Annotated in this window: 51 protein-coding genes, 7 tRNA genes and 2 pseudogenes (2 of these 60 cut by a window edge); 45 read left to right on the top strand and 15 right to left on the bottom strand. The window is 71.1% G+C overall.

All coding sequences use genetic code 11. From position 1 onward, the window contains the following. Positions 1-98, top strand: the end of a protein-coding gene (locus IE318_RS07975) for a TFIIB-type zinc ribbon-containing protein (protein WP_189898016.1). 187 nt of this gene lie to the left of the window's left edge; only the last 98 of its 285 coding nucleotides appear in the window; its start codon lies beyond the left edge, outside the window; the stop codon is at positions 96-98. A 56-nt stretch (positions 99-154) separates the two neighbouring features. On the opposite strand, the gene IE318_RS07970 is transcribed toward IE318_RS07975, so the two are convergent. The 5 genes from IE318_RS07970 to IE318_RS07950 all read right to left on the bottom strand — a co-directional run bounded on the left by IE318_RS07970 (position 155) and on the right by IE318_RS07950 (position 643). Further along, positions 155-226 (bottom strand) — tRNA-Val (locus IE318_RS07970). A gap of 54 nt (positions 227-280) precedes the next feature. Next, positions 281-352: transfer RNA gene (locus IE318_RS07965), tRNA-Val, on the bottom strand. 35 nt (positions 353-387) lie between these two features. Next, positions 388-459 (bottom strand) — tRNA-Val (locus IE318_RS07960). Position 460: 1 nt separating this feature from the next. Further along, positions 461-534: transfer RNA gene (locus tag IE318_RS07955), tRNA-Cys, on the bottom strand. A 36-nt stretch (positions 535-570) separates the two neighbouring features. Next, a tRNA-Gly gene (locus tag IE318_RS07950) sits at positions 571-643 on the bottom strand. Between the two features lie 176 nt (positions 644-819). Between IE318_RS07950 and IE318_RS07945 the strand changes: the two genes are divergently transcribed. The 3 genes from IE318_RS07945 to IE318_RS07935 all read left to right on the top strand — a co-directional run bounded on the left by IE318_RS07945 (position 820) and on the right by IE318_RS07935 (position 3,603). Next, on the top strand, positions 820-1,887 hold the full coding sequence (locus IE318_RS07945) for a chorismate-binding protein (RefSeq protein WP_189898013.1): 1,068 nt from the start codon (positions 820-822) through the stop codon (positions 1,885-1,887). Next, positions 1,884-2,705: an aminotransferase class IV gene (locus IE318_RS07940; protein WP_189898011.1), complete on the top strand. Its 822-nt coding sequence runs from the start codon at positions 1,884-1,886 to the stop codon at positions 2,703-2,705. Before IE318_RS07945 ends, IE318_RS07940 begins: the two co-directional genes overlap by 4 nt. Positions 2,706-2,778: 73 nt before the next feature. Continuing rightward, complete coding sequence (locus IE318_RS07935) at positions 2,779-3,603, top strand: GNAT family N-acetyltransferase (protein ID WP_189898009.1); 825 nt, start codon at positions 2,779-2,781, stop codon at positions 3,601-3,603. 71 nt (positions 3,604-3,674) lie between these two features. Here IE318_RS07935 and IE318_RS07930 read toward each other — a convergent pair whose 3' ends face one another. Further along, on the bottom strand, positions 3,675-4,202 hold the full coding sequence (locus IE318_RS07930) for a DsbA family protein (RefSeq protein WP_189898007.1): 528 nt from the start codon (positions 4,200-4,202) through the stop codon (positions 3,675-3,677). A 514-nt stretch (positions 4,203-4,716) separates the two neighbouring features. On the opposite strand from IE318_RS07930, the gene IE318_RS07925 reads away from it, so the two are divergent. Both IE318_RS07925 and IE318_RS07920 read left to right on the top strand, forming a co-directional pair. Continuing rightward, on the top strand, positions 4,717-5,169 hold the full coding sequence (locus IE318_RS07925; protein ID WP_189898005.1) for a hypothetical protein: 453 nt from the start codon (positions 4,717-4,719) through the stop codon (positions 5,167-5,169). Positions 5,170-5,367: 198 nt separating this feature from the next. Next, on the top strand, positions 5,368-5,520 hold the full coding sequence (locus IE318_RS07920; RefSeq protein WP_189898003.1) for a hypothetical protein: 153 nt from the start codon (positions 5,368-5,370) through the stop codon (positions 5,518-5,520). A 73-nt stretch (positions 5,521-5,593) separates the two neighbouring features. Here the strand turns inward: IE318_RS07920 and IE318_RS07915 are convergent, their stop codons facing one another. Both IE318_RS07915 and IE318_RS07910 read right to left on the bottom strand, forming a co-directional pair. Further along, entirely contained in the window at positions 5,594-6,154 is a 561-nt protein-coding gene (locus IE318_RS07915; protein WP_030166360.1) for a CGNR zinc finger domain-containing protein, read from the bottom strand. Positions 6,155-6,383: 229 nt separating this feature from the next. Further along, positions 6,384-6,797, bottom strand: a complete 414-nt coding sequence (locus IE318_RS07910) for an SsgA family sporulation/cell division regulator (RefSeq protein ID WP_004002642.1) — start codon at positions 6,795-6,797, stop codon at positions 6,384-6,386. A 199-nt stretch (positions 6,798-6,996) separates the two neighbouring features. On the opposite strand from IE318_RS07910, the gene IE318_RS07905 reads away from it, so the two are divergent. From IE318_RS07905 to IE318_RS07885, 6 genes and pseudogenes are all read left to right on the top strand, one after another. Further along, a complete protein-coding gene (locus IE318_RS07905; protein WP_189898001.1) occupies positions 6,997-7,461 on the top strand; it encodes a TIGR02611 family protein in 465 nt (154 codons plus the stop codon). A 67-nt stretch (positions 7,462-7,528) separates the two neighbouring features. Beyond that, positions 7,529-7,600 (top strand) — tRNA-Val (locus IE318_RS07900). Positions 7,601-8,108: 508 nt separating this feature from the next. Continuing rightward, a pseudogene (locus tag IE318_RS07895) lies at positions 8,109-9,312 on the top strand (ABC transporter substrate-binding protein); the annotation flags it as partial. A gap of 8 nt (positions 9,313-9,320) precedes the next feature. Continuing rightward, positions 9,321-9,599, top strand: a pseudogene (locus IE318_RS44775) (exo-rhamnogalacturonan lyase family protein); the annotation flags it as partial. Positions 9,600-9,754: 155 nt separating this feature from the next. Next, positions 9,755-10,201, top strand: coding sequence for an SRPBCC family protein (locus tag IE318_RS07890; RefSeq protein WP_189897998.1), 447 nt, complete (start codon positions 9,755-9,757; stop codon positions 10,199-10,201). A gap of 39 nt (positions 10,202-10,240) precedes the next feature. After that, positions 10,241-10,312, top strand: a tRNA-Val gene (locus IE318_RS07885). Positions 10,313-10,401: 89 nt separating this feature from the next. Here IE318_RS07885 and IE318_RS07880 read toward each other — a convergent pair. Next, the gene (locus IE318_RS07880; RefSeq protein ID WP_189897996.1) at positions 10,402-12,549 is read right to left on the bottom strand and encodes a cellulose binding domain-containing protein; all 2,148 of its coding nucleotides are present in this window, start codon (positions 12,547-12,549) and stop codon (positions 10,402-10,404) included. Between the two features lie 367 nt (positions 12,550-12,916). Further along, positions 12,917-13,645: a 3'-5' exonuclease gene (locus tag IE318_RS07875; protein ID WP_189897994.1), complete on the bottom strand. Its 729-nt coding sequence runs from the start codon at positions 13,643-13,645 to the stop codon at positions 12,917-12,919. 201 nt (positions 13,646-13,846) lie between these two features. Between IE318_RS07875 and IE318_RS07870 the strand changes: the two genes are divergently transcribed. The 4 genes from IE318_RS07870 (at position 13,847) to IE318_RS07855 (ending at position 18,949) form a co-directional block, all read left to right on the top strand. Then, the gene (locus IE318_RS07870) at positions 13,847-14,413 is read left to right on the top strand and encodes a DUF4365 domain-containing protein (protein ID WP_189897992.1); all 567 of its coding nucleotides are present in this window, start codon (positions 13,847-13,849) and stop codon (positions 14,411-14,413) included. After that, positions 14,410-15,639 (top strand): hypothetical protein, encoded by a 1,230-nt coding sequence (locus IE318_RS07865; protein ID WP_189897990.1) that lies wholly within the window; start codon positions 14,410-14,412, stop codon positions 15,637-15,639. Before IE318_RS07870 ends, IE318_RS07865 begins: the two co-directional genes overlap by 4 nt. Before the next feature lie 680 nt (positions 15,640-16,319). Further along, complete coding sequence (gene thrS / locus IE318_RS07860; protein ID WP_030166384.1) at positions 16,320-18,296, top strand: threonine--tRNA ligase; 1,977 nt, start codon at positions 16,320-16,322, stop codon at positions 18,294-18,296. 104 nt (positions 18,297-18,400) lie between these two features. Further along, positions 18,401-18,949, top strand: coding sequence for an HIT family protein (locus IE318_RS07855; protein ID WP_030166387.1), 549 nt, complete (start codon positions 18,401-18,403; stop codon positions 18,947-18,949). A 105-nt stretch (positions 18,950-19,054) separates the two neighbouring features. Here IE318_RS07855 and IE318_RS07850 read toward each other — a convergent pair whose 3' ends face one another. Both IE318_RS07850 and IE318_RS07845 read right to left on the bottom strand, forming a co-directional pair. After that, positions 19,055-20,710: an AbeC-like domain-containing protein gene (locus IE318_RS07850; RefSeq protein ID WP_189897988.1), complete on the bottom strand. Its 1,656-nt coding sequence runs from the start codon at positions 20,708-20,710 to the stop codon at positions 19,055-19,057. Between the two features lie 247 nt (positions 20,711-20,957). After that, the gene (locus tag IE318_RS07845; RefSeq protein WP_189897986.1) at positions 20,958-23,156 is read right to left on the bottom strand and encodes an elongation factor G-like protein EF-G2; all 2,199 of its coding nucleotides are present in this window, start codon (positions 23,154-23,156) and stop codon (positions 20,958-20,960) included. A gap of 263 nt (positions 23,157-23,419) precedes the next feature. Here IE318_RS07845 and pgsA point away from each other — a divergent pair, with 263 nt between their 5' ends. The 16 genes from pgsA to relA all read left to right on the top strand — a co-directional run bounded on the left by pgsA (position 23,420) and on the right by relA (position 39,207). Beyond that, positions 23,420-24,151, top strand: a complete 732-nt coding sequence (pgsA, locus tag IE318_RS07840) for a phosphatidylinositol phosphate synthase (RefSeq protein ID WP_037868126.1) — start codon at positions 23,420-23,422, stop codon at positions 24,149-24,151. Continuing rightward, positions 24,148-25,065, top strand: coding sequence for a phosphatidylinositol mannoside acyltransferase (locus IE318_RS07835; protein ID WP_189897983.1), 918 nt, complete (start codon positions 24,148-24,150; stop codon positions 25,063-25,065). Before pgsA ends, IE318_RS07835 begins: the two co-directional genes overlap by 4 nt. Continuing rightward, a complete protein-coding gene (locus IE318_RS07830) occupies positions 25,062-26,240 on the top strand; it encodes a glycosyltransferase family 4 protein (protein WP_189897981.1) in 1,179 nt (392 codons plus the stop codon). The genes IE318_RS07835 and IE318_RS07830 overlap by 4 nt, the downstream gene beginning before the upstream one ends. Before the next feature lie 175 nt (positions 26,241-26,415). Beyond that, entirely contained in the window at positions 26,416-26,964 is a 549-nt protein-coding gene (locus IE318_RS07825) for a LemA family protein (RefSeq protein ID WP_189897979.1), read from the top strand. A gap of 49 nt (positions 26,965-27,013) precedes the next feature. After that, positions 27,014-27,358, top strand: coding sequence for a hypothetical protein (locus IE318_RS07820; RefSeq protein ID WP_189897977.1), 345 nt, complete (start codon positions 27,014-27,016; stop codon positions 27,356-27,358). A gap of 174 nt (positions 27,359-27,532) precedes the next feature. Continuing rightward, positions 27,533-28,447 carry a pyridoxal 5'-phosphate synthase lyase subunit PdxS gene (gene pdxS, locus IE318_RS07815; RefSeq protein WP_030166406.1) on the top strand — a complete coding sequence of 305 codons (915 nt, stop codon included), beginning with the start codon at positions 27,533-27,535 and terminating at the stop codon, positions 28,445-28,447. Between the two features lie 13 nt (positions 28,448-28,460). After that, the gene (pdxT, locus tag IE318_RS07810; RefSeq protein ID WP_030166409.1) at positions 28,461-29,063 is read left to right on the top strand and encodes a pyridoxal 5'-phosphate synthase glutaminase subunit PdxT; all 603 of its coding nucleotides are present in this window, start codon (positions 28,461-28,463) and stop codon (positions 29,061-29,063) included. A gap of 52 nt (positions 29,064-29,115) precedes the next feature. Then, a complete protein-coding gene (locus IE318_RS07805; RefSeq protein ID WP_030166411.1) occupies positions 29,116-29,868 on the top strand; it encodes a YebC/PmpR family DNA-binding transcriptional regulator in 753 nt (250 codons plus the stop codon). Between the two features lie 136 nt (positions 29,869-30,004). After that, positions 30,005-30,553: a crossover junction endodeoxyribonuclease RuvC gene (gene ruvC / locus IE318_RS07800; protein WP_189897974.1), complete on the top strand. Its 549-nt coding sequence runs from the start codon at positions 30,005-30,007 to the stop codon at positions 30,551-30,553. Then, positions 30,550-31,155, top strand: a complete 606-nt coding sequence (ruvA, locus tag IE318_RS07795; RefSeq protein ID WP_189897972.1) for a Holliday junction branch migration protein RuvA — start codon at positions 30,550-30,552, stop codon at positions 31,153-31,155. Before ruvC ends, ruvA begins: the two co-directional genes overlap by 4 nt. A 25-nt stretch (positions 31,156-31,180) precedes the next feature. Beyond that, positions 31,181-32,251 carry a Holliday junction branch migration DNA helicase RuvB gene (gene ruvB / locus IE318_RS07790; protein ID WP_030166426.1) on the top strand — a complete coding sequence of 357 codons (1,071 nt, stop codon included), beginning with the start codon at positions 31,181-31,183 and terminating at the stop codon, positions 32,249-32,251. A gap of 163 nt (positions 32,252-32,414) precedes the next feature. After that, positions 32,415-32,903, top strand: a complete 489-nt coding sequence (gene yajC / locus IE318_RS07785) for a preprotein translocase subunit YajC (RefSeq protein WP_030166429.1) — start codon at positions 32,415-32,417, stop codon at positions 32,901-32,903. A gap of 132 nt (positions 32,904-33,035) precedes the next feature. Further along, positions 33,036-34,838 carry a protein translocase subunit SecD gene (secD, locus tag IE318_RS07780; RefSeq protein WP_189897970.1) on the top strand — a complete coding sequence of 601 codons (1,803 nt, stop codon included), beginning with the start codon at positions 33,036-33,038 and terminating at the stop codon, positions 34,836-34,838. A 3-nt stretch (positions 34,839-34,841) separates the two neighbouring features. Further along, positions 34,842-35,960 carry a protein translocase subunit SecF gene (gene secF / locus IE318_RS07775; protein WP_189897967.1) on the top strand — a complete coding sequence of 373 codons (1,119 nt, stop codon included), beginning with the start codon at positions 34,842-34,844 and terminating at the stop codon, positions 35,958-35,960. Between the two features lie 5 nt (positions 35,961-35,965). Continuing rightward, complete coding sequence (locus tag IE318_RS07770) at positions 35,966-36,505, top strand: adenine phosphoribosyltransferase (protein WP_030166438.1); 540 nt, start codon at positions 35,966-35,968, stop codon at positions 36,503-36,505. A gap of 182 nt (positions 36,506-36,687) precedes the next feature. Then, complete coding sequence (relA, locus tag IE318_RS07765) at positions 36,688-39,207, top strand: GTP pyrophosphokinase (protein WP_189897965.1); 2,520 nt, start codon at positions 36,688-36,690, stop codon at positions 39,205-39,207. 70 nt (positions 39,208-39,277) lie between these two features. Here the strand turns inward: relA and IE318_RS07760 are convergent, their stop codons facing one another. Then, positions 39,278-40,507 carry a DUF349 domain-containing protein gene (locus IE318_RS07760; protein WP_189897962.1) on the bottom strand — a complete coding sequence of 410 codons (1,230 nt, stop codon included), beginning with the start codon at positions 40,505-40,507 and terminating at the stop codon, positions 39,278-39,280. A 138-nt stretch (positions 40,508-40,645) separates the two neighbouring features. Further along, positions 40,646-41,473: a peptidylprolyl isomerase gene (locus tag IE318_RS07755; RefSeq protein WP_189897959.1), complete on the bottom strand. Its 828-nt coding sequence runs from the start codon at positions 41,471-41,473 to the stop codon at positions 40,646-40,648. A 168-nt stretch (positions 41,474-41,641) separates the two neighbouring features. On the opposite strand from IE318_RS07755, the gene IE318_RS07750 reads away from it, so the two are divergent. The 5 genes from IE318_RS07750 (at position 41,642) to rpsD (ending at position 47,008) form a co-directional block, all read left to right on the top strand. Continuing rightward, on the top strand, positions 41,642-42,352 hold the full coding sequence (locus IE318_RS07750) for an MBL fold metallo-hydrolase (protein ID WP_030166452.1): 711 nt from the start codon (positions 41,642-41,644) through the stop codon (positions 42,350-42,352). 11 nt (positions 42,353-42,363) lie between these two features. After that, complete coding sequence (gene hisS, locus IE318_RS07745) at positions 42,364-43,626, top strand: histidine--tRNA ligase (protein ID WP_189897957.1); 1,263 nt, start codon at positions 42,364-42,366, stop codon at positions 43,624-43,626. A 374-nt stretch (positions 43,627-44,000) separates the two neighbouring features. Next, positions 44,001-44,657 (top strand): vitamin K epoxide reductase family protein, encoded by a 657-nt coding sequence (locus IE318_RS07740; RefSeq protein ID WP_030166458.1) that lies wholly within the window; start codon positions 44,001-44,003, stop codon positions 44,655-44,657. A gap of 59 nt (positions 44,658-44,716) precedes the next feature. Continuing rightward, entirely contained in the window at positions 44,717-46,072 is a 1,356-nt protein-coding gene (locus tag IE318_RS07735; RefSeq protein ID WP_030166461.1) for a replication-associated recombination protein A, read from the top strand. A 321-nt stretch (positions 46,073-46,393) separates the two neighbouring features. Beyond that, complete coding sequence (gene rpsD, locus IE318_RS07730; protein ID WP_030166464.1) at positions 46,394-47,008, top strand: 30S ribosomal protein S4; 615 nt, start codon at positions 46,394-46,396, stop codon at positions 47,006-47,008. Between the two features lie 33 nt (positions 47,009-47,041). Here the strand turns inward: rpsD and IE318_RS07725 are convergent, their stop codons facing one another. Beyond that, on the bottom strand, positions 47,042-49,237 hold the full coding sequence (locus IE318_RS07725; RefSeq protein ID WP_229903395.1) for an ATP-binding protein: 2,196 nt from the start codon (positions 49,235-49,237) through the stop codon (positions 47,042-47,044). 188 nt (positions 49,238-49,425) lie between these two features. Here IE318_RS07725 and IE318_RS07720 point away from each other — a divergent pair, with 188 nt between their 5' ends. The 8 genes from IE318_RS07720 to IE318_RS07685 all read left to right on the top strand — a co-directional run. Then, positions 49,426-49,875: a DUF948 domain-containing protein gene (locus tag IE318_RS07720; RefSeq protein WP_107473248.1), complete on the top strand. Its 450-nt coding sequence runs from the start codon at positions 49,426-49,428 to the stop codon at positions 49,873-49,875. 9 nt (positions 49,876-49,884) lie between these two features. Beyond that, positions 49,885-50,244, top strand: a complete 360-nt coding sequence (locus IE318_RS07715; RefSeq protein ID WP_030166474.1) for a hypothetical protein — start codon at positions 49,885-49,887, stop codon at positions 50,242-50,244. Further along, the gene (gene alaS / locus IE318_RS07710; protein ID WP_189897952.1) at positions 50,244-52,916 is read left to right on the top strand and encodes an alanine--tRNA ligase; all 2,673 of its coding nucleotides are present in this window, start codon (positions 50,244-50,246) and stop codon (positions 52,914-52,916) included. The genes IE318_RS07715 and alaS overlap by 1 nt, the downstream gene beginning before the upstream one ends. Before the next feature lie 14 nt (positions 52,917-52,930). Further along, entirely contained in the window at positions 52,931-53,395 is a 465-nt protein-coding gene (gene ruvX, locus IE318_RS07705; RefSeq protein WP_030166481.1) for a Holliday junction resolvase RuvX, read from the top strand. 118 nt (positions 53,396-53,513) lie between these two features. After that, a complete protein-coding gene (gene mltG, locus IE318_RS07700) occupies positions 53,514-55,244 on the top strand; it encodes an endolytic transglycosylase MltG (RefSeq protein WP_189897950.1) in 1,731 nt (576 codons plus the stop codon). After that, positions 55,225-56,064 (top strand): shikimate dehydrogenase, encoded by an 840-nt coding sequence (locus IE318_RS07695; protein ID WP_189897948.1) that lies wholly within the window; start codon positions 55,225-55,227, stop codon positions 56,062-56,064. The genes mltG and IE318_RS07695 overlap by 20 nt, the downstream gene beginning before the upstream one ends. A gap of 205 nt (positions 56,065-56,269) precedes the next feature. Beyond that, positions 56,270-57,454 (top strand): chorismate synthase, encoded by a 1,185-nt coding sequence (gene aroC, locus IE318_RS07690; protein ID WP_030166488.1) that lies wholly within the window; start codon positions 56,270-56,272, stop codon positions 57,452-57,454. Beyond that, positions 57,451-57,671, top strand: the 5' end (the start) of a protein-coding gene (locus IE318_RS07685; RefSeq protein WP_189897945.1) for a shikimate kinase. Its footprint extends 298 nt past the window's final position; only the first 221 of its 519 coding nucleotides appear in the window; the start codon lies at positions 57,451-57,453; its stop codon lies beyond the right edge, outside the window. Before aroC ends, IE318_RS07685 begins: the two co-directional genes overlap by 4 nt.

Raw genomic sequence — 57,671 nt, 5'->3', positions numbered from 1 at the left:
CCGCTCCCGCCTGGGGCGCCCCGCACGGCGGCGGCCACGGGCACTACGGGCACGGCCACCGCCACAAGAGCTTCGGCCACATGCTGTTCTCCAGCTGAACCGCGGCATGAGAAAGCCCCCGGCCGTACGAGACGGCCGGGGGCTTCCTGGTGCGTGGACGATACTGGGATTGAACCAGTGACCTCTTCCGTGTCAGGGAAGCGCTCTCCCGCTGAGCTAATCGTCCTCGGGATCACGATCGCTCCGATGTCACCCACTGGAGCGGATCATGGGCACTGCGTGCGCGATACTGGGATTGAACCAGTGACCTCTTCCGTGTCAGGGAAGCGCTCTCCCGCTGAGCTAATCGCGCGGGGATCCTCGCGGATCAAGGTCCTTGCGGACCAGTGGACGATACTGGGATTGAACCAGTGACCTCTTCCGTGTCAGGGAAGCGCTCTCCCGCTGAGCTAATCGTCCTTGGAGGTGGAGACGGGATTTGAACCCGTGTAGACGGCTTTGCAGGCCGTTGCCTCGCCTCTCGGCCACTCCACCAGGAGTGTAGGGGACCGGGAGTCCCCACTTCCTTCGAGCGGACGACGAGGCTCGAACTCGCGACCTCAACCTTGGCAAGGTTGCGCTCTACCAACTGAGCTACGTCCGCCTGTCGTTTCGGATCGCTTGCGCGTCCCGGCGACGTGTTGAACTCTAGCGGATTCCGGGGCCAGTACAAAAACGCGTTTGTGCAGCGTGCTGCGCTGCGTCCAGGTGAGGACCCTGTCAGGCCCCCGGAAGGACACGCCCGGGTCACCCGCGGGACACCCCCATAGACTCGGCCACGTGCACGACCTCCCTCCTCTCGTCCGCTTCGGTGACCGCGTCGCCACCGGCCTGACCGACGTCACCAGCGACCCCGCGGCCCTGGACTCCACCGGCTTCTGGGCCGTCGCCGCCGACTACGAGGGCCGGCTGACCTGCGCCCGCTTCCGGGACGTGCGGCAGGAGGCCGTGCCCGCGCCGGTGCCCGGCGCCTGGCGGGGCCCGGCGGCCGGCGACTGGACGTCGTCACTGGACCGCGCCGCCTACACCGCGGGCGTGCGCCGCATCCGGCAGCACATCGCGGCCGGCGAGGTCTACCAGGTGAACCTCTGCCGGGTGCTCTCCGCGCCGATCGCGGCCGACGCCGACGTGGACGCCCTGACCGCCGTACTGGCCCGCGGCAACCCCGCGCCGTACGCCGGAACGATTCGGCTGCCCGGACACGGCGTGGAGATCGCCACCGCGTCCCCCGAGCTCTTCCTGCGCCGCGACGGCCGGACCGTGGAGTCCGGTCCGATCAAGGGCACGGCCCGCACCGAAGCGGAACTCCTGGAGAAGGACTACGCCGAGAACGTGATGATCGTGGACCTGGTCCGCAACGACATAGGGCGCGTCTGCACCAGCGGCAGCGTCACCGTCCCCGACCTGTGCGCCGTCGAGAAGCACCCCGGCCTGGTCCACCTGGTCTCCTCGGTCCGCGGCGAGCTGCGCGACGGCGCCGGCTGGCCGGAACTGCTCGACGCCGCCTTCCCGGCCGGCTCGATCACCGGCGCCCCCAAGTCGAGCGCCCTGCGGATCATCGACGCCCTGGAGACGGCACCCCGCGGCCCCTACTGCGGTGGCATCGGCTGGGTCGACGCCGACCGGGGCGTGGGGGAGCTGGCCGTCGGCATCCGCACCTTCTGGATCGACCGGGCCCCGGGTGCCGCGGCCGTCCTGCGCTTCGGCGCCGGCGCCGGCATCACCTGGGACTCCGACCCCGAGGGGGAGTGGCGGGAGACCGAGCTGAAGGCGGCCCGGCTGCTCGCGGTAGCGTCGGGGACGTACGAAGGTGCGCACGAGGACAGCGGAGAGGGACTGCAACAGTGAAGATCTGGCTCGACGGCGGGCTGCGGGACATCGAGTCCGCCCGCGTCTCCGTCCTCGACCACGGCCTGACCGTGGGCGACGGGATTTTCGAGACGGTGAAGGCGGTCGACGGAGAGCCGTTCGCGCTCACCCGTCACCTGAACCGGCTGAGCCGCTCGGCGCGCGGCCTGGGGCTGCCGGACCCCGACCACGACGAGGTCCGCCGCGCCTGCGCCGCCGTCCTCGAGGCCAACCCGATGCCGCTGGGCCGGCTCCGCATCACCTACACCGGCGGCCACGGCCCCCTCGGCTCCGACCGCGGCGACCACGGCCCGACCCTCGTGGTCGCCATCGGCGAGACCACCCGCCGCCCCGACTCCACCGCCGTCGTCACGGTTCCCTGGACCCGCAACGAGCGCGGCGCGCTCACCGGCCTGAAGACGACCTCCTACGCCGAGAACGTCGTCGCCCTCGCCCGCGCCCACCAACACGGCGCCTCGGAGGCCCTCTTCGGCAACACCGTCGGGCAGCTCTGCGAGGGCACCGGCTCCAACGTCTTCGTCGTCCTCGACGGAGAGATCCACACCCCGCCGCTCGTCTCCGGCTGCCTGGCAGGCATCACGCGTGAGCTCGCGATCGAGTGGACCGGCGCCAAGGAGACCGACCTGCCGCTGGACGTCCTTCAGCGCGCCGAGGAGGTCTTCCTCACCTCCACGCTGCGCGACGTCCAGGCCGTCCACCGCGTGGACGACCGCGAACTGCCCGGCACGGCGGGCCCGGTGACCGCCAAGGCCATGCGCGTCTTCGACGAACGGTCGGGGCACGACCTGGACCCGTAGACCCTCCCCGAGATCCGCCGAAGCCGCGGAAATGCGGCTGACACGGGGACCGGTCGCGGGTAGAACAACCCTGATGACCACCACCCTGCGGCCCACCGAGCCGCTTCAGCACCACGCCGACGGGACACGTTCACGCCGCTACCAGGTGTGCGTGAACAGCCGCCCCGTCGGCGTGACCCATCTCTCGACGCACCCGGTCTTCGGACCGGCCGTGGCCCGCATCCTGGAGCTGCGCATCGACGAACCCGACCGCGGACGGGGCCGGGGCACGGTGGCCGCGCTCGCCGCCGAGGAGGTGGCGCGAGGCTGGGGCTGCAAGCGGATCGAGACAGCCGTGCCCGCCGCCGAGGAGGCCGCGGTCCGGCTCGTCACGTCCCTGGGCTACGTCCAGCGCAACCGCGGCATGGAGAAGCAGCTCGGCACCACCGCGCCCGAACTGCCGACAGGCAGCCGCGGCAGACCGCTGACGGAGGCCGAGTACGGGCCGTGGCTGGAACACGGCAAGGCCGGATACGCCCAGAGCTGGATCGACCGCGGCGTACCCGCCGACGAGGCATGGGCCAAGTCGGAGTCCGACCACGCCCGGCTGCTGCCCCAGGGACCGGCGACCCCCGGCATGCTGCTGAGCGTCCTGGAGCACGAGGGCACCCCGGTCGGCACCCTCTGGCTCTCCGTCGGCGACGACAAGGCCTACGTCTACGACGTGGAGGCCGACGAACGCTTCCGCGGCCGGGGGCACGGCCGCTCCCTGATGCTCCTGGCCGAGGCCCAGGCGGTGGCCGCGGGCAAGCGCGTCCTGGGCCTCAACGTCTTCGCGGGCAACACCCCCGCTGAGCGCCTGTACGACTCCCTCGGCTACCGCCCGGTGCTCTACGCCCTCTACAAGGAACTCCTGTAGAAGCCGCACGCGGGGGGACGAGAAGGGGAGGCCCGCGCACGCACCCCGGCCGACCGACCGGGCCCGGTCGGTCAGCGCGGCCGTTCGGCCTCGGCCAGCAGACGGTCCACGATCTCCTCGATGCGTGCGCGCAGGCCCTCCTGGCTCTTGCCGCCGTCCAGGCGCTCGCCGCCGACGACGTAGGTCGGGGTGCCCGTGACACCGATCGCCTTGCCCTCGGCCTGGTCGGCGTCGACGATCAGGATGTGCCGGCCGTCGACGAGCGCGGTGTCGAACTCCTCCGCGTCAAGACCCAGTTCACGGGCCACCTCGACGAGCAGCGGCTCGCCCTTGCGGTCCAGCTCCTCCACGCGGCCGAGCACCGCCTCCACGTACGGCCACAGCCGCCCCTGCTCGGCGGCCTCCTCGGCGGCCTGCGCGGCCGCGAAGGCGTGCTTGTGCTTCTCCAGCGGGAAGTGCCTCAGCCGCAGCTCCAGCCGGTCGCCGTAGCGGGAACGCAGGGCGCGCAGATCGTCCAGCGCGGTGCGGCAGTCCGGACACTGCAGCTCGCACCAGACGTCGAGAACGGGAACGGCGGACACGGAGGAGGAGTCGCTCATGTCCCCCAGTCTCCCAGCCCCCCAGCCCAGCACCCAATCCACCCGGCCACCGGCAGCCACCCGGCCACCGGCGGCTATCTGCCCACCGGCGGCTATCTGCCCACCGGCAGTGACCTGCCTACCGCAGTGGCCACCGGGAGTCACCGGCCACCGGGAGTCATCCGGCCACCGGGCGGGACCTGGCCGGGTCCCCTGGGCCGCTGGACGGGTGCCGATTCGTCCGGGCCGGGCGGTTCGGAGCGGATCGGTCCGGGCCGGGCGGAGAGGGGCCGGACCGCCGGGCGGCAGGTGATCGCCGGGGGTGCCGTGCAGACCCCTACGGGATCTCACCCGGAGGATCATGCGGGTGGGCCGGCCACGGCGGTGTCCAGCGGCGGGCCGGACCGGCACCTGGGGAGGAGGGGACCCGGAGATGTCCCTGATGTCCGCCCGGGGCGTGGCCTTGCGGGGAGTGGGCGGTGCAGGATGGAAGGGACGAACTGCCCGACCGGTGAGCGCTGCCCTGGAGGACCGGATGATTGCCGAGACCGTCTGTTCCGCCGTCTCCGCGGCCGGCCTGGGCATTGCCGCGGTCACGGCCTACCGCAAGCGTTTCCTCGCGGCGACCCGTATCGCCGCCTACTCCCTCGTTCCGATCGGCCTGGTGATGACCGGCGTCGTCGGCTGGCTGGCCGACACCGCCTTCAGCCCGACCGCGTGGGCGGGCTTCGGCCTGCTCGGCTGCGCCTGGGTGTTCTTCGCGACGACCCGCGGGGTGGAGCGCCGACGCGGCGGCACGCGCAAGGAGCGCAGGGCGGCTGACCGCGCCGCCCAGGGGGACGCGGTGGCTCCGGCGGCATCGGCACCGTCCCTGGGCCCCGCCACCCGCCCGGCCGACCGTCCCGCCGCCCGTCCAGCGAAGGGCACCTCCCGCGGCGAGGACGACTTCAGCGACATCGAGGCCATCCTGAAGAAGCACGGCATATGACGGCCGTCCGACGGCGGTGACCTGCACGTCCGGTACGTCGGTACGTCGGCGGGCCGGCGCGTACTGATCATGGTTTCCCAGGAAACGATCAGGACCCGGGCCGATCCGAAGCGAAGATCGAGAAATCCGACGAACTCCCGTACATTCCAGGCGTGTTGATCGCGTCGAGGGTGTCGGCTGCGCCATCATCGCCGCGAGATGGTGGACACGACACAGAGCGAGGCCGCGCCGCCGAAGGACGAGCCGCGCGGGTGCCTCTTCGCCCTTTCCCAGCCGCCGCTGATGATCTTCCTTGCGGTGATCGGGTGTCTGCTGCTCATGGCTGCGTTGCACGACCTGCTGTTGCTGTGAGCCGTACCCGTGGGTCCTCGGCGTCACCCGCCGGGGACCACGACACCGCGGAGGCCACCGCACCGAGGCGGTCTCAGCCCGCAGACTCCTTGCGTCGCGCCCGGTACGCGGCCACGTGCAGTCTGTTGCCGCACGTACGGCTGTCGCAGTACCGCCGCGAGCGGTTGCGGGAGAGGTCGACGAAGGCACGACGGCAGTCGGGGGCCTCGCAGCGGCGCAGCCGCTCCTGCTCCCCGGCGACCACGAAGAACGCGAGCGCCATGCCGCAGTCCGCCGCCAGATGATCGGCGACGGAGGCGCCGGGCGCGAAGTAGTGCACGTGCCAGTCGTAGCCGTCGTGGTCCGTCAGCCGGGGCGTGGTGCCCGCGGCGGCGACCAGCTCGTTGATCATCCCCGCGGCGCTACGGGAGTCCGCCGCCGCGAAGATCCCGGCGAACCGGCCGCGGATCCTGCGCACCGCCGACAGGTCGAACTCCGACAGCACCCCGACATCGCTCATTTTGTGGCTTCGTACGAAGTCCTCGAGCGCCGCGACGTCCGCCAGCCCGTCCGACGCCGACTCGTCCTCCGGTGCGGTGTTCACCAGATCCACCACGGTGTCGAGCGCGCACCGGGTGTCGTGGGTGATCAGCACGTTTCGCTCCCAAGGCCTGGGGATCGGGCACATGCCCGCCGATGCTGGCCGATGGTAGTGGCTTCACCGTCGCCCGAGCAGCGCGCGGCCGCCCGCACACGCGCACACCGGCACCGGCCCCCCGCGGAGAACCGGTGCCCGTGCATCCCATATGCGGTTGTCCTGGCCCGAGCCGTCTCCCCGAGTGGACGGCAACGGGCAGTCGAAGGGGCCCCTGGGGGCCTGTCGGTTAACTTTCCGCGAGGATGTGCGAGAGCTCCTGATCCAGATCGAAGTGCCGGTGCTCCGTGCCCGGGGGCACGGCCGCGTCCGTTCGCTTCAGGAAGGACTCCAGGGCCCGCGCAGGGGCCTCCAGCAGGGCCTCGCCCTCCGGGGAGCTCAGGGCGATGCAGACGACGCCCTGGCCATGACTGCGCGACGGCCAGACACGGACGTCGCCGGTACCAGTGGGACGGTGAAGCCCCTCGGCGAGGAGGTCGCGGGCGAACACCCACTCGACGGTCTCCTCGGCTCCGGTGTGGAAGGTGGCGTGCACGGCGTAGGGGTCGGCCGTGTCGTACCGCAGGCCTGCGGGGACAGGCAGGGAGGACTCGCTCGACACAACGAGGCGCAGGTGCAGCTCGCAGCTGACCGTGGTGTTCATAAGCGCCAGGGCCTTTCGCTCAGTGTGCGCTCGGGGATTCGCACGTCGGCGAAATCGACATGCCACCTACGGTGCCGTTGTAAACCCCTCTGAGTGTTTTGCCTGGCTTTAGGTAACTCTTCCGGCCGAGAAGCCGTGCGGCAGGTGGGGCCATTCCGGTGACGCGATTTGTGGTTTCTCTCCGGTAGGGTTCAGACACATGAATACGGGGAGTGACGGGCGGAACCAGGTTGCCGCGGCGTCGGACGGAGCGATGATGGAACCGAAGGCGGGCGAGGGGGAGGACCGGCGCGGGCTCGGTTCGCGGGCGCCCCAGTTCATCCGGTCACGGCGTGTGCTGCACGTGAGCTGGCAGGTCGGCGTCTTCGTCGTCGGGCTCGCGGTCGTCGCCGCCGGCATCGTCATGCTCCCGCTGCCCGGTCCGGGCTGGGTGGTGATCTTCGGTGGCATGGCGATCTGGGCGACCGAGTTCGTGTGGGCCCAACTCGTGCTCCGCTGGACCAAGCGCAAGGTCACCGAGGCGGCCCAGCGGGCCCTCGATCCCAAGGTGCGCCGCCGCAACATCATCCTGACGGTGATCGGTCTCGTGATCATCGGCGCGCTGCTGGGCGTGTACGTCTGGAAGTTCGGTCTCGTCATGCCCTGGAGCATCAAGAACCAGTGACCGGTCCTCGGGGGTGGCCTCTGGTCCCGGGCACACCCTGACATGCGGTAATGTTCTTCCTGCGCCCGGGCGATTAGCTCAGTGGGAGAGCGCTTCGTTCACACCGAAGAGGTCACTGGTTCGAACCCAGTATCGCCCACCCGGACACGACGGCCCGTCTGCGACCAGCAGACGGGCCGTCGTCGTATGCGGGCCCACACGAGGTCACCGCCCTCGACCAGCTGTTTCACAGCCGACGCGCACAGGACCCGCGGATCCGCCCGAAGAGCCGCCGGGCGGTCGTCTGCCTGGCATCCCGCGCCCGCCTCCGGCCCGCCACGTACGGGGGCGAGGGCGCCCGAGGCGCGGACACCCCGCCCCCGACCGAGACACGGACCCCAAGCAACCACGCGACTACCGGGACCGCCGCACCGCCCCCCTCTCGCTCCCGGCCGGCGCCGCCCCCACCGCGCACCCCCAAGTCCCACGCCACCCCCCGCTCCCCGCCTCGGCCGACCGGCCGCACGCACCTCCGCCCGGAGGCACCCGCCCGAGAAATTCTTGTCGGAATCATTGACGCACCCCTGCCCCCTCCGAACCTGGCTGTGCCAGCAAGCGCTTACTCGAAACGATTCACGACGTGGACGACACTGCGGGAGGACCCGACTGTGGGAACCAGCAGGAATCTCGAGAGGCGAACGATCCTGAAGGCGGCCGGGGTGTCGATGGCCGCGCTCGGGGTCGGGGCGACGGCCGGATGCGGCGGCGAAGCGGTTCCGGGAACGGGACGGTGACGATCCGTTACTCGTGGTGGGGTGCCGAGGAACGCGCCAAGAAGATCAACCAGACCATCGCCCTCTTCGAGAAGAAGTACCCGAAGATCAGGGTCAAGACGGACTTTCAGACCTACCAGTCTTTCTGGGAGGAGTTCCAGACGCAGGCGTCCGGCGGAAATCCCCCGGACGTATTCCAAAACGCCGTCACTTTTCTTCGGAAGTACGACAAGAGGGGTGTCCTGCTCGATCTGAAGCCGCAGATCCAGGCGGGCAATCTGAAGCTGGACGACTTCCGTGCCGGTGTCACCGAGGTGGGCGAGGTCGACGGCAAGCAGCCGGGCATTTCCGGTCGGCTCCAACACGATGGCCCTGGTGATCGACAATAAGGTCTGGCAGAAGGCGGGCGTGGAGCCGCACTCCGGCTGGACCTGGGACGACTTCTTCAAGGCTCTGAAGACGATCCACGACAAGACCAAGGTCCCCGGGGACACCGGCTACTTCAGCATCATGTACCTGTACGACCTCTACCTCCGCCAGAGGCAAGGCGTTCTTCACCAAGGACGGACTCGGCTTCGACGAGGCCGACCTGACGGAGTGGTGGCAGGCCGGCTACAACCGCGTCAAGGCAGGCATCGTCACCGCCCCGAAGGTCGTCGCCCAGGACTACCCCAAGTCCTCGCTCTCCGCCGGCCACGGCGCCTCGGAGTTCACCTGGGACAACTTCACCGTCCGCTACAAGGCGGAGGGCAGCAGCACCTACGGCCTCGCCCCCATCCCCACCACGGACGGCAAGCACACCGGCCAGTACCTCGCCTCCGTGATGCTCAGCGCCTCCTCCCGCACCTCGCACCCCAAGGAGGTGGCCCAGTTCATCGACTTCATGGTCCACGACCCGGAGGCCGGCAGGATCATGGGCTACGACCGGGGCATCCTCACGACCACCGCTCAGTACGACGCCTTCAAGCCCACCGACGAGGTCAACAAGGAGATAGCCCAGTACGAGGCCGACACCGCCAAGGCCGGCGTGCTCGGCACCATCACCCCGCACCCCTCCGGTGCCGACACCGTCGAGGCCGCCTTTCTGCGCATCGCAGGCCTGGCCGCTCGGACTTCGGCAGCCTGCTGCTCTTCCAGGGCCACTCGCGCCTCGACGCCTACGCCGCCGTACAGACCGGTGAAGCCGCGCTCGCCCAGCGCGCCTGGACCAAGTTCTACGGCTCCGACGGCTACACCGAGTCCTCGCCGTGGAGGACCGAGAAACTGACCGGGCCGGCCACCCTGGTCGAGGGCAGCGAGGCCGCCTGGGTGTCCAGCAACGACACCGCGCTCTACGGCCTCGCGGCCATCGAGAACCTGGCGCTGCTCGGCGGCAGGATGCCCTAGCCGGTGACAGGACGCGCCGGCCGGAGTCGGGGGAGCGCCGCCGCACGGGCGGCGGCGCTCGCGCGCTCAGTGTGGCCCACGTCACGTCGTACGGCATGAGTACGCGTACTCAGATCACGGGGAGGCGAAGGGCCGGGGCGGGCAGACTGACGGTCATGGACCGGACCCACTACCGCTTCCGCAGCCTGTGGACCCTGCCCGCACCCCATGCCGCCGTCTTCGACGCGCTGGAGCGGGTCGAGGACTATCCGCGCTGGTGGCGGCAGGCGCGCGAGGTGCGTCGCACCGACGACACCACCGGTGTGATCCGGATCCGCTCCCTCCTGCCGTACGACCTGACCGTCACCGCGCACCAGGTGCGCCGGGACCCCGCCGCAGGAGTGCTGGAGGTCACGATGACCGGGGACGTCGACGGCTGGGCCCGCTGGACGCTCACCGAGCGGGGCACGGGCATCCTCGCCCGCTACGACCAGGAGGTCGATGTGCGCAAACCCCTGCTCAGGCGGGTCGCGGTGCCGGGGCGCCCGCTCTTCCGGCTCAACCACCGGCTGATGATGCGTGCCGGGCGGCGCGGGCTGGCGGCGTACCTCCAAGCGGTTTGAACGAAGACCGCCGGGACCTGTATTGTTCAGTGCGTTCCCGGGCGATTAGCTCAGTGGGAGAGCGCTTCGTTCACACCGAAGAGGTCACTGGTTCGAACCCAGTATCGCCCACCGGGAAGAGCCGGTCCGCACCAAGCGGACCGGCTCTTTTGTCGTCCGGCACCGGGATCCGGGCCGCCCCGGATCCCGGCCGGCCCGGGTCAGGTCGTGGTGCAGACCGTGCCGTTGAGCGTGAACACCGTCGGCGGCGAGTACGCCCCGGAGTTGGCACCGGTGATGCCGAACGACACCGAGTTCCCGCCGTCGGCGGCCAGCTTGCCGTTGTACGACTCCGGGGTGGCGATCACGTTCCGGCCCGACTGGGTGACCTTCGCGTTCCAGTACCCCGTCACCGAGACCCCGCTGTCCGGGAAGGAGAAGGCCAGGGTCCAGCCGTCGATCGGGTTCGGCCCGGTGTCGGTGACGGTCACCTCCGCGTTGAAGCCGCTGCCCCAGCCCCCGATGAACCGGTACGACACCTCGCAGGTCGACTCGGCGGGTGACGTGGTGCGCACGGTGACCGGGGCCGAGGATCGTGACAGCCGTCCGTCGGCGTCCCTGGCCAGCACGTTGAGCGTGTACGTGGCCCCCGGGGACAGGTTGCGCACGGTCGCCGTGGTGGAGGTCGTGTCGGTGAGCAGTTCGCTGGTGGTGCCCTGCTGGCGGTAGACCTCGTACCGGACGGGGGTGCCGCCGGTGGACGGGGACCACGACAGGGTCGCCGTGGTGTCCGTGGCCGAGGTGACCTTCGGGGCGCCCGGTGCGCTCAGCGCGGAGGCGGTGCCGCTCTTCGGGTGCAGGGTGACGGTGGTGATCGAGTACGGCGGCAGTGCCTGGGTCCTGCCGTCGCCGGTGGCGGTGTCGATGGACGACGCCCGGTCGCGGAAGACCGCAACGTCGGCGGGGGAGCCGTCCGTCGTGTAGCCGCTCAGGTGGAGGTCCACGGTGTGCGACGCCGAGGGATCCTTGTTGATCAGCAGCACGCTCAGGTCGCCGTCGGCCTGCCGTACCGCGTGCGCGGACACCAGTTCGCTCGTGGACCCCGCGTTGACCAGCTGGTCACCGGGCCGGCCGGTCCGGCTCAGCATCTGCAGGGCGTAGTACGGCGGGAACGGGGTGTTGACCGGCGGCTCGCAGACGTCGCCGGTGCAGCCCCCGCTGGACAGCAGGCCCATGTCGCCGTAGTCGGTGGCCCCGTCGGGAGCGGTGGAGACGGCGCCGGGGCCGTTGTGGGTGTTCCACCAGTCCACCGTGAACACGCCGTTGGTGAGAGCCGTGAAGTACGTGTCGGCGGCGAACAGTGCGGTGGGCTGGGTGTCCATCAGGACGTTGGAGTTGGTCTCGGTCAGCGCGATCGGGGTGTCACCCGCGCCCGCCGCGTCCAGTTCCGCCCTCAGCTGCTGCAACTCGCCCGCGAGCTGGGACGGTGTGCCGAGCATCCCGGCCGCGTCCGAGCCGCCCGGGTACCAGTGCACGATGACGAAGTCGGCCTTGCCCGCCACGATCGGGATGACGGTGTGGTTCCAGTCGGCGCTCTCGCCGCTCGCCATCACACCGTCCGGCCAGTTGCCCGGGGTGGTCAGCACCGCGCCGACCTTGATGGTCGGGTCCACCGCCTTCATGGCGGAGACGTAGTCGACGACCCCGTGGGCGTAGGCGGCGGGAGAGGAGTCGGCGTGCTCGTCGGTCTCCCAGTCGGCGCCGTAATGGCCGTTGCCGTACAGCTCGTTGCCGACTTCCCAGTACTTGGCGCCGTAGTCCTTGGTGACGTTGGCGTACCGCACCCAGTCGGCCGCCTCCTCGGGCGTGCCCGAGCCGTAGTTGGCGATCAGGATCGGCTGGGCGCCCACCTTGCGGACGGTGCCCATGAAGGAGTCGAAGTCGGTGCCCGGTGCGACGTAGCCGCCGGGCGCGGTGTGCGTCTTCCAGTGGTAGATGTCGCCGTAGCTTCCGCCCGGGTAGCGGAGCATGCCGATGCCGGCGGCCTTGACCAGGTCCTGGGTGCCGGCGGTGTTCATGTTCGCGTCCCAGATCGCGCTGTTGAGCCCGTAGGCGGTGTCCGGGATGGTGCCGAGTCCCTGCCCGGCGTTGACGGTGACGTCGACCGCGTCGGACGTGCCGGTCGCGGTGGACGTGCCGGCGGCGGTGGACGTGTCGGCCGCGGCGGCCGAGACGAGGCCGGTGCCCGCGAGCAGCGCGACGGTCGCCGCCGCGGCCGCGAGGGCCCGGCGCGTGGATCTCCGTCTGCCCAGCGGTGTCCGGGCCCGGCGGCCCAGGGGTAGGGGGAGGTGCGGTTCAGCAACGTGCACGGCGGTTCTCACCTTCGTCGCGGTGGGGTCGAGGCGGGATGTGATGCGTGCGAGCGCCGTGATCCACGGTGGGAGGAGGTGAGGGAGGCTCGACCGACTCATGGGAGCGCTCCCATATTGTTACGAGCCGGTACTGTCGACTGTCAATAAGCGTGCGGGGGTGCAACCGTGGCAACAGGGGGTCGCCCGCGTCTCACCGGAGACGTGCCTGTGCGCCCGCCGGACCCGTCCTGGGTGCCCTGCTCGTCGGAGTCGTGCCCGTGCGCCCGCCGGACTCGCGCCCGTGCGCGCCGGACTCGCGCCCGTGCGCGCCGGACTCGCGCCGGTGCGCGCCGGAGACCGTCGGGCGCACCGGCGGAGGGCCGTGTCAGGCCGCGGCGGGAAGATCCGGCCGCAGGGGCCATGACGGGTCCACCGTCTCCTCCGCGCCGCTGCGCGCGAACCACGCCTGGAGGCCGCGGGCCTGTGCCGCGTGCCAACCGGTCTGCAGGGTGTGCAGTTCGGCGGGGGTCAGGCGGTCCAGGCGGGCCGCGAAACGGCGGCCGAGGGCGCGGACGACCTCGAGGGCGGCCAGCGCGTCCGCCGCCGCGTCGTGCGCGTCCGCCAGCTCGACCTCGTAGTGCGCGCACAGATCGGTGAGGGTGCGCCGGCCCTTGCGGTAGCGGTCCAGGTGCTTGTCCAGGACCCGCGGATCCAGCACGCACAGCGGCGACGCCTCGAACCAGCGGTCCAGCGAGGAGGCCCGGTGGCGGCGCAACTCCCGGTCCAGCAGCGTCAGATCGAACGGCGCGTTCATCACCACCAGCGGGCGGCCCAGCGTGGCCTGCTCCGCCAGCTCCTCGGCTATCTCGTACATCACCGGGGCCGGCCAGCGCCCGTTGCGGTGCAGATGGTCCTCCGTCAGCCCGTGCACCGCCGTCGCCGCCTCGGGCACCGGCACCCCCGGATTCACCAGCCAGCGGGCCGTCCGCGGCCGGGCGCCCGGGGCGTCCTGGACGACGACGGCGGCCGACACGATCCGGTCGGTCTCGACGTCGACGCCCGTGGTCTCGGTGTCGAAGGCGGCCAGCGGCCCCTCGTACCAGCAGCACGTCATGTCGACCACAACTCCTCGCTCACCCGCGGCAGCTGACGTACCGTCTTCTGCCCGTTTGGTGATACCCGGGCCGTTTGCGCCGTACGCCGGAAGGAGACAACAGGAGTACGGGTTTTTGCAGTTCACGGACCCGCAGCGGGGATGCGGGGAATCACCGGCAATTCACCCGGCAATTCACTTGGCGCGGAAGGCTATTTGGTCATGACGGTTGCGCAGCCCGAGCGGGGCGGGCTGCTGCCCGAGCGTGCGGGCACCCTGCGCGGCACACTCGCCACCACCGCCTGCATGGAGACACTGCAGGTGGGGTATCTGCACGCGGTCGCCGCGGCCGCCGGCTGCTCGCTGTCGCAGCCCTTCCCGGACAACGGCATCGACTGGCACATCAGCCACAGCGCGCCCGGTCACACCGTCGACGACGAGGTGACCATCAAGGTGCAGCTGAAGTGCACGTACCAGGTGCCGCCCCACCCGCCGGGACGTTTCTTCTCCTTCACCCTCGACAACGACCACCTCGCGAAGCTCGCCCGCACCCCGGTGTCCGTGCACAAGATCCTGGTCGTGATGATCGTGCCGCGTTCCCAGGACCAGTGGCTGCGGGCCGGGCACGACCGGCTCGACCTCAGGCACTGCTGCTACTGGGTCAACCTGGCCGGCCATCCGATCACCGGCCGGCACCGCACCAACGTGCGCATACCGACCTCGCGGATCTTCGACGACCGGGCCCTGTGCGAGATCATGACGCGGGTCGGGACCGGAGGCAGACCATGACGCACCGCCCCCTCGACGAGCCGTTGCGCCCGGTGCGCCCGCACCCCGTCGACGCCCCCTGGGACCGCCCTCCCCGGCCCGCCGACGTCGACCCCGCCGTGCTCGCCGCCCTGCTGCTGCGGCACGGCTGGCAGCGGCGCGGCGGAGCCGCCGGTCGCTACGGCCGCTGGACCCCGCCGGGGCCGGGCGGCGCCGGGACGAGTCTGCTGGTGCCCGTCAGCCGCGCCTTCCCCGACAGCGACGACCTGCTCGGCGAGGCGCTCGACGCCCTGGCCCGCAGCGGCACGCCGTCCGCCCATGCGGTGCTGGTCGCGCTCGCCGTGCCCAGCGACGAGATCCACTGGTGGCGGGACGTCCCGGGCGGCCCGGCGGGCACCGCGTCCTGGACCGTCGAGGAGCGGCTGCGCGGCGCCGCCCGGCAGATGCTGCTGGCCGCCGCGCTCGCCACGCGCGCCCGGGCCGGCTACTACGGCGCCCGGCACCGGCGCTCGGCCGCGGCCTCCCTGGACCACGTCCTCGTCGGTTCCGCGGCCGGCGGCCGCAGCCTGACCGCCTTCGTCCCGGTCGCCCCGGCCCGGCCGCTCGCCGTACGGCTCCACCAGGCCCTGTACGCCGTGCGCGAGGCCGTCGACTACCGGCGCGCCACCGGCGCCCTGGACGCCTTCGACGGCGCCGTACGGGCCGGTGCCAGCCGTGAGCTCACCGAGGCCCTGGTCGCGCTGGTGCGCGGCACCGAGGGAGCCAGGATCACGGTCGACTGGGCGCCCGCCGCCGGCGTTCCCGCGGACTGCGCCGCCGGGACCGTCGAGTTCTCGCCGGGCGACCGGCCCGTGCTGCGCGAGGCCGGCGCCCGCTATCTGCGCGCGGAGCCGTCCGTGCCCGTCCGGATCACCGGCACCGTGGTCCGCCTGCGCCGGTCGCAGCCGCACGGCGAGGGCACCGTGCGACTGCGGGTGATCTCCGGCGCCGAGGTGCCCTACGTCCGCGTGGCCCTGGAGGAGGAGGACTACCGCATCGCCGGCCACGCCCACCTGGTCGGCCTGCCGGTCCGCGTCCTCGGCCGCCTGGAGAGCCGAGGCGGCTTCCGCCGCCTCACCGGCGCCTGCGAGGTCGCCCCGGTCCAGGTGGACGACGAGGAACGCGACCGGCTGATGAAGTCCCTCCAGGAGGACACGGACGACACCGACTTCTTCGACGAACCGAGAGACCCGGAGGACCGCGACTGAGCGGCGGGGCGGGGAGACGGGGCGCGGGTCGGCGGAGGACAGGGCGGGAGCGTGGGGTGCTGGGCGCTCCGACCGGGCGGCTCCGGGCGCAGGCGGGGGAGGGTCGGGCGCGGGCCGGTGGATCGTGGCACTGGCTGCGGCTGATTCGCGCTCGGGAGGGCCGGGCGGCGGCCGGGGTGTCATTGGGTGGGGCTAGGGGGTGTCGCGTCGATCACGCCGGGCTCGCGGGCCCTGACACCGCGCCTCGCCGCGTTGTCGTCGGTCGCCATGGCTCCGCCATGACGCCCTCCTCCGCCTTGCGATCCTTTCCCCCACTGCCTGAACGGCGTGGGAGGTACCCCCACCACCAACCACCGCTCCCTGATCCGGCCTCATCCAACCCCGCTCCCTGATCCGGCCTGATCCGAACGAATGGCCCTGGGAGTGGTGTGCGCGCCGGCCGGGCGGCTCCCGGCTGAGGCCGGGAAGAGCCGAGCGCGGGCCGGTGGAGCACGTACGGGCGAGGGCCGAGGGCCCGGGGGACCGGGCAGCGGCCGGGTGGCGCCGGGCGCGGCGGAGACCGTGACCGGGCGGCGGGGCGGGGAGACCGTTTCGCGGTCGGTGGGGTGGGGTCGGTACGATCGCTTATTGCGCGCGCTCCCGGTATGGCGCCGCACCCCACCTGCAGTCAGGAGAGACCGGTGTCAGACGTCCGTGTGATCATCCAACGCGATTCCGAGCGGGAAGAGCGCACGGTGACGACGGGCACTACGGCCGCCGACCTCTTCGCCGGCGAGCGCTCGATCGTCGCCGCACGCGTCGGCGGCGAGCTGAAGGACCTCGCCTACGAGGTCAAGGACGGCGAGACCGTCGAGGGCGTCGAGATCTCCTCCGAGGACGGCCTGAACATCCTGCGCCACTCCACCGCGCACGTCATGGCGCAGGCCGTGCAGGAGCTCTTCCCCGAGGCCAAGCTGGGCATCGGCCCGCCCGTCAAGGACGGCTTCTACTACGACTTCGACGTCGACAGGCCCTTCCACCCCGATGACCTCAAGGCCATCGAGAAGAAGATGCAGGAGATCCAGAAGCGGGGGCAGAAGTTCTCCCGCCGCGTGGTCACCGACGAGCAGGCCCGCGAGGAGCTGGCGAACGAGCCGTACAAGCTGGAGCTGATCGGCCTCAAGGGCTCGGCCTCCACCGAGGACGGCGCGGACGTCGAGGTCGGCGCCGGCGAGCTGACGATCTACGACAACCTGGACGCCAAGACCGGCGAGCTGTGCTGGAAGGACCTCTGCCGCGGTCCCCACCTGCCCTCCACCCGCCTGATCCCCGCGTTCAAGCTGATGCGCAACGCGGGCGCCTACTGGCGCGGCAGCGAGAAGAACCCGATGCTCCAGCGCATCTACGGCACCGCCTGGCCGTCCAAGGACGAGCTGAAGCAGTACCTGGACTTCCTCGTCGAGGCCGAGAAGCGCGACCACCGCAAGCTGGGCCACGAGCTCGACCTGTTCTCCATCCCCGAGCAGATCGGCTCCGGACTCGCCGTCTTCCACCCCAGGGGCGGCATCGTCCGCCGGGTCATGGAGGACTACTCGCGGCGCCGCCACGAGGAGGAGGGCTACGAGTTCGTCTACACCCCGCACGCGACGAAGGGGAAGCTCTTCGAGACCTCGGGCCACCTGGACTGGTACGCCGACGGCATGTACCCGCCCATGCAGCTCGACGAGGGCGTGGACTACTACCTCAAGCCCATGAACTGCCCGATGCACAACCTGATCTTCGACGCGCGCGGCCGCTCCTACCGCGAACTGCCGCTGCGCCTGTTCGAGTTCGGGACCGTGTACCGGTACGAGAAGTCGGGCGTCGTGCACGGCCTGACCCGCGCCCGCGGCTTCACTCAGGACGACGCGCACATCTACTGCACCCGTGAGCAGATGGCCGACGAGCTCGACAAGACGCTCACCTTCGTGCTGAACCTGCTGCGCGACTACGGTCTGACCGACTTCTACCTGGAGCTGTCCACCAAGGACCCGGAGAAGTTCGTCGGTTCCGACGATGCCTGGGAAGAGGCCACCGAGACCCTCCGCCAGGTCGCCGAGAAGCAGGGCCTGCCGCTGGTCCCGGACCCGGGCGGCGCCGCCTTCTACGGCCCGAAGATCTCCGTCCAGGCCAAGGACGCCATCGGCCGAACCTGGCAGATGTCGACGATCCAGCTCGACTTCAACCTGCCGGAGCGCTTCGACCTGGAGTACACGGCCGCCGACGGCTCCAAGCAGCGCCCGGTCATGATCCACCGCGCGCTGTTCGGCTCCATCGAGCGGTTCTTCGCCGTGCTCCTCGAGCACTACGCGGGTGCGTTCCCGGCGTGGCTGGCCCCGGTGCAGGCGATCGGCATCCCGATCGGCGACGCGCACGTGGAGTACCTGGAGAAGTTCGCCGCGGAGGCCAGGAAGAAGGGCCTGCGCGTCGAGATCGACTCCTCCTCGGACCGGATGCAGAAGAAGATCCGCAACGCCCAGAAGCAGAAGGTCCCCTTCATGGTCATCGCGGGCGACGAGGACATGGCGAACAACGCCGTCTCCTTCCGCTACCGCGACGGCTCCCAGGAGAACGGCATCCCGATCGACGAGGCCATCGCGAAGATCGTGAAGGTCGTCGAGGACCGCGTACAGGTCTGATCGGCGACGGCGGCGGCCGCGGCAGCCGTACGGCCCGGCCCCCGGTGATCTGCCTCACCGGGGGCCTTGCCCTTCGCCGGGGCCCGACGCCATATGCTGCACGCATGACGCGTGAGCCGGAGCAGCAGATCGGAGTGGGTACGCAGGACGCGTTCCAGCGCCTGTGGACGCCCCACCGGATGGCCTACATCCAGGGCGAGAACAAGCCGAGCGGCCCCGGGGCCGGAGACGGCTGTCCCTTCTGCGCCATACCGGCCAAGTCCGACGAGGACGGCCTCATCGTCCGGCGCGGCGAGCAGGTGTACGCGGTGCTCAACCTGTACCCGTACAACGGCGGCCACCTGATGACCGTGCCGTACCGCCACGTCGCCGACTACACCGACCTCACGGAGGCGGAGACCGCCGAGCTGGCGGAGCTGACCAAGCAGGCCATGCGGGCCCTGCGCACCGCCTCCGGCGCCCACGGCTTCAACATCGGCATGAACCAGGGCACGGTCGCCGGCGCCGGCATCGCGGCCCATCTGCACCAGCACATCGTGCCCCGCTGGGGCGGCGACACGAACTTCATGCCGGTCGTCGGCCATACCAAGGTGCTGCCGCAGCTCCTGGCCGACACCAGGAAGATGCTGGCGGAGGCCTGGCCGACGGCGTGAGCCGGGCGCCGGGGGAGTCCGGGGGCGGAGCTCCCGGAACGGTCACCCGCAGCCCCCTGAACGGTCATCCGCCTCCCCGCCCGGTCGCCCTGACCGCCGGAGGCGTCACGCGTCGTACACGTCCGCCTTCTTCGGGATCACGTCCTGCACATTCCCGCTGAGGATCGACGAGCGGGTGCCGAACTTCTCCACGTCCACGCCGTTCTCCCTGAGGGTCCTGAGCGCCGCCGCGTGCACCACCCGCAGCACGGGGGTGGCGGCGCGCAGCGCGTCGTCGGCCATGAAGCGGTGGCGCCAGGGCTGGTCGGCCCAGGCGTGCCGCAGGCCGAACGGCTCGGGGAGGGTCAGGCTGCCGCCGAGCCAGTTGAGCAGCGGCGGGTACCAGGTCAGGGGCGCGCGGGCGGCGAGCCGCACCACCTCGTCGGTGTCGACCAGGGGCAGCTTCACCTTGCGGGTCTCCCAGAAGCGGAACGGCTTCTGCACCTCCTTCTCCTTGGCCGCCGGCTTCTCGTTGAACAAGGGGTTGAGCGGGCCCAGGGCGTGCCCGGTGACCTCGATGCGCAGGGTCTCGTGGAGCACCGTCACGGTGATCAGCATGGTGATCACCAGGTGGCCGTCCCACAGCGTCCACTGCACGCCGAGGTAGTGCCGGTCGCCGCTGCCGAACTGCTGCTTGTTGCAGATGTCCTGTATGGCGTGCGTCCGGATCGTGTACGCCTCCACGTCCGTGCCGCTGGGCCGGGAGACCTCCTTGGCCTTCTCCCCGATGGGGGTGACGATCCAGTGCGTGATGGACGGCTTGGTGAAGCCACCGGTGTTGATCGGGGTGCGCTCCAGCATGGCCAGCCCGCCCTGGATCGCGGTGATCACGTCCCAGCTGCGGAACGGGTGGAAGTCCTTGCCCGGCTCCGCCGAGACCAGGTCCTCGGCCAGCTGCCAGCTGCCCCACCGTGTGCCCATGCCGAGTATGCCCTTGGGGCCGGCGTAGAAGACCGAGTTGGACCGCTGCTCGGCGCTGAGCCGGGCGAGCTCCTTGCGGACCTGCTCGGCCGCGTCGCCGGGGTTCCCGGGCACCGCCTCGGGGATCTTGGCGCCCACGGCGCCGCCCGACACCAGGCTCTCCCAGCGCCCCCGAAGGTCCCGCGCGGTGCGCTCGCAGATCTGCCGGGCCCAGAACCAGCCGACGACCGGCATGACGACCGCCGCGCGCGCGTACCACCCCCAGAAGCCGTGGAACGGCAGCCTGATCAGGAACAGCACGGCGAGCGCGCCCACGGCGACCAGCACCAGCGTGGCGAGCAGGCCGGCGCGCTTGTCCTCCCGCCTGCTCATCGTGGTGCGCAGGGTGAAGACCAGCAGCCAGACCAGGAACCCGGGCAGGAAGAGCACCCCGCACAGCACGGTCACCGCGGTGAGCCAGTTGTCGCGCTCACGGCGGATGCGGTGGGCCGCCAGGCAGTGCTCGACGACGACCTGCGGTTCCAGGCCGAAGGACTGGATGAGCGGCTTGCGCCCGGCACCCAGCATGCGGTCGATCACCGCACGGGAGTAGGCCTCACCGAGCAGCGGGCGGAAGATCTTCGCCCACGGGCGCGGCGGCTTGACCTCGGACTGGTGCCATTCGTTGTCGGCTTCCTTGATCCGGGCCACTTCGTCGTCCCGGTAGGCGGCCGCGGCCAGCGCGTAGGTCGCCGCCGTCTGTCCCGCCGCACCCGACAGGGGCACCTGCGCCCCGGGACTGAAATCGAATCCGTCCGTCACTGACCGCCCCCACTGCCGCCGCGTCCGCACCCGCGGCCCGTCTGACAATTCCCGCCGGATATCAGGCAGGCCCTTGCGGCCTTCCCGACTTCCCTGCCCCGCACACCTGTTGATCAGGTCATCAGCGTATCCGCAGCGACTGACACGCGGAGGCGGACGGCCGAAGCCGCCCGCCTGTCAGGGCTGTTGCGGAGCGAAGCGTTCCGCAGCCTTGCGCGGACGCCCGGTTGTGCGCCGGGCGTGCCGACTACGAGGCCTCGCGCTCCTGTTCGCGGACCCGGTCGGCGACCTGCGGCGGCATCGGCTCGTGCCGGGCGTAGCAGCGGTCGAAGCGGGCCGTGCCGTGCGACAGGGACCGCAGGTCGACCGCGTACCGGCCGATCTCGATCTCGGGCACCTCGGCCCGCACCAGCGTGCGCCCGCTGCCGACCTGTTCGGTGCCCAGCACCCGGCCGCGCCGCCCGGACAGGTCGCTCATCACGGCGCCCACGTAGTCGTCGCCGACCAGCACGCTCACCTCGGCCACCGGCTCCAGCAGATGGATCTTCGCGTCCGCCGCGGCCTCCCGCAGCGCCAGCGCGCCCGCCGTCTGGAACGCGGCGTCGGAGGAGTCCACCGAGTGCGCCTTGCCGTCCAGCAGCGTGACCCGGACGTCGATCAGCGGATACCCGGCGGCGACCCCCTTGGCGGCCTGGGCGCGCACGCCCTTCTCCACCGACGGGATGAACTGCCGGGGCACCGCCCCGCCGACGACCTTGTCGACGAACTCGATGCCCGAGCCGCCCGGCAGCGGCTCCACCTCGATCTCGCAGATCGCGTACTGACCGTGCCCGCCGGACTGCTTGACGTGCCGGCCGCGCCCCGCGGACCGGTTCGCGAACGTCTCCCGGAGGGAGACCCGGTGCGGCACGACGTCGACCTGGACGCCGTACCGGCTGCGCAGCCGTTCCAGGGCGACGTCCGCGTGGGCCTCGCCCAGGCACCACAGGACCACCTGGTGGGTGTCCTGGTTCTGCTCCAGGCGCATCGTCGGATCCTCGGCGACCAGCCGGGACAGGCCCTGGGAGAGCTTGTCCTCGTCGGCCTTGCTGTGCGCCTGGATGGCCAGCGGCAGCAGCGGGTCGGGCATCTCCCACGGGGCCATCAGCAGCGGGTCGTCCTTGGCGGAGAGGGTGTCGCCGGTCTCGGCGCGGCCCAGTTTCGCCACGGACGCGAGGTCACCCGCGACGGCGTGCGTCACGGGCCGCTGCTGCTTGCCGAACGGCATCGACAGGGCGCCGACGCGTTCGTCGACGTCGTGGTCCTCGTGACCGCGGTCGGTCAGCCCGTGCCCGGAGACGTGCACCGTCTGGTCGGGCCGCAGAGTGCCGGAGAAGACCCGGACGAGGGAGACCCGGCCGACGTAGGGGTCGGAGGCGGTCTTGACGACCTCGGCGACCAGCGGCCCGTCCGGGTCGCACGGCGCCAGCTCGCGCGGCTTGCCGTCGAGCGTGGTGACGACGGGCGCCTCGCGCTCCAGCGGGGTGGGGAAGCCGCGGGTGATCAGTTCCAGCAGCTCCACCGTGCCGATGCCCTGTTTCGCGCCCTCGGCTGCTGGGGCGGCGGCCAGCACGGGGTGGAAGACCCCGCGCGCGACGGCCCGCTCCAGGTCCTTGATCAGGGTCTCGAGGTCGACCCGCTCGCCGCCGAGGTAGCGGTCCATGAGGGTCTCGTCCTCGCTCTCGGAGATGATCCCCTCGATGAGCCGGGCACGGGCCTCGTCCATCCGCGGCAGCTGGTCCTCGCCCGGTTCGGACTCCTTGCGTTCCCCGGTCGAGTAGTCGAACAGCTTCTGCGTCAGCAGCCCGACCAGTCCCGTCACGGGCATGTGCCCGTCGGGGCCCTCGGGGCCGTGCAGCGGCAGGTAGAGCGGCAGCACCGCGTCGGGGTCGTCCGCGCCGAAGGCCTCGGCGCACACCCGGGTCATCTCCTCGAAGTCCGCGCGGGCGGCCTCCAGGTGGGTGATCACGATGGCCCTCGGCATCCCGACGGCCGCGCACTCCTCCCACACCATCCGGGTCGAGCCGTCCACACCGTCGGAGGCCGAGACGACGAAGAGGGCCGCGTCCGCCGCGCGCAGACCGGCCCTGAGCTCCCCGACGAAGTCCGCGTAGCCGGGGGTGTCCAGAAGGTTGATCTTGATGCCGTCCCATTCCACCGGCACCAGGGAGAGCTGCACCGAGCGCTGCTGCCGGTGCTCGATCTCGTCGTAGTCGGAGACGCAGCCGCCGTCCTCGACGCGGCCCGCCCGGTTCACCGCTCCCGCCGTCAGCGCGAGAGCCTCCACCAGAGTCGTCTTGCCCGAACCGGAGTGGCCGACCAGCACCACATTCCGTAGGGACGTGGGTTGGTCGGCCGCCATTGCCCTGCCGGCGGCTCCGGGATGTGTGTGCGCCTTGTCGCCCATGATCCTGCCTCCCGTGCACGGTGAGGTCACTGTGGGCGCGGACACGCGGCACCGCGTCACTGGCGGCTCCTGCGACGCCCGCGGTTGATTCGAGCTTTCCACTCCCGTCATGCCGCGTCCATACGAACGACCCGATCCCGCCCCGACCGGCCGTCACACACCGTGAACCGGCGCACGCGAGCCGCGGCCGCGCGCCCCGGGCCGGGGCCGCCGAGCGGGCCCGCGGGTGCCCGGACGTCACCCACGCGCGCGCGTGGCTACGATTGGGCCCGCCGGTGGCCAGCAGGGGCCGCCCGGCGACACCGACCCTCGGGAAGGCCATGCTGAACAAGTACGCGCGTGCATTCTTCACGCGTGTCCTCACACCGTTCGCCGCGTTTCTCATCCGCCGGGGCGTGAGCCCCGACACGGTCACGCTCATCGGCACCGCCGGAGTGGTCGCGGGCGCGCTGGTCTTCTACCCCCGGGGCGAGTTCTTCTGGGGCACGGTCGTGATCACCCTGTTCGTGTTCTCCGACCTGGTCGACGGCAACATGGCCCGCCAGCTCGGCCGCTCCAGCCGCTGGGGCGCCTTCCTCGACTCCACCCTCGACCGGGTGGCCGACGGCGCGATCTTCGGCGGTTTCGCGCTGTGGTACGCGGGCCGGGGCGACGACAACGTGCTGTGCGCGGTGTCGATCTTCTGCCTGGCCAGCGGCCAGGTGGTGTCGTACACCAAGGCGCGCGGCGAGTCGATCGGCCTGCCCGTGGCCGTCAACGGGCTGGTCGAGCGCGCCGAACGGCTGGTGATCTCACTGGTCGCGGCCGGCTTCGCGGGCCTGCACAAGTTCGGCGTGCCCGGCATCCAGTACCTGCTGCCGGTCGCGCTGTGGATCGTCGCCGCCGGCAGCCTGGTCACGCTGATCCAGCGGGTCGTCACCGTCCGCCGCGAGTCGGAGGAGGCGGAGGCCGCCGCCGCACGGCAGGAGAACCAGGGGAGCGGGGCGGCGACATGACCGCCCGGGACCGCCTCACCGACGCCCTGTACGGCCTGGGCTGGGGCACCGTCAAGAAGCTGCCCGAGCCGGTCGCCGTGCGGCTCGGCCGCGCCATCGCCGACCTCGCCTGGAAGCAGCGCGGCAAGGGCGTGCTGCGGCTGGAGGCCAACTACGCGCGCGTGGTGCCCGACGCGAGTCCCGAGCGGCTGGCCGAGCTCTCCCGCGCGGGCATGCGCTCGTACCTGCGCTACTGGATGGAGTCCTTCCGGCTGCCCGCCTGGAGCCCCGAGCGCGTGCGCACCGGTTTCGCCCCCAAGGACGTGCACCACCTCACCGACGGGCTCGCCTCCGGCCGGGGCGTCGTCCTCGCCCTGCCCCACCTGGCCAACTGGGACCTGGCCGGCGCCTGGGTGACCACCGAGCTCCGGACGCCGTTCACCACGGTCGCCGAGCGCCTGAAGCCCGAATCGCTCTACGACCGGTTCGTCGCCTACCGCGAGGGCCTCGGCATGGAGGTCCTGCCGCACAGCGGCGGTTCCGCGTTCGGCGCGCTGGCCCGGCGGCTGCGCGCCGGCGGCCTGGTCTGCCTGGTCGCCGACCGCGACCTGTCCGCCTCCGGGGTCGAGGTGAAGTTCTTCGGCGAGACCGCCCGCATGCCGGCCGGACCCGCCCTGCTCGCCCAGCAGACCGGCGCCCTGCTGCTGCCCGTCACCCTCTGGTACGACGACTCACCCGTCATGCGGGGCCGCGTCCATCCCCCGATCGAGGTACCCGAGACAGGTACACGGGCCGAGAAGACGTCTGCCATGACACAGGCGCTGGCCGATGCCTTCGCCACGGGGATCGCCGACCACCCGGAGGACTGGCACATGCTGCAGCGCTTGTGGCTCGCGGATCTCGAGCCCCGCCCGGCCGACGGGGAGCGGACGTGAGGATCGGCATCGTCTGCCCCTACTCCTGGGACGTGCCGGGCGGTGTCCAGTTCCACATCCGCGACCTCGCCGAGTACTTCATCGGCCTCGGCCACGAGGTGTCCGTCCTCGCCCCTGCCGACGACGACACCCCGCTGCCGCCCTACGTCGTCTCGGCCGGCCGCGCGGTGCCGGTGCCGTACAACGGCTCGGTGGCCCGGCTGAACTTCGGCTTCCTCTCGGCGGCCCGGGTACGGCGCTGGCTGCACGACGGCCGGTTCGACGTGATCCACATCCACGAGCCGACCTCGCCCTCGCTGGGCCTGCTGACCTGCTGGGCCGCGCAGGGCCCGATCGTCGCCACCTTCCACACCTCCAATCCCCGGTCGCGGGCGATGATCGCCGCGTACGCCATCCTCCAGGCCGCACTGGAGAAGATCAGCGCGCGGATCGCCGTGAGCGAGTACGCCCGGCGCACCCTCGTCGAACACCTGGGCGGCGACGCGGTGGTGATCCCCAACGGCGTCGACGTCGACTTCTTCGCCCGCGCCGAACCCCGGCCCGAGTGGCAGGGGGACACGATCGGCTTCATAGGCCGCATCGACGAGCCCCGCAAGGGCCTGCCGGTGCTGATGAGGGCCCTGCCGAAGATCCTCGCCGCCCGGCCGCAGACCAGGCTCCTGGTCGCGGGCCGCGGCGACGAGGAGGAGGCGGTCCAGTCGCTGCCGAAGGAGCTGCGCTCCCGCGTGGAGTTCCTCGGCATGATCAGCGACGGGGACAAGGCGCGCTTCCTGCGCAGCATCGACCTGTACGTCGCCCCGAACACCGGCGGCGAGAGCTTCGGCATCATCCTCGTCGAGGCCATGTCCGCCGGTGCCCCGGTCCTCGCCTCCGACCTGGACGCCTTCGCCCAGGTCCTGGACCAGGGCAAGGCCGGCGAACTGTTCACCAACGAGGACGCGGACGCCCTCGCCGACGCCGCCGTACGCCTCCTCGCCGACCCGGCCCGCCGGTCCGAACTACGCGCCCACGGCAGCGCCCACGTCCGCCGCTTCGACTGGTCGACGGTGGGCGCGGACATCCTCTCGGTGTACGAGACCGTGACGGCCGGAGCGGCGGCGGTCGCCGCGGACGACCGGGTCACGGGCCTGCGGGCGCGACTGAGGGCGGGGAAGAGCAGCCCGTCCGGCGTCTGAGGACCAGGGGATACGGGGGGAAATCCAGCCCGTCCCGCGTTTGAGGACGAGGCCGTTCAGGTCGAAGCGGGGGTCCGGGGGCGGCAGCCCCCAGGGGCCGGCGACCCCGGCCCACGGCACCTGACACCCACGGTCGGACAAGGCCCCCGCTGCCCCGGCGGAGCGCCCTGTAGCCTTGCCGCCCGTGACCGCAACGCTCATCTGGATCCTTGTCGCGCTGGTCCTCATCGGCCTGTATCTGAGCTGGACGGCGGGTCGGCTGGACCGGCTGCACGCGCGGATCGACGCCGCACGTGCCGCGCTCGACGCCCAGCTGCTGCGGCGCGCGTCGGTGGCCCAGGAGCTGGCCACCTCCGGAGTGCTCGACCCTGCCGCCTCGATCGTGCTCTACGAGGCCGCGCACGCCGCCCGGCAGTCCGAGGAGGAGCAGCGGGAGGTCGCCGAGAGCGAGCTGAGCCAGGCGCTGCGGGCGGTCTTCGCCGAGGCACAGCAGGTGGAGGCGGTCCGCGAGGCGCCCGGGGGTGAGGAGGCCGCGCACGAGCTGACCGAGGCGGTGCGCAGGGTGCCGATGGCCCGCCGCTTCCACAACGACGCCGTCGGCGCGGCCCGCAGACTCCGCGAGCACCGCAAGGTGCGCTGGTTCAGACTGGCCGGGCACGCCCCGTTCCCCATGGCCTTCGAAATGGACGACGAGCCGCCGACGGCCCTGGCGGACCGCCAGTAGCCTCCGCCGCGGCCTCCGCCGCCGAGCGCGGGACCTGCTGGGACCGGCGTTGCGCGACCTGACCGCCTGGCTGACCAGGCGTCCCCTCGCAGGGCCCGGCGAGGTCGTCATCGGCCACTCGGCGGCCCTGCGTAGCTCGGTGTTCGCCTTCGTGGGCATGGAGGTGGTGGTCGAGGCGCTCATGGACGTCTCGATGATCCCGCCCGCCTGGCAGCCCTTCCACCTGGTCTGGATGGCCGTCCTCATCGACCTCACCCTGTTCTTCGCGGCTGTCACCCGGCGCCGTCCGCACCGGCTCACCGCCGGCGCGCTGACGATCCGCGCCGGGCTGTTCGACGAGGTCGTGCTTCCGCTGAGCGCCGTACGGCCGGTCTCACCGCCCACACCGCCCTGACCAGGGCCGTTCAGGAGTTCGGGGACCGGTAGGCGGGCACCCCCGCGGGGGCGCGAAACGGGCGCGCGCGGGGAAAAGGATCCACCGGGTTCCCATTGGCCCTTGCCGTGGACTGGTCCATTCCCGTTTCCTCGTCGGTGCACCAAACCCTCTTTTCACCGAGTGAGGTCACCCGTGTCCACCACGCTTTCCGACTCCGCCCAGACCCCCGAGACCGGCACCGCCCGGGTGAAGCGCGGCATGGCCGAGCAGCTCAAGGGCGGCGTGATCATGGACGTCGTCACGCCGGAGCAGGCGAAGATCGCCGAGGACGCGGGCGCCGTCGCCGTCATGGCCCTGGAGCGCGTCCCCGCCGACATCCGCAAGGACGGCGGCGTGGCCCGCATGTCCGACCCGGACATGATCGAGGGCATCATCGACGCCGTCTCCATCCCGGTCATGGCCAAGTCCCGCATCGGCCACTTCGTCGAGGCCCAGGTGCTCCAGTCCCTCGGCGTCGACTACATCGACGAGTCCGAGGTCCTCACCCCGGCCGACGAGGTCAACCACTCCGACAAGTGGGCCTTCACCACCCCCTTCGTGTGTGGCGCCACCAACCTCGGTGAGGCCCTGCGCCGCATCGCCGAGGGTGCCGCGATGATCCGCTCCAAGGGCGAGGCCGGCACCGGCAACGTCGTGGAGGCCGTCCGCCACCTGCGCCAGATCAAGAACGAGATCGCCAAGCTGCGCGGCTTCGACAACCACGAGCTGTACGCCGCCGCCAAGGAGCTGCGCGCCCCGTACGAGCTGGTCAGGGAGGTCGCCGAGCTGGGCAAGCTCCCGGTGGTCCTCTTCTCCGCCGGTGGCGTGGCCACCCCGGCCGACGCCGCGCTGATGCGCCAGCTCGGCGCCGAGGGCGTCTTCGTCGGCTCCGGCATCTTCAAGTCCGGCGACCCGGCCAAGCGCGCCGCCGCCATCGTGAAGGCCACCACGTTCTACGACGACCCGAAGATCATCGCGGACGCGTCCCGCAACCTCGGCGAGGCCATGGTCGGCATCAACTGCGACACCCTCCCCGAGACCGAGCGCTACGCCAACCGCGGCTGGTAAGGCACTGGAGCACATGAACACCCCCGTCATTGGCGTCCTGGCCCTCCAGGGCGACGTACGGGAGCACCTCATCGCCCTGGCCGCGGCCGACGCCGTGGCCAGGCCGGTGCGGCGCCCCGAAGAACTCGCCGAGGTCGACGGCCTCGTCCTCCCCGGCGGTGAGTCCACCACGATCTCCAAGCTGGCCGTCCTCTTCGGAGTGATGGACCCGCTCCGCGCGCGCGTGCGGGCCGGCATGCCCGTCTACGGCACCTGCGCCGGCATGATCATGCTCGCCGACAAGATCCTCGACCCGCGCTCGGGCCAGGAGACCTTCGGCGGCATCGACATGATCGTGCGCCGCAACGCCTTCGGACGTCAGAACGAGTCCTTCGAAGCGGCGGTCGACGTCCGGGGCGTCGAGGGCGATCCTGTAGAGGGCGTCTTCATCCGCGCCCCCTGGGTCGAGTCCGTCGGCGCCGAGACCGAGGTGCTCGCCGAGCACGACGGCCACATCGTCGCCGTCCGCCAGGGCAACGCGCTCGCCACGTCGTTCCACCCGGAACTGACCGGCGACCACCGCGTGCACGCCCTGTTCGTCGACATGGTGCACGCGAACCGGGCGGCGGAGTCCTAGTAGGATCTCTGGCGTTCGTTGCAGAGATGGGTTACGCGAAGGAGACAGGCAGATGTCCGGCCACTCTAAATGGGCCACGACGAAGCACAAGAAGGCCGTGATCGACGCCAAGCGCGGCAAGCTCTTCGCGAAGCTGATCAAGAACATCGAGGTCGCGGCGCGGATGGGCGGCGTGGACCTCGACGGCAACCCGACGCTCTACGACGCCGTCCAGAAGGCCAAGAAGCAGTCGGTCCCGAACAAGAACATCGACTCCGCGATCAAGCGCGGCGGTGGACTTGAGGCCGGCGGTGCCGACTACGAGACGATCATGTACGAGGGCTACGGCCCGAACGGCGTCGCGGTGCTCATCGAGTGCCTCACCGACAACCGCAACCGCGCCGCCTCCGACGTGCGCGTCGCCATGACCCGCAACGGCGGCAACATGGCCGACCCGGGCTCCGTGTCGTACATGTTCAGCCGCAAGGGCGTCGTGATCGTCCCCAAGGGTGAGCTGACCGAGGACGACGTCCTGGGTGCCGTGCTGGACGCGGGTGCTGAGGAGGTCAACGACCTCGGTGAGTCCTTCGAGGTCGTCAGCGAGGCCACCGACCTGGTCGCCGTCCGCACCGCCCTGCAGGACGCCGGGATCGACTACGACTCCGCCGAATCCAGCTTCGTGCCGTCCGTCCAGGTGGAGCTGGACGAGGAGGGCGCCAAGAAGATCTTCAAGCTGATCGACGCGCTCGAGGACAGCGACGACGTGCAGAACGTCTTCGCCAACTTCGACGTCAGCGACGAGATCATGGAGAAGGTCGGCGCGTAGCGCCGCCGCGAGCTGAGCGGACGAACGAAACGGCTCAACGGGCCGACGGGACACGCCCCGTCGGCCCGTCGCCATGTCGGCCGTTGTCGGTGGCACCGGATAGCCTGCACAAACAGGCGATCGAAGGAGGGGCGCGGTGCGCGTACTCGGGGTGGACCCGGGACTGACCCGATGCGGTGTCGGGGTCGTCGAGGGGGTCGCGGGCCGCCCGCTGACCATGCTCGGCGTCGGGGTCGTACGGACGCCCGTGGACGCCGAGTTGGGGCAGCGGCTCGTCGCCGTCGAGCAGGGCATCGAGGCGTGGCTGGACGAACACCGGCCCGAATTCGTCGCCGTGGAGCGGGTGTTCAGCCAGCACAACGTACGGACCGTGATGGGCACCGCCCAGGCCAGCGCCGTCGCCATGCTCTGCGCCGCCCGCCGTGGCATCCCCGTCGCTCTGCACACCCCCAGCGAGGTCAAGGCCGCCGTCACCGGCAGCGGCCGCGCCGACAAGGCCCAGGTCGGCGCCATGGTCACCCGCCTGCTCCGGCTCGACGCGCCCCCGAAGCCGGCCGACGCCGCCGACGCCCTCGCGCTCGCCATCTGCCACATCTGGCGCGCCCCCGCGCAGAACCGACTCCAGCAGGCCGTCGCCCTGCACGCGGCCAAAGCACCGATCACATCGAAAGGCCGTACGGCATGATCGCTTTCGTCAGCGGCCCGGTCGCCGCCCTCGCCCCCGACTCGGCGGTGGTCGAGGTGGGCGGGATCGGCATCGCCGTCCAGTGCACGCCCAACACGCTTTCGGGGCTGCGCATGGGGCAGCAGGCCAAGCTCGCCACCTCTCTCGTCGTACGGGAGGACTCGCTGACGCTCTACGGCTTCGTGGACGACGACGAGCGCCAGGTCTTCGAGCTGCTGCAGACCGCGAGCGGGGTCGGACCCCGCCTGGCCCAGTCGATGCTCGCCGTGCACTCGCCGGACGCCCTGCGCCGGGCGGTCGCCACGGGGGACGAGAAGGCCCTGATCGCGGTCCCCGGCATCGGCAAGAAGGGCGCCCAGAAGCTGCTGCTGGAGCTCAAGGACCGGCTGGGCGAGCCGGTCGGCGCCCCGGCGGTGGGCGCGCCGGTCACCCAGGGCTGGCGCGACCAGCTGCACGCCGCCCTCATAGGCCTCGGCTACGCCACCCGCGAGGCCGACGAGGCGGTGGCCGCCGTTGCCCCGCAGGCCGAGGCCGCCGGCGGCACGCCGCAGGTGGGGCAGCTGCTGAAGGCCGCCCTGCAGACCCTGAACCGTGCCCGCTGACCCCACCACCGTTGAGGCGAACCACATGAACTGGGACGACACGACCGACACCCCCGCCGCCGAGCGGCTGGTGGGCTCGGCCGCCGACCGCGAGGACCAGGCCGTCGAGGCCGCCCTGCGCCCCAAGGACCTCGGTGAGTTCATCGGCCAGGAGAAGGTCCGCGAACAGCTCGACCTGGTGCTGCGCGCCGCACGCGCGCGCGGCGCCACCGCCGACCACGTGCTGCTCTCCGGCGCCCCCGGCCTGGGCAAGACCACCCTCTCGATGATCATCGCCGCCGAGATGGGCGCACCCATCCGCATCACCTCCGGCCCCGCCATCCAGCACGCCGGCGACCTCGCGGCCATCCTGTCCTCCCTCCAGGAGGGCGAGGTGCTCTTCCTCGACGAGATCCACCGCATGTCCCGGCCCGCCGAGGAGATGCTGTACATGGCGATGGAGGACTTCCGCGTCGACGTGATCGTCGGCAAGGGCCCCGGCGCCACCGCCATCCCGCTGGAACTGCCCCCCTTCACCCTGGTCGGCGCCACCACCCGCGCCGGCCTGCTGCCGCCCCCGCTGCGCGACCGCTTCGGCTTCACCGCCCACATGGAGTTCTACGAGCCCGCGGAGCTGGAGCGCGTCGTGCACCGCTCGGCGCACCTGCTCGATGTCGAGATAGAGACCGACGGCGCCGCCGAGATCGCCGGCCGCTCCCGCGGCACCCCCCGGATCGCCAACCGGCTGCTGCGCCGGGTGCGCGACTACGCCCAGGTCAAGGCCGACGGGATCATCACCCGCGAGGTCGCCGCGGCGGCCCTCGCGGTCTACGAGGTCGACGCCCGCGGCCTGGACCGGCTGGACCGGGCCGTCCTCCAGGCGCTGCTGAAGCTGTTCGGCGGCGGGCCCGTGGGACTGTCGACGCTCGCGGTCGCGGTGGGGGAGGAGCGCGAGACCGTCGAGGAGGTGGCCGAGCCCTTCCTCGTCCGGGAGGGCCTGCTGGCCCGCACTCCGCGCGGCCGTGTCGCCACGCCGGCGGCCTGGGCGCACCTGGGCCTGACCCCGCCTGGCTCGTCAGGGGCGGGAAACGGACAACAGGACCTGTTCGGGGCGTGACGGCGATCCATTGGCCGGGGGAGGAACCCAGGTGCCATGCTGAGCGTTGTTCCTTGCACGCGGACTCGCTTAGACTCCGCCGATGCCGCCCTTGTCGGCAGCACACATACCCCCAACCATCAGGCCGCTCACTTTCGCGGTCGTGTGAAGGAAGTTCCGACCCGTGAGTCTCGTGACCCTCCTCCCGTTCATCGTGCTCATCGGGGCCATGTTCCTGATGACCCGGTCGGCCAAGCGCAAGCAGCAGCAGGCGGCCGAATTGCGGAACCAGATGCAGCCCGGAAGCGGTATCCGCACCATCGGGGGCATGTACGCCACGGTCAAGGAGGTCAATGACGACACGGTCCTCCTGGACGCCGGACCGGGCGTGGAGCTGCTGTTCGCCAAGAACGCCGTCGCGACCGTCCTGTCCGACGACGAGTACAACCGCATCGTCCACGGCATCGAGCACGAGCTGAAGTCCGACGCCGACCTCGTTCCCGACGACGCCTCCTCCCTCACCGAGACCGACGAGCCCGCCGCCGACGCTTCCGACGACAAGCCCATCGACCTCGGCAAGAAGGACGCGGCCGAGGAGCCGGCCGACGCCCCCGCCGAGGCGAAGACGGACGAAGAGCCGAAGAAGACCGACGGCGACTCCGAAGCGAAGTAGTCACCACCCAGGGCGCGCGGTACCGCCCGCGCGCCCTGGCACGTGTTTCACTTCCTGCGGGATCCCGACACCATGTCATGGCCGCCCCCCGGGCCCACCGGCGCGGAGCGGCCCGAGAGGGAGTACGAGAAGGTGGCAGCACCTAAGAAGGGCCGGAGCGCGAGCGCCCAGAGCAAGCCGTGGCGCTCGCTGGCCCTCATCCTGATCGCCATCGTGGCGCTCACCGGAGGCATGTTCGCCTCCGGTAACACCACGCCGCGTCTCGGCATCGACCTGGCCGGCGGTACGAGCATCACACTGCGGGCGGTCCCCGAGCGCGGTCAGGAATCCGCGATCAACAAGACCAACATGGACACGGCCGTCAACATCATGGAACGCCGTGTCAATGGTCTTGGTGTCTCGGAGGCCGAGGTCCAGACCCAGGGCAACGACAACATCATCGTCAACATCCCCAAGGGCACGAACTCCAAGCAGGCCCGGGAGCAGGTCGGCACCACCGCGAAGCTGTACTTCCGCCCGGTCCTGGCCACCGAGGTCTCCGCCGGTGCCGCCGCCAGCCCGTCCCCGAGCGCCTCCCCCAGCGCCTCCGGCAAGCCCGGCGACAAGGCGACGGACAAGACCGGCGACAAGGCGACCTCCACCGGCTCCGCCACCCCCTCGGCGACCGCGAGCCAGCAGGGCCGCGCCGTCACCGACGGCCTGAAGGCGGACGCCACCCCGTCCGCGGGCGGCACGGGGACCCCGAAGGCCTCCGGCACCCCCAAGGCCTCCACCAGCCCGTCCACGTCCGCGAGCGGCTCCTCCAACGACGCCGCGGCCAAGCTCCAGGCCCAGTACGCCGCGCTGGACTGCTCCAAGCAGGACGCCCGCGCCACCGCCGGCAAGGGCGTCAAGCCCACCGACCCGACCGTCGCCTGCGGCCAGAACTCGCAGGGCCAGTGGCAGAAGTACATCCTCGGCCCCGCCGCCGTGGACGGCACGGACGTGAAGAAGGCCCAGGCGGTCTTCAACACGCAGAACGCCTCCGGCTGGACCGTCACCATGGAGTTCACCTCCAAGGGCGCCAAGAAGTTCGCGGACATCACCGGCAAGCTGGCGCAGAACCAGTCGCCGCAGAACCAGTTCGCCATCGTCCTGGACGGCAACGTCGTCTCCGACCCGTACGTCAGCCAGGCGCTGACCGGCGGCAGCGCGGAGATCTCCGGCCGCTTCACGCAGCAGGAGGCGCAGAGCCTGTCGAACATGCTGTCCTACGGTGCCCTGCCGCTGACCTTCAAGGAGGACAGCGTCACCACGGTCACCGCCGCGCTCGGCGGTGACCAGCTGCACGCCGGCCTCATCGCGGGCGCCATCGGCCTGGCCCTGGTCGTCCTCTACCTGCTGGTGTACTACCGCGGCCTGTCGATGATCGCCGTCGCCTCCCTGCTGGTCTCCGCGATCCTCACCTACGTGATCATGTCGCTGCTCGGCCCGGCCATCGGCTTCGCGCTGAACCTGCCGGCCGTCTGCGGTGCGATCGTCGCCATCGGCATCACCGCGGACTCGTTCATCGTGTTCTTCGAACGCATAAGGGACGAGATCCGCGAGGGCCGCTCGCTGCGCCCCGCCGTCGAGCGCGGCTGGCCCCGGGCCCGGCGCACCATCCTGGTCTCCGACTTCGTGTCGTTCCTGGCCGCCGCGGTGCTCTTCATCGTCACCGTCGGCAAGGTCCAGGGCTTCGCGTTCACGCTCGGCCTGACCACCGTCCTCGACGTGGTCGTCGTCTTCCTGTTCACCAAGCCGCTGATGACGATCCTCGCCCGCAGGAAGTTCTTCGCAAACGGCCACAGCTGGTCCGGCCTCGACCCCAAGCGCCTGGGAGCCAAGCCGCCGCTGCGCCGCACCCGCCGTCCCTCCGGTCCTGCCGCCGGCTCCGTCGAGACGAAGGAGGCGTGAGAGATGTCGAAACTCGGCAACCTCGGCGCCCGACTGCACCGTGGCGAGGTCGGCTACGACTTCGTCAAGAACCGCAAGATCTGGTACGGCATCTCCATCCTGATCACCATCACGGCCATCCTGGGCCTGGCGGTGCGCGGCCTGAACATGGGCATCGAGTTCCAGGGCGGAGCGGTCTTCACCACGCCGAAGCACATGAGCACCTCGGTCAGCCAGGCCGAGACGTACGCGGAGGAGGCCTCCGGCCACGACGCGATCGTGCAGAAGCTCGGTGACGGCAGCCTGCGCATCCAGATCGCCGGCATCGACACCGGCAAGTCCGACCAGATCAAGGACGCGCTGTCCAAGGATCTGAAGGTCAACTCGGAGCAGATCAACGCCGACCTGGTCGGCCCCAGCTGGGGCCAGCAGATCGCCAACAAGGCCTGGCAGGGCCTGGCGATCTTCATGATCCTGGTCGTGATCTACCTGGCGATCGCCTTCGAGTGGCGCATGGCGCTGGCCGCACTGGTCGCCCTGGTCCACGACATCACGATCACCACCGGTATCTACGCCCTCGTCGGCTTCGAGGTCACCCCCGGCACCGTGATCGGTCTGCTGACCATCCTCGGTTACTCGCTCTACGACACGGTCGTCGTCTTCGACAGCCTCAAGGAGCAGACCAAGGACATCACCAGGCAGACCCGCTGGACCTACAGCGACGTGGCCAACCGCTCCATCAACGGCACGCTGGTGCGTTCGATCAACACCACGGTGGTCGCGCTGCTGCCGGTCGCGGGCCTGCTGTTCATCGGTGGCGGCGTGCTCGGCGCGGGCATGCTCAACGACATCTCGCTGTCGCTGTTCGTCGGCCTCGCGGCCGGTGCGTACTCCTCGATCTTCATCGCCACGCCGCTCGTCGCCGACCTCAAGGAGCGCGAGCCGCAGATGAAGGCCCTGCGCAAGCGGGTCCTGGCCAAGCGGGCGCAGGCCGCCGCCCAGGGCGAGCCGGACGCGGACCGGCCCACCGAGTCGTCGTTCGGCGACGAGCCCGAGGACGCCGCGCCCGCGGTCGTCGGCCCGCGTGACCAGACCGCCTCGCGCAGCCGGGGCCGTGGCCGACCCTCGGGGAAGCGCCGGTGACCGCGATGACCGACGTCCAGGAGCTGCTGCTCAGCCGCATCCGCGATGTGGCCGACTACCCGGAGCCGGGGGTGATGTTCAAGGACATCACCCCGCTGCTGGCCGACCCGGCGGCGTTCACCGTGCTCACCGACGCCCTGGCCGACATCGGCACCCGGCAGGGCGCCACCAAGGTCGTCGGCCTGGAGGCCCGCGGCTTCATCCTCGGCGCTCCGGTCGCCGTCCGCGCGGGCCTCGGCTTCATCCCCGTGCGCAAGGCGGGCAAGCTCCCCGGAGCCACCCTCCGCCAGACCTACGACCTGGAGTACGGCTCGGCGGAGATCGAGGTGCACGCCGAGGACCTGGCCGTCGGCGACCGCGTCCTGGTCGTCGACGACGTCCTCGCCACCGGCGGCACGGCAGAGGCCTCCATAGAGCTGATCCGCCGCGCGGGCGCCGAGGTCGCCGGCGTGGCGGTCCTGATGGAACTGGGCTTCCTCGGCGGGCGCGCCCGCCTGGAGCCGGCCCTGGCCGGCGCCCCACTGGAGTCCCTGCTGAAGATCTGAGCCGTTTGAGCACCGGCTGAGGCACATCACGGACGGGCCCGGAGGAATCCGGCGCCCGTCTTGTGCGTTTGTTCGGAAAACGGCCCTCACATCGGGCTGGAGGCGATCCCGGAGCCCGGGATCGCTACCATGGGATCTCCGGAGCCTGACCGGGGGACCCGGATCGCGCACGAGGAGCCCTCTTGCCAGACGAGGCCCAGCCACTGACCGCCGCCAAGCCCGAGTCCGCCTCGGCGTCCGCGGCGAAGCCCGCGCCGAGCGTGTCGCACGCGAAGAACGATGCCCGCGGGACGGCCGAGCACGCCCAGGCCGCCCCCGTCGACAAGCCCGCGGAGCTCGCGCGCCCCAAGCCCGCCCCGTCCCCGGCCGTCCGCGCGTCCTCGGGCCAGACCACCCGCTCCGGCTCCTCCAACCGCGTGCGCGCCCGCCTCGCCCGCCTCGGCGTCCAGCGCGCCAACCCCTACAACCCGGTCCTGGAACCGCTGCTGCGGATAGTGCGCAGCAACGACCCCAAGATCGAGAACGCCACGCTGCGCCAGATCGAGCGCGCCTACCAGGTCGCCGAGCGCTGGCACCGCGGCCAGAAGCGCAAGAGCGGCGACCCGTACATCACGCACCCGCTCGCGGTGACCACCATCCTCGCCGAGCTCGGCATGGACCCGGCCACCCTCATGGCCGGCCTGCTGCACGACACGGTCGAGGACACCGAGTACGGCCTGGACCAGCTGCGCCGCGACTTCGGCGACACCGTCGCCCTGCTCGTCGACGGCGTCACCAAGCTGGACAAGGTCAAGTTCGGCGAGGCCGCGCAGGCCGAGACCGTGCGCAAGATGGTCGTCGCCATGGCCAAGGACCCCCGCGTCCTGGTCATCAAGCTCGCCGACCGCCTGCACAACATGCGCACCATGCGCTACCTCAAGCGCGAGAAGCAGGAGAAGAAGGCGCGCGAGACGCTGGAGATCTACGCGCCGCTCGCCCACCGGCTGGGCATGAACACCATCAAGTGGGAGCTGGAGGACCTCGCCTTCGCGATCCTCTACCCCAAGATGTACGACGAGATCGTCCGCCTGGTCGCCGAGCGTGCCCCCAAGCGGGACGAGTACCTCGCGATCGTCACCGACGAGGTCCAGGCCGACCTGCGCGCCGCCCGCATCAAGGCGACCGTCACCGGCCGCCCGAAGCACTACTACAGCGTCTACCAGAAGATGATCGTCCGCGGCCGTGACTTCGCGGAGATCTACGACCTGGTGGGCATCCGTGTCCTGGTCGACACCGTCCGCGACTGCTACGCGGCCCTCGGCACCGTGCACGCGCGATGGAACCCGGTCCCCGGCCGGTTCAAGGACTACATCGCGATGCCCAAGTTCAACATGTACCAGTCGCTGCACACGACGGTCATCGGACCCAACGGCAAGCCGGTCGAACTCCAGATCCGCACGTTCGACATGCACCGCCGCGCCGAGTACGGCATCGCCGCGCACTGGAAGTACAAGCAGGAGGCCGTCGCCGGCGCCTCCAAGGTCCGTACCGACGCGCCCAAGTCGTCCGCCAAGGACAAGGACGCCATCAACGACATGGCGTGGCTGCGGCAGCTGCTGGACTGGCAGAAGGAGACCGAGGACCCCGGCGAGTTCCTGGAGTCGCTGCGTTTCGACCTCTCCCGCAACGAGGTCTTCGTCTTCACGCCCAAGGGCGACGTCATAGCGCTTCCGGCCGGAGCCACCCCGGTGGACTTCGCGTACGCGGTCCACACCGAGGTCGGCCACCGCACCATAGGAGCCCGGGTCAACGGCCGCCTCGTCCCGCTGGAGTCCACCCTGGACAACGGCGACCTGGTGGAGGTCTTCACCTCCAAGGCGACCGGCGCCGGCCCGTCCCGCGACTGGCTCGGTTTCGTCAAGTCGCCCCGGGCCCGCAACAAGATCCGGGCGTGGTTCTCCAAGGAGCGCCGCGACGAGGCGATCGAGCAGGGCAAGGACGCCATCGTCCGCGCCATGCGCAAGCAGAACCTGCCGATCCAGCGCATCCTGACCGGCGACTCGCTGGTCACGCTCGCCCACGAGATGCGCTACTCCGACATCTCCGCGCTGTACGCGGCGATCGGCGAGGGCCATGTCTCCGCGCAGAACATCGTGCAGAAGCTCGTCCAGGCCCTCGGCGGCGAGGAGGCGGCCACCGAGGAGATCGACGAGAGCATGCCGCCCGCGCGCGGGCGCGGCCGCAAGCGCCGCTCCAGCGCGGACCCGGGCGTGGTGGTCAAGGGCGTCGAGGACGTCTGGGTCAAACTGGCCCGCTGCTGCACGCCGGTGCCCGGCGACCCGATCATCGGCTTCGTCACCCGGGGCAGCGGCGTGTCGGTTCACCGCAGCGACTGCGTCAACGTGGAGTCGCTGTCCCGTGAGCCCGAGCGGATCCTGGACGTCGAGTGGGCGCCCACGCAGTCCTCGGTGTTCCTGGTGGCCATCCAGGTCGAGGCCCTGGACCGCTCCCGGCTGCTCTCGGACGTCACGCGCGTCCTGTCCGACCAGCACGTCAACATCCTCTCCGCGGCCGTCCAGACCTCCCGCGACCGCGTCGCCACCTCCCGCTTCACCTTCGAGATGGGCGACCCCAAACACCTGGGTCACGTCCTGCGGGCGGTCCGCGGCGTGGAGGGCGTCTACGACGTGTACCGGGTGACGTCGGCACGCAGCCGGGCGTAACCGCCGTACCCACGACGCCGAGAGGGCCCCGTACGCACCGTACGGGGCCCTCTCGCGACGCAGCGGGTCGTCAGCCGCCGAACTCCTGGAGACCCTTCAGAGCCTGGTCCAGGAGCGCCTGGCGGCCCTCCAGTTCCTTCTCCAGCTTGTCCGCCTTGGCGGTGTTGCCCTGGGTCCGGGCCTGCTCGATCTGGCCCTTCAGCTTGTCCACGGCGGCCTGCAGCTGACCGGTCAGACCCTCGGCACGCGCGCGTGCCTCCGGGTTCGTCCGGCGCCACTCGGCCTCCTCGGCCTCCTGCAGGGCCCGCTCCACCGTGTGCATCCGGCCCTCGACCCGCGGCCGGGCGTCCCGCGGCACATGGCCGATGGCCTCCCAGCGCTCGTTGATCGAGCGGAAGGCGCCCCGCGCGGCCTTCAGATCCGTGATCGGAAGGAGCTTCTCGGCCTCCTCGGCCAGCTCCTCCTTCAGCTTCAGGTTCTCCGCCTGCTCGGCGTCCCGCTCGGCGAACACCGAGCTGCGGGCGGCGAAGAAGACGTCCTGGGCACCGCGGAAACGGTTCCACAGGTCGTCCTCGTGCTCCCGCTGGGCGCGCCCCGCGGCCTTCCACTCCGCCATCAGCTCGCGGTAGCGGGCCGCCGTCGGACCCCAGTCCGTGGAGTCCGACAGCGCCTCGGCCTCGGCGACCAGCCGCTCCTTGGTCTTGCGCGCATCCTCGCGCTGCGCGTCCAGCTGCGCGAAGTGCGCCTTGCGCCGCTTGGAGAACGCCGACCGCGCGTGGGAGAAGCGGTGCCACAGCTCGTCGTCGGACTTGCGGTCCAGGCGCGGCAGCCCCTTCCAGGTGTCCACCAGCGAGCGCAGCCGCTCACCGGCCGCCCGCCACTGATCGGACCGGGCCAGCTCCTCCGCCTCGACGACCAGCGCCTCCTTGGCGTGCCGGGCCTCGTCCGCCTGACGGGCCCGCTGCGCCTTGCGCTCCTCGCGCCGCGCCTCGACGGTCGCGACCAGCTTGTCCAGACGGGCACGCAGGGCGTCCAGGTCACCGACCGCGTGGTGCGCGTCGATCTGCTCACGCAGGTGGTCGATCGCCGCCTGGGCGTCCTTCGCCGACAGGTCGGTGGTCCGTACCCGCTTCTCGAGGAGGCCGATCTCGACAACCAGGCCCTCGTACTTGCGCTCGAAGTAGGCCAGCGCCTCCTCGGGGGAGCCAGCCTGCCAGGAACCGACGACCTGCTCGCCGTCGGCCGTCCGCACGTACACGGTCCCCGTCTCGTCGACGCGGCCCCACGGGTCGCTGCTCACAGCGCCTCCTCCACATGATGCCTGCGAGGGGGCCTCGAAGCTCCCCCGGGCATCGTCCACAGTTTCGTCACGGCCAACATAGGCGAACGGCGCCTCGCCTGTCCGCATCCAGCGCGACCGAAATTACGCAGTTGACGCTCAGGATTTCGTGACCGTGGCCTTGTTGATCACGACCGTCGCGTTCGGCGCCCCGTCGCCGGCGCCCGTGTTCTCACCCGCGGCGGCGATCTTCTTCAGCACCTTCATCCCGGCCTCGGAAACCGTACCGAACGGGGTGTAGTTGGGCGGCAGCTGGCTGTCCTGGTAGACCAGGAAGAACTGGCTGCCTCCGGTGTGCTTCTGCCCGGTGTTCGCCATCGCCACCGTGCCCGCCGGGTACACGTTGCCCTTCAGGCTCTTGTCCTTGAGGTTCTCGTCCGGGATCGTGTAGCCGGGTCCGCCGGTGCCGGTGCCCGTCGGGTCGCCGCACTGCAGCACGTAGATGCCGTTCGTGGTCAGCCGGTGGCACTTGGTGTGGTCGAAGAAGCCCTTGCCGGCCAGGAAGTCGAACGAGTTCGCGGTGTGCGGCGCGGCGGCCGTCTTGAGCGCCACGTCGATGTCGCCGCACGTCGTCGCGAGCTTCATGGTGTACTTCGCCGACGTGTCGATCGTCATCGCCGGCTCCTTCTTCCAGCTCAGCTTCTTCACCGAGCCCTTGGCCGGCTTCTCGCACGGGTCCGGTGCCTTGCTGGTGGCCGAGGCGCTGGGGGTGACGTCCGCGCTCGCGTTGGCCTTGTCGTCCTTCTTGTCGTTCTTCATGACACCGGTCGTGTACAGCGCGACACTCCCGATCACCACCACGCCGAGCACCGACGCGATCACCGAGTTGCGCGTGCGCGACTTGCGCCGTGCGGCGGTACGCCGCTGCTGCTGCCGCAAGAACTTCTCCCGGGCGAGCTGACGCCGCCGCTGCTCCTGGCTGACCACCGGGTTCTCTCCTCATGCGTCTCGTGTGTCGACCGGTACTCGTGCGTCCTGTGAGTCGAACGCCTGCGTGTGCCCCGTACCGTATATGGGTTCGCTGAGGATCCGGCAGCGCCGGTAGGCTCTGACCACACCTGTAGCCGCCCGTATCGACACAAACGAAGGACGATCGTGCTCATTGCCGGGTTCCCCGCCGGGGCCTGGGGGACGAACTGTTACCTCGTCGCCCCCGCCGCCGGTGAGGAGTGCGTGATCATCGACCCCGGCCACCAGGCCGCCCAAGGCGTCGAGGAAGCACTGAAGAAGCATCGGCTCAAGCCCGTCGCCGTCGTCCTCACCCATGGCCACATCGACCACGTCGCCTCGGTCGTCCCGGTGTGCGGAGCGCACGGCGTACCGGCCTGGATCCACCCGGCCGACCGGTACATGATGAGCGACCCCGAGAAGGCCCTCGGCCGTTCCATCGGGATGCCGCTGATGGGCGAGCTGACCGTGGGAGAGCCGGACGACGTCGAGGAACTCGCCGACGGCGCCCGGCTGGACCTGGCCGGCCTCACGTTCTCCGTCGCGCACGCGCCCGGCCATACCAAGGGGTCGGTGACCTTCCAGATGCCCGAGACCGCGGACGTCCCGTCGGTCTTCTTCTCCGGGGATCTGCTGTTCGCCGGCTCCATCGGACGCACCGACCTGCCCGGCGGTGACATGGCCGAGATGCTCGACTCGCTGGCCCGCGTGTGCCTGCCGCTCGAGGACTCGACCGTGGTGCTGTCCGGCCACGGCCCCCAGACGACCATCGGCCAGGAGCGCGCCACCAACCCCTATCTGCGGCAGGTGGCCGCCGGCCCGGGAGCGCAAGCCGACGCTCCCCGACGAGGAATGTGACGAGAGACTTCGTGAGCACCTTCAAGGCCCCCAAGGGCACGTACGACCTGATCCCGCCGGACTCCGCGAAGTACCTGGCGGTGCGCGAGGCGATCGCCGCCCCGCTGCGCAACTCCGGCTACGGCTACATCGAGACCCCCGGCTTCGAGAGCGTCGAGCTGTTCGCCCGCGGTGTCGGCGAGTCCACCGACATCGTGACCAAGGAGATGTACGCCTTCGAGACCAAGGGCGGCGACAGGCTGGCGCTGCGCCCCGAGGGCACCGCCTCCGTGCTGCGCGCGGCCCTGGAGGCCAACCTCCACAAGGCGGGCAACCTGCCGGTCAAGCTCTGGTACTCCGGCTCCTACTACCGCTACGAGCGCCCGCAGAAGGGCCGCTACCGCCACTTCTCCCAGGTCGGCGCGGAGGCGATCGGCGCCGAGGACCCGGCGCTCGACGCCGAGCTGATCGTCCTGGCGGACCAGGCGTACCGCTCTCTCGGCCTGAGGAACTTCCGCATCCTGCTCAACAGCCTGGGCGACAAGGAGTGCCGCCCGGTCTACCGCGCCGCGCTCCAGGACTTCCTGCGCGGCCTGGACCTGGACGAGGACACCCGCCGCCGCGTCGACATCAACCCGCTGCGGGTCCTCGACGACAAGCGGGAGTCCGTCCAGAAGCAGCTGACCGGCGCCCCGCTGCTGCGCGACTACCTGTGCGACGCCTGCAAGGCGTACCACGAGGAGGTGCGGTGCCTGCTGGTGGCCCAGGGCGTGGCCTTCGAGGACGACCCCAAGCTGGTCCGCGGCCTGGACTACTACACGCGCACCACCTTCGAGTTCGTCCACGACGGCCTGGGCTCGCAGTCCGCGGTGGGCGGCGGCGGCCGCTACGACGGCCTGTCGGAGATGATCGGCGGCCCCGCGCTGCCCTCGGTGGGCTGGGCCCTGGGCGTGGACCGCACGGTCCTGGCCCTGGAGGCGGAGGGCGTCGAACTCCAACTCCCCGCCACCACCAGCGTGTTCGCGGTGCCGCTCGGCGAGGAGGCGCGCCGGGTGCTGTTCGCCAAGATCACCGAGCTGCGCAAGGTGGGCATCGCGGCGGACTTCTCCTACGGCAACAAGGGCCTCAAGGGCGCCATGAAGAACGCCAACCGCAGCGGCGCCCGCTACACCCTCGTCGCCGGTGAACGCGACCTCGCCGAGGGCGTCGTCCAGCTCAAGGACATGGAGTCCGGCGAGCAGACGGCGATCGGCGTGAACGAGATCGTGGCGGAGCTGGAGTCGCGGCTCGGCTGAGGAGACGCACGGGGAGCCCGGCGGCACACGGCCAGCCGGGCTCACGCGCACCGCGCCGGTGCTCCTCGCCGACCGGGGCACCGACGTCAACCCCGCGTGTGCCGATTCCGCCTGCCAGGCGATTTCGATGCGTGAACGTGTCACGCGCGCGCGTGCCGGTCTCCGGGCCCGCCTCCGCCCCGCCACGGTGGCCTCGCCCGCGTCCTGTGGGGGATTGCCCTGGAGGACCTCGATTCCGTCGACGACCGTGACCGAACGTTCGGTGACGACCGCGCGTACTTCCTTATGCCCAACGAACGGTGGAGACACAGGCGCGTACGGCACAATGGCCGTGCCCGAAGAAGGTCCACCTCTCTAGTGACGGAATCGGCGTGATGAGCAAGACGACAGTCAGGGACGTCTCCACGGACCCCGCGACGGACCGTGCGGTGGCCGGACCGCGGACGGTGGGGGGCAGCCGGGCCTTCGCGCTGCTGCTGGTGATCACCGGCGCGGCCGGGCTGCTCGCCGCGTGGGTCATCACGATCGACAAGCAGAAGATCCTCGAAGGCAAGCTGAGCGGCAAGACCTTCACCCCCAGCTGCAGCCTCAACCCGATCGTGTCCTGCGGCAGCGTCATGGAGAGCAAGCAGGCCGCCGTCTTCGGGTTCCCCAACCCGCTGCTCGGCCTGGTCTGCTACGGCATCGTGATCTGCGTCGGCATGAGCCTGCTGGCCCGCGCCACCTTCCCGCGCTGGTACTGGCTGACCTTCAACTTCGGCACGCTGTTCGGGGTGTGCTTCGTCACCTGGCTGCAGTTCGAGTCGCTGTACCGGATCAACGCGCTGTGCCTGTGGTGCTCGCTGGCCTGGGTCGCCACGCTCACCATGTTCTGGTACGTGACCTCGTTCAACATCCGCAACGACTTCCTGCCCGCGCCGCGCGCGGTGAAGAACTTCCTCGGCGAGTTCACCTGGGTGCTCCCGGTCACCCACAGCGGCGTCATCGCCATGCTGATCCTGACCCGCTGGGGCAGCAGCCTCTGGGCCTGACCGGCAGGGCCGCACCCGGCCCCGACGGCGTTGTCAGTGCGGTGCCATAGGGTTTCAGCGTGGAGCCCGATCTGTTCACCGCCGCAGCCGAAGAACGCCAGGAGAAGGACCCGGCCGCCAGCCCCCTCGCGGTCCGGATGCGCCCGCGCACCCTCGACGAGGTGGTGGGCCAGCAGCACCTGCTCAAGCCGGGCTCGCCGCTGCGCCGGCTGGTCGGCGAGGGCGCCGGGGGACCGGCGGGACCCTCCTCGGTGATCCTGTGGGGCCCGCCCGGCACCGGCAAGACGACCCTGGCGTACGTGGTCTCCAAGGCCACCAACAAGCGCTTCGTGGAGCTGTCGGCGATCACCGCGGGCGTCAAGGAGGTCCGCGCGGTCATCGACGGCGCCCGCCGCGCCACCGGCGGGTACGGCCAGGAGACCGTCCTCTTCCTGGACGAGATCCACCGCTTCAGCAAGGCCCAGCAGGACTCCCTGCTCCCGGCGGTGGAGAACCGCTGGGTGACCCTGATCGCCGCCACCACGGAGAACCCGTACTTCTCGGTGATCTCCCCGCTGCTGTCCCGCTCCCTGCTGCTCACCCTCGAACCGCTCACGGACGAGGACATCCGCGGCCTGCTGCGCCGCGCGCTCAGCGACGAGCGGGGCCTGAAGGACACCGTCACCCTCCCCGCGGACACCGAGGACCACCTGCTGCGCATCGCCGGCGGCGACGCCCGCCGGGCCCTGACCGCCCTGGAGGCCGCCGCGGGAGCCGCCCTGGACAAGGGCGAGAGCGAGATCGGCCTGACCACGCTGGAGGAGACCGTCGACCGGGCCGCGGTGAAGTACGACCGCGACGGCGACCAGCACTACGACGTGGCCAGCGCCCTGATCAAGTCCATCCGTGGCTCCGACGTCGACGCCGCCCTGCACTACCTGGCCCGGATGATCGAGGCCGGCGAGGACCCCCGGTTCATCGCCCGCCGCCTGATGATCTCCGCCAGCGAGGACATCGGCCTCGCCGATCCGAACGCGCTGCCGATCGCGGTGGCCGCCGCCCAGGCCGTCGCGATGATCGGCTTCCCCGAGGCCGCGCTCACCCTCAGCCACGCCACCATCGCCCTGGCCCTCGCCCCCAAGTCGAACTCCGCGACCACCGCGATCGGCGCCGCCCTGGAGGACGTACGCAAGGGACTGGCCGGACCGGTCCCGGCGCACCTGCGCGACAGCCACTACAAGGGCGCGACCAAGCTCGGGCACGGCCAGGGCTACGTCTACCCGCACGACCTGCCCGAGGGCATCGCCGCCCAGCAGTACGCCCCCGACGCCCTGAAGGACCGCGAGTACTACGCCCCGAGCAGACACGGCTCGGAGGCGCGCTACGCCGACGCGGTGGAGTGGACGCGCAAGCACCTCGGTCGAAAGCGCCCGTGAGCGCCCTGTAGACTGACCCGAAGTGCTGAGTTCCGCGCAGTCAGAGCGGGACAGCCAGCCGGAGACCCAGTCCTCGGGGCAAGCCTCGGGGGAGCGGACTCCAGGAGCGTCGCGCACCGATGAACGGTGTCGCGGGCAGCCCACCACCACCCAGAGCCCTGGGAGCGGGAGGTGGGCCACTCGCGTGCTGCACGTACGTGCCCAGACCAGGGGAGCGGCTGCCCGTCAGGTCCCGAGCGGACCCGGTGGGATTCCCCGGCTGCGGATGCGACCTCCCTCAACCCTGACAAGCCGGAACACTACGAAAAGAGACGAAAGACAGTGGCGAACCAGTCCCGCCCCAAGGTCAAGAAGTCGCGTGCCCTCGGCATCGCCCTGACCCCGAAGGCCGTCAAGTACTTCGAGGCCCGCCCCTACCCGCCGGGTGAGCACGGTCGCGGCCGCAAGCAGAACTCGGACTACAAGGTCCGTCTGCTGGAGAAGCAGCGTCTGCGCGCGCAGTACGACGTGTCCGAGCGCCAGCTCGTCCGCGCCTACGAGCGTGCCTCCAAGGTCCAGGGCAAGACCGGTGAGGCCCTGATCGTCGAGCTCGAGCGCCGTCTCGACGCGCTGGTCCTGCGTTCGGGCATCGCCCGCACGATCTACCAGGCCCGCCAGATGGTCGTCCACGGTCACATCCAGGTCAACGGCCAGAAGGTCGACAAGCCGTCCTTCCGTGTCCGTCCCGACGACGTGGTCCAGGTCCGCGACCGCTCCAAGGACAAGACGCTCTTCCAGATCGCCCGTGAGGGCGGCTTCGCCCCCGAGGGCGAGACCCCGCGCTACCTGCAGGTGAACCTCAAGGCCCTGGCGTTCCGCCTGGACCGCGAGCCGAACCGCAAGGAGATCCCGGTGGTCTGCGACGAGCAGCTCGTCGTCGAGTACTACGCCCGCTGATCACCAGCCGGACGTAGCACCCAGCGGCTCGGCTCAGCCCGCCGTCTCCCCGCCCTTCCGGGTGGGCGAGGCGGCGGGCTGACGCATGTCCGCCCTCCCGTGGGCCTCCGGCCCGCGCTGAGCCGGCAACGCCGCCGGCGACGGCGCACCGGTCCGTCGCAGCGCCCGGGAGACGGCCTCCTCCCGGCCCAGCGCGGCCCCCTGCCGCACGCACTCCTCGTACCGCTCGTCGCCCAGCCGGTCCCGGGCCGTCGCCTCGCACAGCTCGTGCGGTGCGTTGTAGTACACCGACCCGAACAGTCGCAGCCCCACCGACGGCCACATCCCGCCAGCCGCGCCCTGGAGCACCGCCGCCTCCGCCGCGTCGCCCTCGGCCACGGTCACCAGCGCCAGCAGCTCCACCGCCAGCACCGACCCCAGCAGGTCATGGAAGCCGTGCGCGCTGCCCAGACAGTCCACGAGCAGCTCCCGGGCCTCCGCCAGGTGCCCCACCCGCCAGGCCGCGAACGCCAGGACGTACAGCGCGTAGGCGCGGGTCCAGCGTTCCCCGTGGTCCTCGCAGACCCGGCGCACGTCCTCGCACAGCCGCACCGCGTCCGGCAGGTCCCCCTGGAACGCCCGGGTCATCGCGAGCTCCACCTGGGCCATCAGCACGGCGCTGTTGAGCTCGCCGAGCTCCCGGTAGCGCTCCAGCGCCGAGCGCAGCAGCGTCTCCGCGCGCTCCATGTCGTCCGAGACCAGCGCCAGACAGCCGGTGCGGTGCTCCGTGTACGCCAGCGCCCGCGCGCTCCCGGAACGCTCCGCCGTCCGGCGGCACTCCTCCAGCGCGGCCAGCGCCGGCACCGTGTCGCCCTGCAGGATCGCCACATAGGCGAGCACCCACAGCGCCTTGAGCCGGGACTGCTCGTGGGAGCCGTCCAGCTCGACGGCGCGTGCCAGCCAGTGCCGCCCCTCCGCCAGCCGCCCGCACCCCGCCCAGCAGAACCACAGGCTGCCCGCCAGGTATTGGCCCAGATGCGCCTCGTCCGGGCCGGTCATGCAGTACTCCAGGGCCTCGCGCAGATTCGGCAGCTCCGCCTCGATCCGGGCGGCCACCTCGGACTGCCGGGGCGAGAACCACTCCAACTCGCACCAGGTGGCCAGGCCGACGTACCAGTCGCGGTGCCGCCGGCGCAGCCGGTCCGTGTCCCCGGCCGCCGCCAGCCAGTCGGCACCGTAGGCGCGGACCGTGTCGAGCATCCGGTAGCGCACGCCGGCCGGTGTCTCCTCGCGGCTCAGCACCGACTGCGCGAGCAGTTCGGTCAGCAGGTCCAGGACGTCCTCGGCGGGCAGCCCGCCGCCGCTGCACACGTACTCGGCGGCCTCCAGGTCGAACGGTCCGGCGAACACCGACAGCCGCGCCCACAGCAGCCGCTCCCCGGGCGCGCAGAGCTCGTGGCTCCAGCCGATCGTCGTGCGCAGGGTCCGGTGCCGGGGCAGGGCGTCCCGGCCGCCGCCGGTCAGCAGCCGGAACCGGTCCTCCAGACGTTCCAGGAGCCGTGCGGGCGACAGCGCCCGCAGCCGCCCCGCGGCCAGCTCGACGGCCAGCGGGATCCCGTCCAGGCGCCGGCACACCTCCCGCACGGCCGGATCCCCGGCGGCGATCGTCACGCCCTGCTGCGCGGCCCGCGCGGCGAGCAGCCGGGCCGCGTCCTCCTCGGCCAGCGGCGCCAGCGGGAACAGCCGCTCACCGGCCACGCCCAGCGGCCTGCGTCCCGCGGCGAGCACCGTCAGGTCCGGTGCCCGCCGCAGCAGCTCGGCCACCAGCTCGGCGCACGCGTCCGCCAGGTGCTCGAAGCCGTCGAGGACCAGAAGCAGCCGGCGCCGGGCGAGATGACCGAGCAGGATCTCGCGGGGCGGCCGTGTCGTGTGGTCGGTGAGGCCCAGCGCCTCCACGACGGCGTGCTCGACGAACCGCGGATCCCTCAGCGCCGCCAGCTCCACCCGCCACACCCCGTCCGCGGGCGCCGACCGGGCCGCCGCCCGCGCCGCGAGCCGCGACTTGCCCACCCCGCCCACGCCCGTCACGGTCACCAGCCGGGCGGCGTCGAGCGCCCGCATCAGCGCGCCGAGTTCGGCCGAGCGGCCCACGAACACGTCGAGCTCCACGGGCAGATTGCCCACCGGGCCGCTCCCCGGTTCGTCCGTGGCGTCCCCTTCGGGCCGGGAGCCCGGCGTGGAATCATGCATGCCGTCTCGCATGGAACACGGAGCGTACTGAAGCGTATTCGGCCCGTACAAACACTTCTCCCGACGGCCGCCGCGCACAAGCGCTAATCCGGTACGGAGCCCCACCCCCGGCGCGATAGGCTCGGGGCACGACTTTCTCGATGTTCTCGATGTTCAGGCTCGTTGTTCAGACGCGTTTCAGGGAGCGGGTGCGCACAGTGACCGGTGGAGAGGTGGCCGGGATTCTGGTGGCCGTGTTCTGGGCGATCCTGGTCTCCTTCCTCGCGGTCGCGCTGGCGAGGCTGACCCAGACGCTCAGGGCGACCACCAAGCTCGTGGCGGACGTGACCGACCAGGCCGTTCCGCTGCTGGCCGACGCCTCCCGGGCGGTGCGCTCCGCACAGACCCAGATCGACCGCGTCGACGCGATCGCCTCCGACGTCCAGGAGGTCACCTCGAACGCGTCCGCGCTGTCGACCACCGTCGCCTCCACCTTCGGCGGCCCGCTGGTCAAGGTCGCGGCCTTCGGCTACGGCGTGCGCCGGGCGCTGGGCGGCCGCAAGGAGGACGTGCCCGCCAGGACGCCGCGGCGTACCGTGATCGTGGGCCGCACCGTCCCGGCCGCGCGGCGGGGGAAGCGGAACAACCGGGAGAAGTAAGGACTAGCGATGTTCCGCCGTACGTTCTGGTTCACCACCGGTGTCGCCGCCGGTGTGTGGGCGACCACCAAGGTCAACCGCAAGCTGAGGCAGCTGACCCCCGAGAGCGTCGCCGCGACCGCGGCGAACAAGGCGCTCGAGGCGGGTCACCGGCTCAAGGACCGCGCCGTGGGCTTCGCGCTCGACGTCCGCGACAACATGGCCCAGCGGGAGGCCGAACTCGGCGAGGCGCTCGGCATCGACGCGCCCGTCGGCCCCGAACTCCCCGTACCCCGGCGGCACGCCGCCATCGAGAACCACAACAGCCCGAAGTACGTCGACGGCTCGACGTACCCGACGTACTCGTACAACCGGAATGAGGACCACTGATGGAGTCGGCTGAGATCCGCCGCCGCTGGCTGAGCTTCTTCGAGGAGCGCGGGCACACCGTCGTCCCTTCGGCGTCGCTCATCGCGGACGACCCGACTCTGCTCCTCGTCCCGGCCGGCATGGTGCCCTTCAAGCCCTACTTCCTGGGTGAGGTCAAGCCGCCCTTCCCGCGCGCCACCAGCGTGCAGAAGTGCGTGCGCACGCCCGACATCGAAGAGGTCGGCAAGACCACCCGCCACGGCACGTTCTTCCAGATGTGCGGCAACTTCTCCTTCGGCGACTACTTCAAGGAAGGCGCCATCAAGCTCGCCTGGGAGCTGCTCACCAGCTCCCAGGACAAGGGCGGTTACGGCCTCGACCCCGAGCGCCTGTGGATCACCGTCTACAAGGACGACGACGAGGCCGAGCGCATCTGGCACGAGGTCGTCGGCGTGCCCAGGGAGCGCATCCAGCGCCTGGGCATGAAGGACAACTACTGGTCCATGGGCGTGCCCGGCCCGTGCGGCCCCTGCTCCGAGATCAACTACGACCGCGGCCCCGAGTTCGGCGTCGAGGGCGGCCCCGCCGTCAACGACGAGCGGTATGTGGAGATCTGGAACCTCGTCTTCATGCAGTACGAGCGCGGCGAGGGCACCGGCAAGGACAACTTCGAGATCCTCGGCGAGCTGCCGAGCAAGAACATCGACACGGGCCTCGGCCTGGAGCGCCTCGCCATGATTCTGCAGGGCGTGCAGAACATGTACGAGATCGACACCTCCATGGCCGTCATCGACAAGGCCACCGAGCTGACCGGCGTCCGCTACGGCGACGCCCACACCTCGGACGTCTCCCTGCGTGTCGTGACCGACCACATGCGCACCGCCACCATGCTCATCGGCGACGGCGTCACCCCCGGCAACGAGGGCCGCGGCTACGTCCTGCGCCGCATCATGCGCCGCGCCATCCGCAACATGCGCCTGCTCGGCGCCACCGGCCCGGTCGTCAAGGACCTCCTCGACACCGTGATCGAGATGATGGGTCAGCAGTACCCCGAGCTGGTCACCGACCGCGAGCGCATCGAGAAGGTCGCCGTCGCCGAGGAGAACGCCTTCCTGAAGACGCTGAAGGCCGGCACCAACATCCTCGACACCGCCGTCACCGAGACCAAGCAGGCCGGCGGCACCGTCCTCTCCGGCGACAAGGCCTTCCTGCTCCACGACACGTGGGGCTTCCCGATCGACCTCACCCTGGAGATGGCCGCCGAGCAGGGCCTCGCCGTGGACGAGGAGGGCTTCCGCCGCCTGATGAAGGAGCAGCGGGAGCGCGCCAAGGCCGACGCCCAGGCCAAGAAGACCGGTCATGCCGACATGGGCGCCTACCGGGAGATCGCCGACACCGCCGGCGAGACCGACTTCATCGGCTACACCGACACCGAGGGCGAGTCCACGATCGTCGGCATCCTCGTCGACGGCGTCTCCTCCCCGGCCGCCACCGAGGGCGACGAGGTCGAGGTCGTCCTGGACCGCACCCCGTTCTACGCCGAGGGCGGCGGCCAGATCGGCGACACCGGCCGGATCAAGGTCGACTCCGGTGCCGTGATCGAGGTCCGCGACTGCCAGAAGCCGGTGCCGGGCGTGTACGTCCACAAGGGCGTCGTCCAGGTCGGCGAGGTCACCGTCGGCGCCAAGGCCCACGCCTCCATCGACTCCCGCCGCCGCAAGGCCATCGCCCGCGCCCACTCGGCCACCCACCTCACCCACCAGGCCCTGCGCGACGCCCTCGGCCCGACGGCCGCCCAGGCCGGCTCCGAGAACCAGCCCGGCCGCTTCCGCTTCGACTTCGGCTCGCCGTCCGCCGTCCCGACGGCCGTGATGACCGACGTCGAGCAGAAGATCAACGAGGTGCTCGCCCGCGACCTCGACGTCAGCGCCGAGGTCATGGGCATCGACGAGGCCAAGAAGCAGGGCGCCATCGCCGAGTTCGGCGAGAAGTACGGCGAGCGGGTCCGTGTGGTGACCATCGGCGACTTCTCCAAGGAGCTGTGCGGCGGCACGCACGTGCACAACACCGCCCAGCTGGGGCTGGTGAAGCTGCTCGGCGAGTCCTCCATCGGCTCCGGTGTGCGCCGTATCGAGGCCCTGGTCGGCGTGGACGCCTACAACTTCCTCGCCCGTGAGCACACGGTCGTCGCCCAGCTCCAGGAGCTGATCAAGGGCCGCCCGGAGGAGCTGCCGGAGAAGGTCTCCTCGATGCTCGGCAAGCTGAAGGACGCCGAGAAGGAGATCGAGAAGTTCCGCGCCGAGAAGGTCCTCCAGGCCGCCGCCGGTCTCGCCGAGTCCGCCAAGGACGTGCGGGGCGTGGCCCTGGTCACCGGCCAGGTGCCCGACGGCACGACCCCTGACGACCTGCGCAAGCTGGTCCTCGACGTGCGCGGCCGCATCCAGGGCGGCCGGGCCGCGGTCGTCGCCCTCTTCACGGTCAACAACGGCAAGCCGCTGACGGTCATCGCCACCAACGAGGCCGCCCGCGAGCGCGGCCTGAAGGCCGGTGACCTGGTGCGCACCGCCGCCAAGACCCTCGGTGGCGGCGGTGGCGGCAAGCCGGACGTCGCCCAGGGCGGCGGCCAGAACCCGGCCGCCGTCGGCGAGGCCGTGGACGCCGTCGAGCGCCTCGTCGCCGAAACCGCCAAGTAAGGAAACGGTCGGAAATGCGCAGAGGCCGTCGGCTCGCGATCGACGTCGGGGACGCACGGATCGGGGTCGCGTCCTGCGACCCGGACGGGATCCTCGCCACCCCGGTGGAGACGGTCCCCGGTCGGGACGTCCCGGCGGCCCACCGCCGCCTGCGGCAGCTCGTCGAGGAGTACGAGCCGATCGAGGTGGTCGTCGGCCTCCCTCGCTCCCTCAAGGGGGGCGAGGGCCCGGCCGCGGTCAAGGTCCGTGCCTTCGCGGGCGAGCTGGCCAAGGGGATCGCCCCGGTGCCGGTGCGCCTGGTGGACGAGCGGATGACCACGGTGACGGCCGGTCAGGGACTGCGGGCCTCCGGGGTGAAGTCCAAGAAGGGACGCTCCGTGATCGACCAGGCCGCCGCCGTGATCATTCTGCAGCAGGCCCTGGAATCCGAACGAGTGTCAGGCAATGCACCCGGCGAGGGCGTCGAAGTGGTCATCTGATCGCGATACGGTAACGTTCCGCGCGATGCGCCGGTGTTCGAACAGCCGGTGCACAGCAAGAGGCGGAACGGCAGCCGGACGAAAGGCCGCGTGGCCGCCTCGCGGCTCTAGGGGATCGATGACTGAGTATGGCCGGGGCCCAGGCTCCGAACCGTGGCATCCGGAGGACCCGTTGTACGGGGACGGCGGATGGGGAGGGCAGCAGGGCCACGCCGGCCCGCAGTCCCCCTACGGCGGCCGTCAGCACCATCCGCAGCAGCCACACTACGGAGAGTGGGGCCAGGAGCAGCAGGCCGGCTACGACGGACAGCATCAGCAGTACGACGGGCAGGGCAACCAGCAGCCCCCGCACTACGGTCAGCAGGGCCACCAGCAGTACGACCAGCAGTATGCACCCCACGCCCAGGATCAGCAGCAGTACCAGCAGCAGCACCAGGGCGGCTGGGACGGCACCGGTGCGCATCCGCAGATGCCGTACGCCGCCGACCCGGGGGACCCGTACGCCCAGCAGGCCATGGCCTACGGCGCCGAGCAGCCCGACCTCTACGGCACTCCCGATGCCTATCCGCCGCCGGAGCCGCCGAACCGCAGGGCCCCCGAACCCGAACAGCGACCCGACTGGGATCCGGAACCCGACCCCGGCCAGGAGGACCACGCCTTCTTCACGGGCGGCGACGACGAGGACGACCCCGACGGCGACGACCCGAACGAGGGCCGGGGCCGCGGCGACCGCAAGGGGCGGGGCGGCAAGGGGAAGGGCACGGGCGGCAAGAAGCGCCGCAACGGATGCGCCTGCCTGGTCGTGGCGCTGGTGCTCGGCGGCGTGGCCGGCGCCGGGTATTACGGGTACCAGTTCTACCAAAATCGTTTCGGCCCGGCGCCGGACTACGCGGGCAACGGCACCGACGAGACCGTGACCGTCGAGATCCCCCAGGGCGCCGGGGGCTACGACATCGGCCGTGCGCTGAAGCAGGCGGGCGTGGTCAAGAGCGTCGACGCCTTCGTGGCGGCCCAGTCGGACAACCCCAAGGGCAAGCAGATCCAGGCGGGCGCCTACCAGCTCAAGAAGCAGATGTCGGCGGCGAGCGCCGTGGCGCTGATGCTCGATCCCAGCAGCCAGAGCAATGTGCTGGTCAAGCCGGGCGAGCGCAACGCCCAGGTGTACGAGGCGATCGACAAACAGCTCGACCTGGCGGACGGCACCACCAAGAAGATCGCCACGAAGCAGTACAAGTCCCTCGGCCTGCCCGACTGGGCTAACAGCAACAGCCAGATCATGGATCCGCTGGAGGGCTTCCTCTACCCGGGCACCTATCCCGCGGCCAAGGGCATGAAGCCCGAAACGGTCCTGCGGAACATGGTCAAGCAGGCCGACCAGGCCTACAACCGCTACGACCTGACCGCGAAGGCCAAGGACCTCGGCCTCTCCGACCCGCTGGAGCTGGTCACGGTCGCGAGCCTCGTCCAGGCCGAGGGCAAGACGCACGACGACTTCCGCATGATGGCCGAGGTCGTCTACAACCGCCTCAAGCCGACGAACACGCAGACCAACCAGCTGCTGCAGTTCGACTCGACCTTCAACTACCTGAAGGGCGAGAGCAACATCCACATCAGCGAAAAAGAGATCAACAGCAACCAGAGCCCGTACAACACCTACACCCACAAGGGCCTGCCGCCCGGACCGATCGGAAACCCCGGCGACGACGCACTGAAGGCGGCGCTGAACCCGACCGACGAGGGCTGGATCTACTTCGTGGCGACCGACGGCATGAACAAGACCGAGTTCGCCAAGACGTACGCCGAATTCCTGAAGCTCAAGGACAAGTTCGATGCCAGCTCGGGCAACTGACGCCCGCCGGGCCGCCGTGCTCGGTTCGCCCATCGCCCACTCCCTCTCCCCGGTGCTGCACCGCGCGGCCTACGAGGAGCTGGGGCTCGTCGACTGGTCGTACGACCGGTTCGAGGTCGACGAGGAGGGGCTGCCCGCCTTCTTCGACGGGCTCGGGCCCGAGTGGGCGGGGCTGTCGCTGACCATGCCGTTGAAGCGGGCCGTCATCCCGCTGCTCGACGGGATCAGCGACACGGCGGCCTCCGTCGAGGCGGTCAACACGGTCGTCCTCACCGAGGACGGCCGGCGCACCGGGGACAACACCGACATCCCCGGCATGGTCGCCGCCCTGCGCGAGCACGGCATCGAACAGGTCGAGTCGGCGGCGATCCTCGGCGCCGGCGCCACCGCCTCCTCCGCGCTGGCCGCGCTCGCACGCGTCTGTACCGGCGAGGTCGTCGCCTATGTGCGCAGCGAGGCCCGGGCGAGCGAGATGCGCCAGTGGGGCGAGCGACTGGGGGTGGAGGTCCGTACGGCGCACTGGTCGGATGCCGAGCACGCCCTGCGCGCCCCCCTGGTGATCGCCACCACCCCGGCCGGTACGACCGACCCGCTCGCCACGGGCGTACCCGAGCGGCCCGCCACCCTCTTCGACGTCCTGTACGACCCCTGGCCCACCGCCCTCGCGGCCCGCTGGTCCATGGCCGGCGGCGCCGTCGTCAGCGGTCTCGACCTGCTGGTCCACCAGGCGGTCCTCCAGGTGGAACAGATGACGGGCCGCGCCCCGGCCCCGCTGGACGCCATGCGCCGGGCGGGCGAGAAGGCGCTCGCGGAGCGCTGACCTTCCGCTTCCGACGACCGGCCGACGGCGCGGACCGGACACCGGTTCCGCCGTCGGGGCCGTCCGCCGACTGTCCGCCGCCCGTCCGCCTGCTGGACCGGCGGCCGGTCCTGGAGCCCGGACGTGGGAGGATCGTAGGTGGCGGGCCCGGGCCGCGCACCCGGTCGCGCCGTCGCAGTTCCAGGCGCGAGCATGAGGAGCACCGTTGAGCAGGTTGCGTTGGCTGACCGCGGGGGAGTCCCACGGACCCGCACTCGTGGCGACGCTGGAGGGCCTTCCCGCCGGCGTGCCGATCACCACGGAGATGGTGGCGGACCACCTCGCACGGCGGCGCCTGGGCTATGGACGCGGCGCCCGGATGAAGTTCGAGCGCGACGAGGTGACCTTCCTCGGCGGCGTCCGGCACGGTCTCACCCTCGGCTCGCCGGTGGCGATCATGGTCGGCAACACCGAGTGGCCGAAGTGGGAGAAGGTCATGGCCGCCGACCCGGTCGACCCGGCGGAGCTGGCCGAGCTCGCGCGCAACGCCCCGCTGACCCGCCCGCGCCCCGGCCACGCCGACCTCGCGGGCATGCAGAAGTACGGCTTCGACGAGGCCCGGCCGATCCTGGAGCGGGCCTCCGCCCGCGAGACCGCCGCCCGGGTCGCGCTGGGCGCGGTGGCCCGGTCGTACCTGAAGGAGACGGCCGGCATCGAGATCGTCAGCCATGTCGTCGAGCTGGCGGCGGCCAAGGCGCCGTACGGGGTGTACCCGACCCCGGCGGACGTCGAGAAGCTGGACGCGGACCCCGTGCGCTGCCTGGACGCGGACGCGTCGAAGGCGATGGTCGCCGAGATCGACCAGGCCCACAAGGACGGCGACACCCTCGGCGGTGTGGTCGAGGTGCTGGCCTACGGCGTGCCGGTGGGCCTCGGCTCGCACGTGCACTGGGACCGGCGGCTCGACGCGCGGCTCGCGGCGGCGCTCATGGGCATCCAGGCGATCAAGGGCGTCGAGGTCGGCGACGGCTTCGACCTCGCGCGCGTCCCCGGCTCCAAGGCCCACGACGAGATCCTCACCACCGCCGACGGCATCAAGCGCGCCACGGGCCGCTCCGGCGGCACCGAGGGCGGGCTGACCACCGGTGAGCTGCTGCGGGTGCGGGCCGCGATGAAGCCGATCGCGACCGTGCCGCGGGCGCTGCAGACCATCGACGTCGCCACCGGCGAGCCGGCCCAGGCCCACCACCAGCGCTCCGACGTGTGCGCGGTCCCGGCGGCCGGCATCGTCGCCGAGGCGATGGTCGCCCTGGTCCTGGCGGACGCGGTGGCGGAGAAGTTCGGCGGCGACAGCGTGGCCGAGACCCGCCGCAACGTCCGGTCGTACCTCGACAACCTGTCCATCCGATGAGCGCGACGCCGGTCGTCGTCCTGGTCGGCCCGATGGGCGTGGGCAAGTCCACCGTCGGGCATCTGCTGGCCGGCCGTCTCGGGCTCGGCTACCGGGACACCGACGACGACATCGTGACCGAACAGGGCCGTACCGTCGCGGAGATCTTCGTCGACGACGGCGAGCCCGCCTTCCGGGCGATCGAGAAGCAGACGGTACGCCGGGCGCTGGCCGAGCA

Origin of the sequence: Streptomyces spiralis (genome assembly GCF_014654675.1) — a bacterium.
GTDB lineage: Bacteria > Actinomycetota > Actinomycetes > Streptomycetales > Streptomycetaceae > Streptomyces > Streptomyces spiralis.
This window is presented reverse-complemented; position numbering and strand designations above follow the sequence as displayed.

Excerpts from the sequence above, each read along its gene's own strand:
- IE318_RS07870 (WP_189897992.1), top strand. The coding sequence starts at position 13,847 with ATGACGGTTGCGCAGCCCGAGCGGGGCGGGCTGCTGCCCGAGCGTGCG.
- ruvX (WP_030166481.1), top strand. The coding sequence starts at position 52,931 with ATGCGCAGAGGCCGTCGGCTCGCGATCGACGTCGGGGACGCACGGATC.
- IE318_RS07905 (WP_189898001.1), top strand. The coding sequence starts at position 6,997 with ATGAATACGGGGAGTGACGGGCGGAACCAGGTTGCCGCGGCGTCGGAC.
- IE318_RS07715 (WP_030166474.1), top strand. The coding sequence starts at position 49,885 with ATGTTCCGCCGTACGTTCTGGTTCACCACCGGTGTCGCCGCCGGTGTG.
- IE318_RS07910 (WP_004002642.1), bottom strand. The coding sequence starts at position 6,797 with ATGAACACCACGGTCAGCTGCGAGCTGCACCTGCGCCTCGTTGTGTCG.
- IE318_RS07835 (WP_189897983.1), top strand. The coding sequence starts at position 24,148 with ATGACCGCCCGGGACCGCCTCACCGACGCCCTGTACGGCCTGGGCTGG.
- ruvB (WP_030166426.1), top strand. The coding sequence starts at position 31,181 with ATGAACTGGGACGACACGACCGACACCCCCGCCGCCGAGCGGCTGGTG.
- IE318_RS07695 (WP_189897948.1), top strand. The coding sequence starts at position 55,225 with ATGCCAGCTCGGGCAACTGACGCCCGCCGGGCCGCCGTGCTCGGTTCG.
- ruvA (WP_189897972.1), top strand. The coding sequence starts at position 30,550 with ATGATCGCTTTCGTCAGCGGCCCGGTCGCCGCCCTCGCCCCCGACTCG.
- IE318_RS07845 (WP_189897986.1), bottom strand. The coding sequence starts at position 23,156 with ATGGGCGACAAGGCGCACACACATCCCGGAGCCGCCGGCAGGGCAATG.
- IE318_RS07855 (WP_030166387.1), top strand. The coding sequence starts at position 18,401 with ATGACGCGTGAGCCGGAGCAGCAGATCGGAGTGGGTACGCAGGACGCG.
- secF (WP_189897967.1), top strand. The coding sequence starts at position 34,842 with ATGTCGAAACTCGGCAACCTCGGCGCCCGACTGCACCGTGGCGAGGTC.
- IE318_RS07740 (WP_030166458.1), top strand. The coding sequence starts at position 44,001 with ATGAGCAAGACGACAGTCAGGGACGTCTCCACGGACCCCGCGACGGAC.
- IE318_RS07770 (WP_030166438.1), top strand. The coding sequence starts at position 35,966 with ATGACCGACGTCCAGGAGCTGCTGCTCAGCCGCATCCGCGATGTGGCC.
- alaS (WP_189897952.1), top strand. The coding sequence starts at position 50,244 with ATGGAGTCGGCTGAGATCCGCCGCCGCTGGCTGAGCTTCTTCGAGGAG.
- IE318_RS07930 (WP_189898007.1), bottom strand. The coding sequence starts at position 4,202 with ATGAGCGACTCCTCCTCCGTGTCCGCCGTTCCCGTTCTCGACGTCTGG.
- IE318_RS07890 (WP_189897998.1), top strand. The coding sequence starts at position 9,755 with ATGGACCGGACCCACTACCGCTTCCGCAGCCTGTGGACCCTGCCCGCA.
- IE318_RS07805 (WP_030166411.1), top strand. The coding sequence starts at position 29,116 with ATGTCCGGCCACTCTAAATGGGCCACGACGAAGCACAAGAAGGCCGTG.
- IE318_RS07725 (WP_229903395.1), bottom strand. The coding sequence starts at position 49,237 with ATGCATGATTCCACGCCGGGCTCCCGGCCCGAAGGGGACGCCACGGAC.
- IE318_RS07875 (WP_189897994.1), bottom strand. The coding sequence starts at position 13,645 with ATGACGTGCTGCTGGTACGAGGGGCCGCTGGCCGCCTTCGACACCGAG.
- mltG (WP_189897950.1), top strand. The coding sequence starts at position 53,514 with ATGACTGAGTATGGCCGGGGCCCAGGCTCCGAACCGTGGCATCCGGAG.
- IE318_RS07925 (WP_189898005.1), top strand. The coding sequence starts at position 4,717 with ATGATTGCCGAGACCGTCTGTTCCGCCGTCTCCGCGGCCGGCCTGGGC.
- IE318_RS07935 (WP_189898009.1), top strand. The coding sequence starts at position 2,779 with ATGACCACCACCCTGCGGCCCACCGAGCCGCTTCAGCACCACGCCGAC.
- IE318_RS07865 (WP_189897990.1), top strand. The coding sequence starts at position 14,410 with ATGACGCACCGCCCCCTCGACGAGCCGTTGCGCCCGGTGCGCCCGCAC.
- pdxT (WP_030166409.1), top strand. The coding sequence starts at position 28,461 with ATGAACACCCCCGTCATTGGCGTCCTGGCCCTCCAGGGCGACGTACGG.
- IE318_RS07920 (WP_189898003.1), top strand. The coding sequence starts at position 5,368 with ATGGTGGACACGACACAGAGCGAGGCCGCGCCGCCGAAGGACGAGCCG.